This window comes from Microbacterium sp. K36 (genome assembly GCF_004794355.1).
GTDB classification, from domain to species: domain Bacteria; phylum Actinomycetota; class Actinomycetes; order Actinomycetales; family Microbacteriaceae; genus Microbacterium; species Microbacterium paraoxydans_D.
Window position 1 is genome coordinate 1 of the sequence record NZ_SSDN01000080.1, and the last position, 52,921, is coordinate 52,921.

General features: G+C 69.8%; 56 protein-coding genes and 2 tRNA genes. 42 read left to right on the plus strand and 16 right to left on the minus strand.

Annotated features, from left to right (window positions below):
• The first annotated feature begins 138 nt into the window (after positions 1-138).
• From DW296_RS09535 to DW296_RS09555, 5 genes are all read left to right on the plus strand, one after another.
• Positions 139-933, plus strand: coding sequence for an inositol monophosphatase family protein (locus tag DW296_RS09535; RefSeq protein WP_136052077.1), 795 nt, complete (start codon positions 139-141; stop codon positions 931-933).
• Between the two features lie 239 nt (positions 934-1,172).
• A complete protein-coding gene (locus DW296_RS09540; protein WP_240743052.1) occupies positions 1,173-2,324 on the plus strand; it encodes a M23 family metallopeptidase in 1,152 nt (383 codons plus the stop codon).
• Positions 2,325-2,392: 68 nt separating this feature from the next.
• Positions 2,393-2,464 (plus strand) — tRNA-Thr (locus DW296_RS09545).
• A gap of 32 nt (positions 2,465-2,496) precedes the next feature.
• Positions 2,497-2,570 (plus strand) — tRNA-Met (locus tag DW296_RS09550).
• Between the two features lie 156 nt (positions 2,571-2,726).
• The gene (locus DW296_RS09555; RefSeq protein ID WP_136052036.1) at positions 2,727-3,206 is read left to right on the plus strand and encodes a hypothetical protein; all 480 of its coding nucleotides are present in this window, start codon (positions 2,727-2,729) and stop codon (positions 3,204-3,206) included.
• A 9-nt stretch (positions 3,207-3,215) separates the two neighbouring features.
• On the opposite strand, the gene DW296_RS09560 is transcribed toward DW296_RS09555, so the two are convergent.
• Complete coding sequence (locus DW296_RS09560) at positions 3,216-4,040, minus strand: CPBP family glutamic-type intramembrane protease (protein WP_136052037.1); 825 nt, start codon at positions 4,038-4,040, stop codon at positions 3,216-3,218.
• Between the two features lie 158 nt (positions 4,041-4,198).
• Here DW296_RS09560 and DW296_RS16460 point away from each other — a divergent pair, with 158 nt between their 5' ends.
• On the plus strand, positions 4,199-4,357 hold the full coding sequence (locus DW296_RS16460; RefSeq protein ID WP_168429010.1) for a hypothetical protein: 159 nt from the start codon (positions 4,199-4,201) through the stop codon (positions 4,355-4,357).
• Between the two features lie 6 nt (positions 4,358-4,363).
• On the opposite strand, the gene DW296_RS09565 is transcribed toward DW296_RS16460, so the two are convergent.
• Both DW296_RS09565 and DW296_RS09570 read right to left on the minus strand, forming a co-directional pair.
• Positions 4,364-6,031 (minus strand): MDR family MFS transporter, encoded by a 1,668-nt coding sequence (locus DW296_RS09565; RefSeq protein ID WP_136052038.1) that lies wholly within the window; start codon positions 6,029-6,031, stop codon positions 4,364-4,366.
• Positions 6,031-6,642 (minus strand): TetR family transcriptional regulator, encoded by a 612-nt coding sequence (locus DW296_RS09570; protein WP_136052039.1) that lies wholly within the window; start codon positions 6,640-6,642, stop codon positions 6,031-6,033. The genes DW296_RS09565 and DW296_RS09570 overlap by 1 nt, the downstream gene beginning before the upstream one ends.
• 175 nt (positions 6,643-6,817) lie before the next feature.
• On the opposite strand from DW296_RS09570, the gene DW296_RS09575 reads away from it, so the two are divergent.
• From DW296_RS09575 to DW296_RS09610, 9 genes are all read left to right on the plus strand, one after another.
• Positions 6,818-7,255, plus strand: a complete 438-nt coding sequence (locus DW296_RS09575) for an Asp23/Gls24 family envelope stress response protein (protein ID WP_025104399.1) — start codon at positions 6,818-6,820, stop codon at positions 7,253-7,255.
• The gene (locus DW296_RS09580) at positions 7,252-7,443 is read left to right on the plus strand and encodes a DUF2273 domain-containing protein (RefSeq protein ID WP_025104398.1); all 192 of its coding nucleotides are present in this window, start codon (positions 7,252-7,254) and stop codon (positions 7,441-7,443) included. The genes DW296_RS09575 and DW296_RS09580 overlap by 4 nt, the downstream gene beginning before the upstream one ends.
• Positions 7,440-7,781, plus strand: coding sequence for a hypothetical protein (locus tag DW296_RS09585; RefSeq protein WP_136052040.1), 342 nt, complete (start codon positions 7,440-7,442; stop codon positions 7,779-7,781). Before DW296_RS09580 ends, DW296_RS09585 begins: the two co-directional genes overlap by 4 nt.
• Positions 7,778-8,344 (plus strand): hypothetical protein, encoded by a 567-nt coding sequence (locus DW296_RS16465; RefSeq protein WP_168429011.1) that lies wholly within the window; start codon positions 7,778-7,780, stop codon positions 8,342-8,344. Before DW296_RS09585 ends, DW296_RS16465 begins: the two co-directional genes overlap by 4 nt.
• The gene (locus DW296_RS16470) at positions 8,341-9,039 is read left to right on the plus strand and encodes a hypothetical protein (RefSeq protein WP_168429012.1); all 699 of its coding nucleotides are present in this window, start codon (positions 8,341-8,343) and stop codon (positions 9,037-9,039) included. The genes DW296_RS16465 and DW296_RS16470 overlap by 4 nt, the downstream gene beginning before the upstream one ends.
• 14 nt (positions 9,040-9,053) lie before the next feature.
• Positions 9,054-9,227, plus strand: a complete 174-nt coding sequence (locus DW296_RS09595; protein WP_025104394.1) for a CsbD family protein — start codon at positions 9,054-9,056, stop codon at positions 9,225-9,227.
• A gap of 117 nt (positions 9,228-9,344) precedes the next feature.
• Positions 9,345-9,911, plus strand: coding sequence for an RNA polymerase sigma factor (locus tag DW296_RS09600; RefSeq protein ID WP_136052042.1), 567 nt, complete (start codon positions 9,345-9,347; stop codon positions 9,909-9,911).
• Complete coding sequence (locus tag DW296_RS09605) at positions 9,908-10,510, plus strand: Asp23/Gls24 family envelope stress response protein (RefSeq protein ID WP_136052043.1); 603 nt, start codon at positions 9,908-9,910, stop codon at positions 10,508-10,510. The genes DW296_RS09600 and DW296_RS09605 overlap by 4 nt, the downstream gene beginning before the upstream one ends.
• Positions 10,507-10,896 carry a hypothetical protein gene (locus DW296_RS09610; RefSeq protein ID WP_240743053.1) on the plus strand — a complete coding sequence of 130 codons (390 nt, stop codon included), beginning with the start codon at positions 10,507-10,509 and terminating at the stop codon, positions 10,894-10,896. The genes DW296_RS09605 and DW296_RS09610 overlap by 4 nt, the downstream gene beginning before the upstream one ends.
• 17 nt (positions 10,897-10,913) lie before the next feature.
• On the opposite strand, the gene DW296_RS09615 is transcribed toward DW296_RS09610, so the two are convergent.
• Complete coding sequence (locus DW296_RS09615) at positions 10,914-11,759, minus strand: SDR family oxidoreductase (RefSeq protein ID WP_136052044.1); 846 nt, start codon at positions 11,757-11,759, stop codon at positions 10,914-10,916.
• Positions 11,760-11,852: 93 nt separating this feature from the next.
• On the opposite strand from DW296_RS09615, the gene DW296_RS09620 reads away from it, so the two are divergent.
• The 7 genes from DW296_RS09620 (at position 11,853) to glmM (ending at position 17,990) form a co-directional block, all read left to right on the plus strand.
• Positions 11,853-12,218, plus strand: a complete 366-nt coding sequence (locus DW296_RS09620) for a winged helix-turn-helix transcriptional regulator (RefSeq protein WP_136052045.1) — start codon at positions 11,853-11,855, stop codon at positions 12,216-12,218.
• Positions 12,219-12,316: 98 nt separating this feature from the next.
• Complete coding sequence (locus DW296_RS09625) at positions 12,317-13,855, plus strand: APC family permease (RefSeq protein WP_136052046.1); 1,539 nt, start codon at positions 12,317-12,319, stop codon at positions 13,853-13,855.
• 38 nt (positions 13,856-13,893) lie between these two features.
• Positions 13,894-14,742 (plus strand): tRNA pseudouridine(38-40) synthase TruA, encoded by an 849-nt coding sequence (gene truA / locus DW296_RS09630; protein ID WP_136052047.1) that lies wholly within the window; start codon positions 13,894-13,896, stop codon positions 14,740-14,742.
• A 53-nt stretch (positions 14,743-14,795) separates the two neighbouring features.
• Complete coding sequence (locus DW296_RS09635) at positions 14,796-15,464, plus strand: endonuclease/exonuclease/phosphatase family protein (protein ID WP_136052048.1); 669 nt, start codon at positions 14,796-14,798, stop codon at positions 15,462-15,464.
• 194 nt (positions 15,465-15,658) lie between these two features.
• Positions 15,659-16,105, plus strand: a complete 447-nt coding sequence (rplM, locus tag DW296_RS09640; RefSeq protein WP_071327520.1) for a 50S ribosomal protein L13 — start codon at positions 15,659-15,661, stop codon at positions 16,103-16,105.
• 26 nt (positions 16,106-16,131) lie between these two features.
• Positions 16,132-16,617 carry a 30S ribosomal protein S9 gene (gene rpsI / locus DW296_RS09645; RefSeq protein ID WP_025104384.1) on the plus strand — a complete coding sequence of 162 codons (486 nt, stop codon included), beginning with the start codon at positions 16,132-16,134 and terminating at the stop codon, positions 16,615-16,617.
• Positions 16,618-16,631: 14 nt separating this feature from the next.
• A complete protein-coding gene (gene glmM, locus DW296_RS09650) occupies positions 16,632-17,990 on the plus strand; it encodes a phosphoglucosamine mutase (RefSeq protein ID WP_136052049.1) in 1,359 nt (452 codons plus the stop codon).
• Between the two features lie 69 nt (positions 17,991-18,059).
• Here glmM and DW296_RS09655 read toward each other — a convergent pair whose 3' ends face one another.
• Together DW296_RS09655 and DW296_RS09660 are read right to left on the minus strand one after the other, a co-directional pair.
• Entirely contained in the window at positions 18,060-19,577 is a 1,518-nt protein-coding gene (locus DW296_RS09655) for a hypothetical protein (RefSeq protein ID WP_168429013.1), read from the minus strand.
• Positions 19,508-20,293, minus strand: coding sequence for a glycosyltransferase family 2 protein (locus DW296_RS09660; protein WP_136052051.1), 786 nt, complete (start codon positions 20,291-20,293; stop codon positions 19,508-19,510). The genes DW296_RS09655 and DW296_RS09660 overlap by 70 nt, the downstream gene beginning before the upstream one ends.
• Before the next feature lie 54 nt (positions 20,294-20,347).
• Between DW296_RS09660 and DW296_RS09665 the strand changes: the two genes are divergently transcribed.
• Complete coding sequence (locus tag DW296_RS09665) at positions 20,348-20,794, plus strand: GtrA family protein (RefSeq protein ID WP_136052052.1); 447 nt, start codon at positions 20,348-20,350, stop codon at positions 20,792-20,794.
• 19 nt (positions 20,795-20,813) lie between these two features.
• On the opposite strand, the gene DW296_RS09670 is transcribed toward DW296_RS09665, so the two are convergent.
• Both DW296_RS09670 and DW296_RS09675 read right to left on the minus strand, forming a co-directional pair.
• The gene (locus tag DW296_RS09670; RefSeq protein ID WP_136052053.1) at positions 20,814-22,277 is read right to left on the minus strand and encodes a polysaccharide biosynthesis tyrosine autokinase; all 1,464 of its coding nucleotides are present in this window, start codon (positions 22,275-22,277) and stop codon (positions 20,814-20,816) included.
• Positions 22,278-22,380: 103 nt separating this feature from the next.
• The gene (locus tag DW296_RS09675) at positions 22,381-23,745 is read right to left on the minus strand and encodes a polysaccharide biosynthesis tyrosine autokinase (RefSeq protein WP_136052054.1); all 1,365 of its coding nucleotides are present in this window, start codon (positions 23,743-23,745) and stop codon (positions 22,381-22,383) included.
• Between the two features lie 70 nt (positions 23,746-23,815).
• Between DW296_RS09675 and DW296_RS09680 the strand changes: the two genes are divergently transcribed.
• From DW296_RS09680 to DW296_RS09725, 10 genes are all read left to right on the plus strand, one after another.
• The gene (locus DW296_RS09680) at positions 23,816-24,964 is read left to right on the plus strand and encodes a hypothetical protein (protein ID WP_136052055.1); all 1,149 of its coding nucleotides are present in this window, start codon (positions 23,816-23,818) and stop codon (positions 24,962-24,964) included.
• Between the two features lie 71 nt (positions 24,965-25,035).
• Positions 25,036-26,907: a polysaccharide biosynthesis protein gene (locus tag DW296_RS09685; RefSeq protein WP_240743054.1), complete on the plus strand. Its 1,872-nt coding sequence runs from the start codon at positions 25,036-25,038 to the stop codon at positions 26,905-26,907.
• A complete protein-coding gene (locus DW296_RS09690; RefSeq protein ID WP_136052056.1) occupies positions 26,904-28,034 on the plus strand; it encodes a DegT/DnrJ/EryC1/StrS family aminotransferase in 1,131 nt (376 codons plus the stop codon). Before DW296_RS09685 ends, DW296_RS09690 begins: the two co-directional genes overlap by 4 nt.
• Positions 28,031-28,648 carry a sugar transferase gene (locus DW296_RS09695; RefSeq protein ID WP_136052057.1) on the plus strand — a complete coding sequence of 206 codons (618 nt, stop codon included), beginning with the start codon at positions 28,031-28,033 and terminating at the stop codon, positions 28,646-28,648. Before DW296_RS09690 ends, DW296_RS09695 begins: the two co-directional genes overlap by 4 nt.
• Positions 28,645-29,310, plus strand: coding sequence for an acetyltransferase (locus DW296_RS09700; RefSeq protein ID WP_136052058.1), 666 nt, complete (start codon positions 28,645-28,647; stop codon positions 29,308-29,310). The genes DW296_RS09695 and DW296_RS09700 overlap by 4 nt, the downstream gene beginning before the upstream one ends.
• Positions 29,307-30,527 (plus strand): glycosyltransferase family 4 protein, encoded by a 1,221-nt coding sequence (locus tag DW296_RS09705; protein WP_136052059.1) that lies wholly within the window; start codon positions 29,307-29,309, stop codon positions 30,525-30,527. The genes DW296_RS09700 and DW296_RS09705 overlap by 4 nt, the downstream gene beginning before the upstream one ends.
• On the plus strand, positions 30,524-31,573 hold the full coding sequence (locus tag DW296_RS09710) for a polysaccharide biosynthesis protein (RefSeq protein ID WP_136052060.1): 1,050 nt from the start codon (positions 30,524-30,526) through the stop codon (positions 31,571-31,573). The genes DW296_RS09705 and DW296_RS09710 overlap by 4 nt, the downstream gene beginning before the upstream one ends.
• Positions 31,570-32,664 (plus strand): polysaccharide biosynthesis C-terminal domain-containing protein, encoded by a 1,095-nt coding sequence (locus DW296_RS09715; RefSeq protein WP_136052061.1) that lies wholly within the window; start codon positions 31,570-31,572, stop codon positions 32,662-32,664. The genes DW296_RS09710 and DW296_RS09715 overlap by 4 nt, the downstream gene beginning before the upstream one ends.
• 1 nt (position 32,665) lies before the next feature.
• On the plus strand, positions 32,666-33,796 hold the full coding sequence (wecB, locus tag DW296_RS09720) for a non-hydrolyzing UDP-N-acetylglucosamine 2-epimerase (RefSeq protein ID WP_136052062.1): 1,131 nt from the start codon (positions 32,666-32,668) through the stop codon (positions 33,794-33,796).
• 40 nt (positions 33,797-33,836) lie between these two features.
• On the plus strand, positions 33,837-35,111 hold the full coding sequence (locus DW296_RS09725) for a glycosyltransferase (protein ID WP_136052063.1): 1,275 nt from the start codon (positions 33,837-33,839) through the stop codon (positions 35,109-35,111).
• Here the strand turns inward: DW296_RS09725 and DW296_RS09730 are convergent.
• Positions 35,065-36,240: an acyltransferase family protein gene (locus DW296_RS09730; RefSeq protein ID WP_168429014.1), complete on the minus strand. Its 1,176-nt coding sequence runs from the start codon at positions 36,238-36,240 to the stop codon at positions 35,065-35,067. The genes DW296_RS09725 and DW296_RS09730 overlap by 47 nt on opposite strands.
• A gap of 54 nt (positions 36,241-36,294) precedes the next feature.
• On the opposite strand from DW296_RS09730, the gene DW296_RS09735 reads away from it, so the two are divergent.
• A complete protein-coding gene (locus DW296_RS09735; protein WP_136052065.1) occupies positions 36,295-37,542 on the plus strand; it encodes an O-antigen ligase family protein in 1,248 nt (415 codons plus the stop codon).
• On the opposite strand, the gene DW296_RS09740 is transcribed toward DW296_RS09735, so the two are convergent.
• From DW296_RS09740 to DW296_RS16475, 4 genes are all read right to left on the minus strand, one after another.
• A complete protein-coding gene (locus DW296_RS09740) occupies positions 37,530-38,621 on the minus strand; it encodes a hypothetical protein (RefSeq protein ID WP_136052066.1) in 1,092 nt (363 codons plus the stop codon). The two genes, DW296_RS09735 and DW296_RS09740, sit on opposite strands and share 13 nt — an antisense overlap.
• Before the next feature lie 217 nt (positions 38,622-38,838).
• The gene (locus tag DW296_RS09745; protein WP_136052067.1) at positions 38,839-40,089 is read right to left on the minus strand and encodes an oligosaccharide flippase family protein; all 1,251 of its coding nucleotides are present in this window, start codon (positions 40,087-40,089) and stop codon (positions 38,839-38,841) included.
• 17 nt (positions 40,090-40,106) lie between these two features.
• A complete protein-coding gene (locus tag DW296_RS09750; RefSeq protein WP_168429015.1) occupies positions 40,107-41,045 on the minus strand; it encodes a GNAT family N-acetyltransferase in 939 nt (312 codons plus the stop codon).
• Positions 41,042-41,632: a hypothetical protein gene (locus DW296_RS16475; protein ID WP_168429016.1), complete on the minus strand. Its 591-nt coding sequence runs from the start codon at positions 41,630-41,632 to the stop codon at positions 41,042-41,044. The genes DW296_RS09750 and DW296_RS16475 overlap by 4 nt, the downstream gene beginning before the upstream one ends.
• A 266-nt stretch (positions 41,633-41,898) precedes the next feature.
• Here DW296_RS16475 and DW296_RS09755 point away from each other — a divergent pair, with 266 nt between their 5' ends.
• Complete coding sequence (locus DW296_RS09755) at positions 41,899-43,629, plus strand: DUF4012 domain-containing protein (protein ID WP_168429017.1); 1,731 nt, start codon at positions 41,899-41,901, stop codon at positions 43,627-43,629.
• On the opposite strand, the gene DW296_RS09760 is transcribed toward DW296_RS09755, so the two are convergent.
• From DW296_RS09760 to DW296_RS09770, 3 genes are read right to left on the minus strand one after another with little or no spacing between them, the layout of a single operon-like run.
• A complete protein-coding gene (locus tag DW296_RS09760; protein ID WP_240743055.1) occupies positions 43,626-44,339 on the minus strand; it encodes an arsenate reductase/protein-tyrosine-phosphatase family protein in 714 nt (237 codons plus the stop codon). The two genes, DW296_RS09755 and DW296_RS09760, sit on opposite strands and share 4 nt — an antisense overlap.
• Entirely contained in the window at positions 44,336-44,812 is a 477-nt protein-coding gene (locus DW296_RS09765; protein WP_136052070.1) for a VanZ family protein, read from the minus strand. Before DW296_RS09765 ends, DW296_RS09760 begins: the two co-directional genes overlap by 4 nt.
• Before the next feature lie 35 nt (positions 44,813-44,847).
• Entirely contained in the window at positions 44,848-45,783 is a 936-nt protein-coding gene (locus DW296_RS09770) for a Ppx/GppA phosphatase family protein (protein ID WP_136052071.1), read from the minus strand.
• 28 nt (positions 45,784-45,811) lie between these two features.
• Between DW296_RS09770 and coaA the strand changes: the two genes are divergently transcribed.
• The 7 genes from coaA to DW296_RS09805 form a co-directional block, all read left to right on the plus strand.
• A complete protein-coding gene (gene coaA, locus DW296_RS09775) occupies positions 45,812-46,765 on the plus strand; it encodes a type I pantothenate kinase (protein ID WP_071327518.1) in 954 nt (317 codons plus the stop codon).
• Between the two features lie 63 nt (positions 46,766-46,828).
• The gene (gene glmS / locus DW296_RS09780) at positions 46,829-48,676 is read left to right on the plus strand and encodes a glutamine--fructose-6-phosphate transaminase (isomerizing) (RefSeq protein ID WP_136052072.1); all 1,848 of its coding nucleotides are present in this window, start codon (positions 46,829-46,831) and stop codon (positions 48,674-48,676) included.
• 105 nt (positions 48,677-48,781) lie between these two features.
• Positions 48,782-49,141: a holo-ACP synthase gene (locus tag DW296_RS09785; RefSeq protein WP_136052073.1), complete on the plus strand. Its 360-nt coding sequence runs from the start codon at positions 48,782-48,784 to the stop codon at positions 49,139-49,141.
• Complete coding sequence (gene alr, locus DW296_RS09790; protein ID WP_136052074.1) at positions 49,138-50,244, plus strand: alanine racemase; 1,107 nt, start codon at positions 49,138-49,140, stop codon at positions 50,242-50,244. Before DW296_RS09785 ends, alr begins: the two co-directional genes overlap by 4 nt.
• On the plus strand, positions 50,241-50,735 hold the full coding sequence (tsaE, locus tag DW296_RS09795) for a tRNA (adenosine(37)-N6)-threonylcarbamoyltransferase complex ATPase subunit type 1 TsaE (protein ID WP_240743056.1): 495 nt from the start codon (positions 50,241-50,243) through the stop codon (positions 50,733-50,735). The genes alr and tsaE overlap by 4 nt, the downstream gene beginning before the upstream one ends.
• Entirely contained in the window at positions 50,732-51,577 is an 846-nt protein-coding gene (locus DW296_RS09800; protein WP_136052075.1) for a response regulator transcription factor, read from the plus strand. Before tsaE ends, DW296_RS09800 begins: the two co-directional genes overlap by 4 nt.
• A gap of 209 nt (positions 51,578-51,786) precedes the next feature.
• Positions 51,787-52,921: histidine kinase dimerization/phospho-acceptor domain-containing protein (locus DW296_RS09805; protein ID WP_136052076.1), on the plus strand; the 1,135-nt coding region annotated here is incomplete at its 3' end.

The window sequence follows — 52,921 nt, forward strand, 5'->3', positions numbered from 1 at the left end:
CCCTGGCGTCGCGGTCGAGATTGTTCGTCGGCTCGTCGAGGAGGGTGATGGGAGCCCGCCGCAGCCCGCTCCGCGCACCCAGGGTGAGCCCCCGGCCTTCCCTCCGCCGCCGCCCGCACCCTCGCACCCGGCGCCGTGATCGACGCTCTCGAGCTCAGCGCGCTGGCGACCGAGATCGCCGAGGAGGCGGGTGCGCTCGCCCGTGCCCGACGCCGGGAGGGCGTCCGGCTCGCGGCGACCAAGTCGACGCTCGCCGACATCGTGACCGAGGCCGACCGCGAGGTCGAGGCGCTCATCCGCGAGCGCCTGCGCGCGGCCCGGCCGGCGGACGGTTTCCTCGGGGAGGAGTCGGGAGCGGCGAGCGGCGATAGCGGCATCACCTGGGTCGTCGACCCCATCGACGGCACGGTGAACTACGCCTACGGCATCCCGACGTACAACGTCAGCATCGCGGCCGTCAGCGGTCCTCCCGAGCCCGACGCATGGGAGGCGCTGGCCGCCGCCGTGCACACGCCCGTCATGGGGGAGACCTTCACGGCCGCGCGCGGCCACGGCGCCTGGTCGGATGGCGTCCGGCTCGCGGTGACCGAGGTGACCGACGCCGGTGCGCTCCTGGCGACCGGATTCGGCTACGATCCGGCGACCCACGACGGTGACATCGCCACGATCCGGCGGGTGATGCCGATCGCGCGCGACCTCCGCCGCATGGGATCGGCGGCTCTGGACCTGGCCTATGTGGCGGCGGGGCGCTTGGACGGATACTTCGAACGCGGGCTCAAGCCCTGGGACCACGCGGCGGGCGCCCTGCTCGTCCAGGAGGCGGGCGGGCGGGTGAGCCGGATCGACCGGGAATCGCCGCGTCCGTTCCTGATCGCGGGTGGCGTGACCCTGCACGACCGACTCCGGGGTATCCTCGATGAGGAAAAACCCTGACCGATCCATGGCTTTCACAGGAGGATCGGGGTAGTGTTTACCCGATCGTTACTTTCACCACCCGAAGGTGAGAGTTGTCATTGCGCCCCCGAGCATCACGAACGACCGAGAGATTAGCTTTGCCCTTCGAGAACCCCCAGGCTGCCGCTGCGCCCACGCGCCGGTCCAGCCGCCCTCGCACTGCGGCCTCCGAGGCCTCGGCGAGCGGGTCGACGGCACCCCTCGCTGACGCGGAGACCGTGATCGCCCTCGCTGCTGTCATCCCCCTGTCCCGTCGCGCCGCGCGTCAGCGCCAGGCCGATGTCCCTCCGGTGCCGACCGCACCCGAGGAGCCCTTCATCGCTGCGGCTCCCGCGCCGGCCATCGCCGATGTCCCCGCGGTACCCGTCGTCGCCGAGATCGTCGAGAAGTCCGAGGACACGGTCCCGGTCGAGGACATCGCGCCGGCGTCCGAGCCCTTCGTCGCCGAAGCTGACGCCGAGGGCGACGCGTTCGAGCGGGCATCCCGCGCCTTCCGCACCACCGGCTCCATCCCGACCGCGTCGACGTCCCGGCGTTCGGCCTTCGCCGCGAACACCGCATCGCAGACCGCGCCGAAGATCGACACCGCCGGCCTCGCGGCCGTCGGCCCTCGCCGCACGCGCAGCATCCGCAAGACCCTCGCCGCGGGCGCCACTGTCGGCGCGATGGGACTCGCCGGGCTCCTGGCCGTGTCCATGACGCTTCCCGCGGAGGCTGTCGCAGCCGCCCAGGGTGGCTCCCTCGCTTCGACCTCCCTCGTCAGTGCAGCCGCCGCCGACGCGGCAAGCTCGGCGGAGGATGAGATCCAGGCTTTCGTCGCGCCGTCCGGTGTGCAGAACGAGCCGCTCTCGCGCGCCGACAACTTCAGCACCGTGTCGCTCGTCGAGGTCGCCGCCGAGCAGGGCATCAACTACTCGGGCGAGATCTTCACCAACGACCCGGATGCCGCAATCCAGTGGCCGTTCCTCGTCGGTGTGGGCATGAGCTACGGCTACGGCATGCGCAGCGGCCGCCTCCACGAGGGCATCGACTTCGTGCCGGGCAACGGTGCACCCATCCAGGCCATCGCGGACGGCACTGTCCGCATCGCGACCGAGCAGGGTGCCGCTTACGGTGTCACGGTCTACATCGACCACGTGATCGACGGCTCCGTCATCACGAGCCACTACTCGCACATGCAGTACGGCTCGCTGCAGGTCAAGGCAGGCGACACCGTCAAGGTTGGGGACATCGTGGGCAAGACCGGCAACACCGGCCGCTCCTACGGTGCGCACCTGCACTTCGAGCTCATCGTGAACGGGACGACCATCGACCCGATGCCGTGGCTCAAGAAGAACGCCGGACGCACGTCGCTCACCTCGGAGGAGTGACCGTCTCGATTTCATGAGGACGCCACAGTGATGGTATTCTCGTGTGGTTGCCCCGCGAGGGGCAGCACGCCCCGATAGCTCAGTGGCAGAGCACTTCCATGGTAAGGAAGGGGTCGTCAGTTCAATCCTGACTCGGGGCTCGGAGTTCGCATCTGCGATGCGGATGCCGTGCGGCAGGGTAGCTCAGTTGGTGAGAGCGCACGACTCATAATCGTGAGGTCGCGGGTTCAAGCCCCGCTCCTGCTACAGAATGAAACCCCCGGAACCTTCCGGGGGTTTTGTCGTCTCCGACCTCAGTGCCGGGATACCGTCCTCGCCCCGCGCGGAGCGTCCTAGAGTGTGTGACGCGTCGGCCTCCCGGCCGGCCACCGAGATGGCGGGCATCGAGGGACGAGGTCTGTCGTGTCTGCGCCCGATCGCCGTGCAAGCATCGTGTTCCGGGACGCCCGGCGTGCCCTGGAGGAAGCCGTCGCGGACGGGCGCGGTCATTCCCTCGGGCTCGAAACACTCGCACCGCACGAGTCCTGGGACGTGCTGGTCGCCGAAGGCTACGGGCGCGCGTTGCTGACCGGCGCCCTCGCCGGAGCACTCGCCGGGCTGCTGCGGCACGGTGTGACCGTCGCCGACGTGCTGAGCTGTCCTGCTGTCCCTCTCGGGGTCGAACTCGGGCCGACATCCCTTCGACTCGTCAGGGGATGGCTCGCGGACGGCGTGGCCGAGATGGACGATGCCGCCGTATCCCGGACGATGGTGGCCGGCGTGGCCGACGATCTCATCGGTGCCTCCGACGCGGCCCTGGCCGTCGGCGATGCCCACCGGGTGGCCGTGCTGGTCTTCGGGATTGCGGCCGTCGGCACCCACGCGGTCTGGCGCGCGGTGTGATCCGGGCGGTCAGCGCTGCCGAGCGAAGGTGTCGGGGGCGGAGGCTCCGACCCGCCCGCGGATGAAGATCATCAGCACGAGACCCACGACGACCACGACGATGTTCCCCAGAGCTGCGAACGCCGTCAGCCCGCCCTCGGCGGGGTGCAGCGTCTGCAGGAAGATGCTCGGGTCGGTGCTGGCGTGCAGCAGGATCGGGGCGACGATGGTCCGGGTGACGCGGAGCGCGAGGTACATGCAGATGCCGAACGCGAAGGTGTAGACGAGCTGGAAGAGGGTCGGCAACAGATCCTGACCGGTCAGCAGGTTCCCCGAATGCAGCCCGGCGAAGACGGCGGACGAGACCACGGCGACGACGAGCTCGCGTGCCCCCGCGTCCCGCATCATCTTCACGACGAGGCCGCGCGTGAGGACCTCCTCCGCGAAGCCGATGGCGAGGCCGGCGAGCAACCACGTCGCCACCACGTCCACCCCGACGCTGCCGTAGTCGATCGTGAGGAAGCGGAGAACGTTGAACAGCAGGACGGCGACGATGGCGATCCACATCCATCCCGCTCCCCGGATGGGCTGGCGCCCGAAGATCGGTCGCCACCACCCGACCGAGGCGATGAACGCGACCAGCAGGAGGCCACCGACGAGGATCGGCAGGACGTCGTAGACGAGGACGCCCGCTGCGCTGGCCGGGTCGTCGACCTGATCGGCCAGCGGGAGGAAGGCGAGCGAGAACAGCTGATAGAGCCCGTAGTACACCGCGGCGAGCAGGAGGGCGCGCCACCAGCCTCCGCGATCCCAGAAGTGCTGCCAGGCGGAACGGTGTGGTGCGGCGTCGGTCACGGGTGCTCCTCGGAGGGGGAAGGGGCGGACGGCTCCAGTCTGGTGGCCGGGTGCCGGACTCGGCGAAAGTGCCCGACGACACGCCGTGTCAACCCCCTCGGTCCCGGCAGTCCGCCCGCCCAGACTGGCCGTCCGGATCCCCAACGTCAGGAGGCGCCATGTCCGACACGTCGAACAGCCAGGACAACCAGGAGGAGATCGAGGCCATCGGCGTCGACCCCGACTTCGTCACCACCGACCACGACCCCGAGCCCGACGAGCTTCCGGCGACGGGCGGCGGGGAGGACGACGACGTCGACGTCGCCGACCTCCCCTAGCGCGGGCTACCTGCCCCTGGGCGCCGAGCCGGCCTCTCCCGGCTCGGCGTCCGCGCGTTCGGCGTCGACCCGCCCTCCGGCGCGTTGCTCGGCCTCCAGACGTTCGGCCTCCTCGCCGCTGATCGCCTCACCGCGGGCCACGAGCCCGGCCTGATCCGACAGCGGGATCTGCTTGAGGAAGAGCGACAGGATCAGGGCGAGTGCGATGAAGGGCACGAGGTACCAGAACACGGGGGCGAGCGCGTCCGCGTATGCCGTGACGATGCCGTCGCGCACCTCGTCCGGGAGGCTGTTCAGCGTGGCGGGGTCGATTGTGGACGCGGCCTCGGACGCGGCCTCTGGAGACGCCCCGGCGCCGGCGAACACACCGAGGAGGTTCTCCGTCAGCCGCGTGGTGAAGATCGTGCCGAACACCGCGGTCCCCAGCGAGGCGCCGACCTCGCGGAAGTAGTTGTTCGTGCTCGTGGCGGTGCCGATCTCGCCTGCCGGGACGGCGTTCTGCACGACGAGCACGACGACCTGCATGATGAGGCCGAGCCCGGCGCCGAAGACGAACAGGAACGCGCAGATCAGCCAGATCGGCGTCTCCGCCGACAGGGTGGTCATGGCGACCATCGCGATGCCGGTGATGATGGTGCCGAGGATCGGGTAGATCTTGTACTTCCCGGTCTTCGAGATCGCGATGCCGGAGAAGATCGAGGTCCCCATGAGGCCCACCATCATCGGGATCATCAGCAGCCCCGACGCGGCGGCGGACGTTCCGGACGACATCTGCAGGAACGTCGGGACGAAGCCGATCGCCGCGAACATGCCGATGCCGAGGACGAGGCCGATGGCGGTGGCGTTCACGAAGATCGGATTGCGGAAGAGGCTGAGCGGGATGATCGGGTCCTGCACCCGGGACTCGGTGATGACGAACGCCGTCGCCGACACCACGAGCCCGGCGCCCCAGGCCCAGGTCGCGAGGGAGTCCCAGCCGAACGCGGCGTCGCCGCCGAAGTCGGTGAAGAAGATGAGGCAGGTCGTGGCCGCCGACAGGAAGAGCACGCCGAGGATGTCGATCGGCTTCTCCGCCTTCTTGCTGGGGAGCTTCAGCGCCACGAGGGCGATGAGGAACGCGGCGATGCCGACTGGGATGTTGATGTAGAACGCCCACTGCCAGGTCATGTGGTCGACGAAGAAGCCGCCGAGGAGCGGTCCGGCGACGGCGGAGAGGCCGAACACCGCACCGAGCGGACCCATGTACTTGCCGCGCTCGTTGGCGGGCACGATGTCGGCGATGATCGCCTGCGACAGGATCATGAGGCCACCGCCGCCGAGGCCCTGGAGGGCACGGAAGACGACGAACATCCAGAAGTCCGTCGCGAACGCGCAGCCGACCGAGGCGAGCGTGAATAGGGCGATCGCGACGAGGAACAGCGACCGTCTGCCCAGCACGTCGCCGAACTTGCCGTAGATGGGCATGACGATGGTGGTGGCGAGCAGGTAGGCCGTGGTGATCCAGACCTGATGGTCGACGCCGCCGAGCTGGCCGACGATGGTGGGCATCGCCGTCGACACGATGGTCTGGTCGAGGCTCGCGAGCAGCATGCCCGCGATCAGGGCGCTGAAGATGATCCAGATGCGGCGCTTCGTGAGGAGGAAGGGCGCATCCGCGGTGGCGGTGGCGGACATCAGTGGGCTTTCTGTGAAGGGGAGTAGAGGTCGCGCGCGAGGCGCAGCCGGCGGGTGATGAGGTCTGCGAACGCCTCGGTGGAGTGATGGTGCAGCAGCTGCTCCATGCACAACCGCACGAGCGCGCCGACGGAGTGGACGAGCACCTCGGCGCGCAGCTCCGCGTCCGGCACCGCGCCGATGCGGCGGGCGACGAGGGTGATGTCGCGCCGCTCGTGCTTCTCCTGCTGCTCGAACGCCGCGCGCAGCAGTCGCGGCTCCTGCTCGATGACGGCGAACAGCTCCGCGGCGTGCTCGATGGGGTCGAAGAGGGCGAAGCGCTCGACAGTGAGCTGCACGAAGTCGTCCAGGAGATCGCCCTCGCGGTCGAGGAAGGCCGCTTCGAGCTCCTCCTGGCGGGAGTCGATGACGGCGAAGCCGAAGACCGCGTTCTCCTTGCTCTCGAAGTAGTTGAAGAACGTGCGCCGCGAGACCCCGGCGTCGGCGCACAGCTCCTCGACCGTGAAGCCCGCGAAGCCCCGCTCGGTGGTCAAGCGGCGCGCGGCGTCGGTGAGCGCGCGCGTGGTCCGACGCTTGCGCTGCTCCCGGGTGGATTCTGCACTGTTCTCCATAGAGTGCAACTTTGCACTCTGAACCTTGGAGTGCACTGAGAGTTGCCGCCGAGAGGCGAGCCGAAATTCGTTCGGAGAATTTTGTGACATTCTGTGCTCCCCGATCGTCTTAGTGGTGTCGTGAGAACACGGCCCGCGCGGGAACCGCGTGGTCACACGGATGAAGGAGCTCGAGATGGCGAACGTGACTGGGGGCACCCAGCCCAAGGCTCAGGTCGTTCCGGCGTCGCAGGGGGCGGCGGGGAAGACCACGATCGAGGATGCGGTGGTCGCGAAGATCGCCGGCATCGCGGCACGAGAGGTGGACGGGGTCTACGCGCTCGGCGGCGGCGCCGCACGCATGATGGGCGCCATCCGCGACGCCCTCAACACGACCGACCTCGCGCAGGGGATCAGCGTCGAGGTGGGCGAGACGCAGGTGGCCGTCGACGTGACGATCGTGGCGGAGTACCCCGTGTCCCTGCAGAAGGTGGCCGACCAGGTGCGGGCCGCGATCCACCGGGCCATGGTGGAGCTGGTGGGCATGGAGGTCGCCGAGGTGAACGTGACCGTCAACGACGTGCACATCCCCTCCGAGGACGACGACGAGGCTCCGGAGGCGCGAGTCCAGTGAACGCCTCGGTGATCGGCGGAGCTGCGGCGACGGTGCTCGCGCTGACCTGGATCGTCTGGGGGTTCTGGGCGTTCCTGCTCGTCACCCTCGCGATGCTCGTCGGCGCCGTCGTCGGCCGCATCGTCGACGGTCGCCTGGACGTGCGGGCGCTCGCCGACGTGGTGCGCGGGCGGCGATCGTCCTCATGAGCGTCGCAGTGACGGACGGGCCGACGGCCGTGGCGGGGGCCACGGTCGTCGAGGCCCGGGCGCTGCACCGCCTCGCGGTCGGGATCGTCCGGGACGCCATGCGGGTCGGCGCCGAAGACGTGAGCGTGCTGCTCGCGGACCGCCGCGGCGACCTGCGGGTGTCGGTGGAGGTTCCGGTCGTGCTGACCCGTCAGGGCACCGACCCCGTGAACGCACGGGCGGACGCCGTCCGCGACGCCGTGGTGCAGGGGATGCGCGACCTGGCAGCGCGTCACGTGGGAGCAGTGGATGTGCGCTTCGCCGGCGTCCGACGCGAGACGGAGAGGAGAGTGGCATGACGACGAACACCGCGACACCCCGGCGGCTTCTCCGCCGAGAGGCGAGGGCGACGCGCCGGGGCCCGGCGATCGCGCTGGCCGTGGTGATGACCCTGGTGCTCGTCCTGTTGCTGGTCGGGGTGGTCGCGTGGATCCTCGACGACGGGTTCCGCAGGCAGGCCGCCGCCTGGTTCGCGCCCGTCGCGGCGGTCGTGCAGACGCCGCCGGCCCTGATCGCGTTCGGGGTCGTGCTTCTCCTCCTGGCGTTGCTCCTCGTCGCTCTCGTTGTGCTTCCGGGCCGGCGTGCGCGCCGCACACGTCTGGACACACGGGCAGCGCTCGTGATCGACGACGGCGTTCTCGCCGACGCCATCGCGGACGGCGTCGCGCGCCGGATCGGGGTGCCGCGCGGGCAGGTGAGCGTGACCGTGGCCCGACGCGCGGCGCTGATCCGGGTCACTCCGACGAGTGGGGTGCCGGTGGATGCGGCTGCCGCCGAGGAGGCAGCGGCCCAGGTGCTGGACGAGGTCGGCTTCCGGCTCTCGCCGCGGGTGCAGGTGGCACGGGAAGGAGTGATCGCATGACGTCGTCAGGGACGGCGGCGAACCGCGCGGTCCTCCTCGGGGGAGCGGCATTGCTTCTGAGCGGGGGTATCGTCCTCCTGGCCGCGGGGCTGCGGGGCACGGGCATGCTCCCGTCGCGGGTCGAGGATGCGCTCGCGCAGGCCGAGGGCCTCGTGGCGTGGTCGGGGGCATGGGGCCTCGACATTCCCGGCGTGGGCTTCGTGCCGCTGTGGGCGATCGTGGGGATCGCCGCTTCCGCCCTGCTGGTGGTCCTGCTCGTGGCCTTCCTGCTCACCCGCCGGCCGCGACGGGAACGCACTGTCCTCCGCCTCGTCGGCGGAGGAGGAACGACCACCGTCGACCGGAGTGTGGCGGAGGAGCTGCTCGCGGCGCCGCTCGCCGACCGACCGGATGTGCTCGCGGCCCGGGTGACGAGCCGGAAGGTCGGTCGCGAGACCGCCCTCGGTCTCGTGGTGACGCCGCGCCCCGGCGCGGCCCTGGGGCAGGTGCTCGCCGCCGCCGACGCCGTCGTGCAGGAGTGGGACGCCGTCACGGGGACGCGGATGCCGCTCGTCGTGCACATCGCCGACCGCGGGTGGCGAGAGCTCTTCCGGTCGCGGCAGCGGATGCGCCGCTCGCTCGCGGCCACGCAGACGACGGCACCGCACGAGCGGAATGCCGCACGGACGTCGACCCCGACCGTCGGGGTCGTGTGAGGAAAGGAGGCGCCATGAGCGCGGAGGACAAGATCAAGGCCGCAGCCGAGAAGGTGGCCGGCAAGGCCAAGGAGGTCGTCGGCGAGGTCACCAACAACGACAAGCTCGTCGCCGAGGGCAAAGCCGAGCAGGCGAAGGGCGACGTCAGGAACGCGGCCGAGGATGTCAAGGACACGTTCACCAAGTGACGGAAGGGGAGGAGACGCCCGGAGGGGCGTCTCCTCCGCCTGCGCGCGTCGGGTCGCCTCGATCCGATCCGGCGCGGGCTCCGAACGCCTGGGGAACCGTGAACGAGGGGTGGGGGAATGGCAGCCGATCGCTGGGGCGAGGCGCTGGAGCAGGCCGGGGACCGCATCGTCGCCGGTCGTGCGATGGACGGCGACGTCGCCGCGTTCGCGGTGCTCGTGCGCAGGTACACGCCGATGATGAGGGCGTACACGCAGCGGATGCTCAACGCGTCGGCGGAGGTCGACGACATCGTGCAGGACGCGTTCGTGACCGCATGGCAGCGGTTCGACGAGTTGGAGGACCCGGCGAAGGTCAAGAGCTGGCTCATGCGGATCGTGAGTCGCAAGGCGGTGGATCGCCTGCGCCGGACGCGGCCCGCCCTCGACGTGGACGACCTCGACCGTCCGGCACCGCCGCAGACCGCGCCCGACGCGATCGTCGAGGCGAGAGCGGGCGTGGCGGCCCTCGGTGCGGCCCTGCGCGAGCTCCCGGAGGCCCAGCGCGAGTGTTGGGTGCTGCGGGAGCTGGGCGGCTACAGCTACGAGGAGATCGCCGACGAACTCGGCATCCCCGTCAGCACGGTGCGCGGACTGCTGTCCCGTGCGCGACGATCCCTGATCACACGGATGGAGGCGTGGCGATGACCGACCACCACGAGCACGATCCGCTGCGCCGCCTCGGCCTGGAGCCCGCCGATCTCGACGGGCACACCATCGAGGAGCTCGGCGACTACCTGGACGCCGGACGAACTCCGAGGAACCCTGCGATCGAGGAGTCTCCGGGGTGCCAGCTCGCCCTCGATGCCCTGGAGAGACTGCGGGGTCTCGGCACCGCGCTGATGGACGAGGACGCTGCGTCCGCACCGCCCGCGGACGAGAGCTGGGTGGACCGGATCCTCAGCGGCATCGCCATGGACGCCCAGGCGGGACGTCGCATCCCCTTCGCCTCCGATGAGCCCGACGTGGACCTGGCCATCACCGAGGGCGCTGTCCGCGGACTGGTCCGGGCCGCGGAAGAGGCCGTGCCCGGCGTGCTGGTCGGCCGGTGCCGGCTGGACGGCGACGTCACCGAGCCCGGAGCGCCCGTGCGCGTGGCGATCGACGTGAGCGTGCGCCTCGGCGACCCGCTCCGCCGCGTCGCCGACCGCCTGCGCGCGGAGGTGGAGGACCGGCTGCGTCGTCATACCGACCTGCAGATCGCGGCGATCGATGTCGCGATCACCGACGTCAGGGAGGGAGCATGATGACCGGCACCGAGCTGTCGAAGGAGGAGCGCGCGCGTCTCGCGCTCCGGATCGAGGCGGCGCTGCGCGCCTGCTCCGGGGTGCGCGGCGTGTACCGATCGGGCTCCCTCGTCTCCAACCTCCTGCGTGCGGGCGCGTCGGCATGGGGAAACGAGCGCGGAGCCGAGCCGATCGTGTCCGTCGCCGCCGGAGCGGACGGCGTGGCGGTGGAGGCGGCGATCGGCGTCGACGGGCGGGCGCGCAGCGTCGCGACGCTGCGGCATGCCCGTGACGCCGTGGACGCGGTGCTGCGTGCGGAGGGCTTGCGCCGCGGGAGCATCACGCTCACCGTCGCCTACGTGCAGAGCGCCGTGGAGCCGGCGCCGGGGGAGCGCCGCCGTCCGTGACGGCGGCGCTCCTCGGGTCACACCAGGGCGCGGAGGCCCTCGACGAGCGGGGTCGTCGGGCGGCCGATGAGGCGGCGGAGGGTGCCATCGGTGTCCGCGAGGGCGCCGTCGCGGATGCCGGCGTCGAGGGCGACGACGAACTCGGCGGTGCCCTCATCGAGACCGGCGGCGCGGAGCGCGGCGAGCTGCTCGTCGGCGGAGAGAGGGACGAACACGACCTCGCGGCCCGTCACCTCGGTCATCGCGGCGGCGAGGTCGGCGTAGGTCCATGCGACATCCCCGCCGAGCTCGTAGACCGCACCGAGGTGTCCGTCCTCGGTGGCGACGACGGCGGCGGCCTCGGCGTAGTCCTTCCGGCTGGCGGAGGCGACGCGGCCCTCTCCGGTGCCGGCGCTGAGGGTGCCGGTCTCCGCTGCACGAGCGAGGTCGGCGGCGTAGTTCTCGGTGTACCAGTTGTTGCGGAGGATCACCGCGGGCAGGCCCGCGGCCGCGATGAGCTCCTCCGTGGCCTTGTGCTCGGGGGCCAGGACGAGGGTGCTCGTGGTGGCCTTCGGCGCGCTCGTGTAGACGAACTTCGACACGCCGGCCTCCGTCGCGGCCTCGATCACCGCCTGATGCTGCGCGACGCGCTGGCCCACCTCCGAGCCGGAGACGAGAACGACGGTGTCCACGCCGTGGAGCGCCGCCGCGACCGATGCCGGGTCGGTGTAGTCGAGACGGACGATGGGCACGCCGAGGTCGGCGCCCTTGGCGATGTCGCGCGCACCGGCGCGGATCGCCTGCGGGTCGACGCCGCGCTCGAACAGGGCGGCGACGATGAGGCGGCCGAGGTGACCGGTCGAACCGGTGACGAGGATGGTCATGGGAGTCCTTTCGTAGCTGACTCCCGGGACAACCCTCGCGCCCGTGCCGCGCATTCCTTCCGGTGGGTACCCACTTTTTGGTAAGGTACCCACATGACGGTGAGTTTTGCGCAGATCCGGGACTCGCAGCCCGCTCTCTTCGATCAGGGGTGCGGCACGCGCGTCGTCCTGGACCACATCATGAGCAAGTGGGGCGTTCTGGTGCTCTCCTGCCTCTCCGACGGCACGCGGCGCTGGGGCGCGCTGCGTCGGGAGGTCGACGGCATCAGCGAGAAGATGCTCGCGTCGACCCTGCGCACGCTCACCGACGACGGCCTGGTGCACCGCGAATCGCTGCCGACCGTGCCGCCGCACGTCGAGTACAGCCTCACCCCGCTGGGGCGTGACCTGATGGAGCGGATGCTGCCTCTGATGGAGTGGGTGGCGGCGCACGCCGACGGAATGCTCGGGCGCGACTGATCCACGGAATCCTTCGCTTATCCCAACGCGACGCGTGGAATCCGTCGCCGGAACAAAAAGATTGACGGGATACCGCGGCCGGCCGTACTGTTCAGAACATGGCAACGACGCCCATCCACCTCGAACGCCCCGACGGCAAGGGCCTGGCTGCAGGCACCCTCGGCCTGTGGGGTTCCACCGTCATCGGGCTCGCCTCCACGGCCCCCGTCTACTCGCTCGTCGCGACGCTCGGCTTCGTCGTGCTCGCCGTCGGCGCCCAGGCGCCGATCGCCTTCATCATCGCCTTCGTGCCGATGCTGCTGATCGCGTTCGCGTACCGCGAGCTCAACAACGCCGTGCCCGACTGCGGCACCACCTTCACCTGGGGCACGAAGGCCTTCGGCCCCTGGGTCGGATGGATGGGCGGCTGGGGCGTCGCGGTCGCCGGCATGGTCGTGCTCGCGAACCTCGCGCAGATCGCCTCCGTGTACTTCTGGTCGCTGATCGGCCAGGACCTCGAGAACAACGACTGGCGCGTGGTCGCGGTGGCGGTGCTGTTCATCGCGGCGATGACCTGGGTGAGCTGGCGCGGCGTCGAGATCGGCGAGCGCATCCAGAACGTGCTCCTCGCGATCCAGTACCTCGCGCTGGCGATCTTCATCGTCGCCGCTCTCTGGCAGTTCTTCTCGGGCGACGCCCCGGACGCCACGCCGTTCGCGTGGGAGTGGCTGAACCCGTTCGGCTTCACCGACTGGTCGGGCTTCACGGAGGCGATCCTCCTCGCGCTCTTCATCTACTGGGGGTGGGACACCTGCCTCGCCCTCAACGAGGAGACGAAAGACCCGAAGCGCATCCCCGGCCGGGCCGCGGTGCTCACCTGCGTCATCCTCCTGGTGACGTACGTCGCGGTGACGATCGCCGCGATGATGTACGCGGGCCTCGGCGAGGACGGCACGGGCCTCGGCAACGAGGCCAACGCCGACGACTTCTTCCTGGCCATCAAGGACGGCCTGCTCGGACCGTTCGGCTGGGTGCTGGTGGTCGCGGTCATAATCTCGGCGATCTCGTCCACCCAGACCACCATCCTCCCGACGGCCCGCGGCACGCTCGCGATGGGCGTGTACCGGGCGCTCCCGGCGAAGTTCAAGGACGTGCACCCCGTCTACAAGACGCCGTCGTTCTCGACGATCGTCATGGGCGTCGTCGCCTCCCTCTACTACATCGGCATGACCCTGATCAGCGACAACATCCTGCAGGACTCGATCCTCTCGCTCGGCCTCGCGATCGCGTTCTACTACGCCATCACCGGGTTCGCCTGCGTCTGGTACTTCCGCGCCGACCTGCGCCGCTCGACCCGCGACCTGTTCTTCAAGGGCATCTTCCCGCTGCTCGGAGCGCTGCTGCTGACCGGGGCGTTCGTGCAGTCGGCGATCGACATGTGGGACGTTGACTACGGCTACACCGTGCTCTTCGGCATCGGCGGCACGTTCGTGATCGGCATCGGGTCGCTGGCGATCGGTCTGGTCCTGATGTTCCTCTGGTACCTCTTCCCGCGGTCGAAGCGGTTCTTCCGGGGCGAGAGCCTGAACCGGGAGACCGAGGTGATGGTGCCCGAGGACCCGGGCGCGATGATCCGTTCGGTCGACGGCGGCATCTGAGGCGCAGGGTGCGCGCGAGGCTGTCCTAGGCTGGCCTCGTGCGCATCCGGCTCGACATCGCCTACGACGGCACCCATTTCCGGGGGTGGGCGACGCAGCCGACGCTCCGCACGGTGCAGGGCACGCTGGAGGCGGCGCTCGCCCGGATCGTCGGCTCCGCGGTGAGGTTCGTCGTCGCCGGGCGCACGGACGCCGGTGTGCATGCGAGCGGACAGGTCGCGCACGTCGATCTCGACGAGGCGCAGTGGGCGCGGATCCAGGCGCGACACGGTCGCGCCGCCGAGGATCCGGCGGGCAGCATCGCGGCGCGGATGCGCGGGGTGCTCGGCGCCTACCCCGACGTGACGGTCGTGCGCTCCTCCCTCGCCCCCGAGGGCTTCGATGCGCGCTTCTCCGCCGTCTGGCGCCGCTATCGCTACCGGCTCGCCGACGACCTCGCCGGCTACGACCCGCTGCGACGGCTGGACACCACGACGATCCGGGGCCGGCTGGATGCGGAGGCGATGGACGCCGCCGCCCGGACCCTCATCGGTCTGCACGACTTCGCGGCCTACTGCAAGCCGCGCGAGGAGGCCACGACCATCCGGACGCTGCTCGACTACCGGTGGCAGCGGGATGCGGAGGGCGTGCTCGTGGCCGAGGTGAAGGCGGACGCGTTCTGCCACAGCATGGTGCGGGCGCTGGTCGGCGCGTGCGCCGCCGTGGGGGAGGGGCGACTCGATGTGGACGACCTCGTCGTGCTCCGCGATGCGTTGACGCGGACGAGCGAGTTCAAGGTCCTCGCCGCCCGCGGTCTCACGCTCACCGAGGTCGGGTATCCGGCCGACGAGCTGCTGGCGGCCAGGGCCGCGCAGACCAGGGCCCGACGCGACCGCGAGAGCGACTGATCGCCGGGATCGGGAGCCGGGGCACAGATGGGGCGGGTAGCGTGGGGACGATCATGAAGGTCATCTCCTACAACCTGCGCAAGCACCGCGCCGCCGGCGAGCTCGCGGCGCTCGTCGATGAGCATGATCCCGACATCCTCTGCCTCCAGGAGTGCGACGTCCCGGAGCTTCCGGATCGGATCGGCGGTCTCGTGCTGGCGGACGCGACGCAGGGCAACAGGCTCGGCCTCGCCCTCTTCTATCGCGAGAGCACCTACCGCCTGCTCGGCATCCGCACCCTCGGCCTGAAGAAGTCGCTGCACGATCGCATCGCCAAACCCGCGCACGAGCGCGTCCTCGGTGCCCGCCTGCGCGACATCGACGACGGCGGAGAGTTCATCGTGGCGTCCTTCCATGCCGCGCCCCTGACCGCCCTGAACTCCTTGCGCCGGCACCAGATCCGCGCCGCGCTCGCCGAGCTCGCGACGCTGGGCGAGGGGCTGCCGCAGCTCATGGTGGGGGACTACAACTACCCCGTGTTCAAGGAGAACCTGGGGCAGGCGGTCCGCGATCAGGGCTACGCCCTGTCCCTCAGCGACGACCACACGTACACCCGCTACCGGGTCTTCCGTGGGCACTACGACTTCGCGACCTCGTCCGGCTTCGAGATCGAACGCATCACGACGCTCCCGCAGCGTTCCAGCGATCACCGCCCGATCCTCGTGACCGTCCGCCCGAACTGACGCCCATCGGCCCCTGGTCGGTTTGGGAATGCCGTTCCGGTGGCGTATGCTGACTCTTTGGTGCCCTTCCCTGCCTGCGGGGAAGATGCACATCCGAACGTGAGCCCTCCACTGGCGTGTTCCTCCCCGTCGGGAAGAACCACCCCGGAGTGGGATTCACGAACACCTCCGTTCGACAAGAAAGCAGCACTATCGTGACGCGCACTTACACCCCCAAGGCTGGCGAAGTCCAGCGCGACTGGGTCGTCATCGACGCCACCGACGTCGTTCTCGGCCGTCTGGCTTCGCACGCGGCGACGCTCCTGCGTGGCAAGCACAAGCCGACCTTCGCCAACCACATCGACTCGGGTGACTTCGTCATCATCGTGAACGCCGAGAAGGTCGCGCTCACGGGTCAGAAGCTCCAGAAGAAGATGGCGTACCGCCACTCCGGCTACCCGGGCGGCCTCAAGGCCGTCAGCTACGCCGAGCTCCTCGAGAAGAACCCGGTCCGCGCTGTGGAGAAGGCCATCCGCGGCATGCTCCCGAAGAACAGCCTGGGCCGCCAGCAGCTGTCGAAGCTCAAGGTGTACGTCGGTGCCGAGCACCCGCACGCCGCGCAGCAGCCCCAGCCGTACACCCTCGACCAGGTCGCCCAGTAAGCGCCGTACAGACTAAGGACATACTCGTGGCTGACATCCAGGACTCCACCGAAAACCTCCAGAACTTCTCGACGTCGACCCCGGAGACCGACGCGGTCGAGGCGGCTCCCCGCCCCGTGCTGAGCGTCCCCGGCGCCGCTGTCGGCCGTCGCAAGCAGGCCATCGCCCGCGTGCGTCTGGTTCCCGGCTCGGGCACCATCACGGTCAACGGCCGTACGCTCGAGGACTACTTCCCGAACAAGCTGCACCAGCAGCTCATCAACGACCCGTTCACCGCGCTGAACCTCGCCGGTGCCTACGACGTGATCGCCCGCATCTCGGGTGGTGGCGACTCCGGCCAGGCCGGCGCCCTGCGTCTCGGCATCGCGCGTGCCCTCAACGGCATCGACGCGGAGAACAACCGTCCGACCCTGAAGAAGGCCGGCTTCCTCTCGCGCGACGCCCGCGTCAAGGAGCGCAAGAAGGCCGGACTCAAGAAGGCCCGTAAGGCGCCTCAGTACTCGAAGCGTTAAGGTCCACTGCTCCGATGCCGATCTTTGGCACGGACGGCGTGCGAGGACTCGCCAATGGCATCCTCACCGCCGACCTGGCGCTCACCCTGGCCCAGGCGACTGCTGTCGTCCTGGGCCAGGGCCGTACGGCGGAGGCTCGCAAGGCCGAAGGCAAGCGACTCACCGCCGTCGTCGCCCGTGACCCGCGGGTCTCCGGGCACTTCCTGACCGCTGCGGTCGCCGCGGGCCTCGCCTCCTCGGGGGTCGACGTCCTCGAGGCCGGAGTCATCCCCACGCCCGCTCTGGCGTTCCTCGTCGCGGATCGCGATGCGGACTTCGGCGTGATGATCTCCGCGTCGCACAACGCGGCGCCCGACAACGGGATCAAGATCTTCGCCCGTGGCGGACGCAAGCTCCCCGACGTGGTCGAGCAGCGCATCGAAGAGGCCATGCACGGCGAGATGCTGCGCCCGACCGGCGCCGGCGTCGGTCGCATCGACCGCTTCTCCGATGCGGAGGACCGCTACGTCGTCCACCTGCTCGGCTCGCTGCCGCACCGTCTCGAGGGCGTCCACGTCGTGCTCGACTGCGCCCACGGTGCCGCTTCCGGAGTCTCTCCTGAGACGTTCCGCGACGCCGGCGCCGAGGTCACCGTGATCGGTGCCGAGCCCGACGGCTGGAACATCAACGACGGTGTCGGCTCCACGCACCTCGACAACCTCGCCGAAGCCGTCGTCCGGCTCGGCGCCGACGTGGGCATCGCGCACGACGGCGACGCTGATCGCTGTCTCGCGGTCGACGCGCAGGGCAACGTCGTGGACGGCGATCAGATCATGGCGATCCTGGCTCTGTCGATGAAGGAGCGCGGACGCCTCACCGACGACACGCTCGTCGCGACGGTCATGAGCAACCTCGGTCTACACGTCGCGATGCGCGAGCACGGCATCACGGTGCGCCAGACCGCCGTCGGGGACCGTTACGTGCTCGAGGACATGAACGAGGGCGGGTACGCGCTCGGCGGCGAGCAGTCCGGCCACGTCATCATGAGCGAGTATGCGACCACCGGCGACGGCCTGCTCACGGGACTTCACCTGGTGGCCGAGATGGCGCGACAGGGCAAGTCCCTCGCGGAGCTCGCATCGGTCATGACGGTCTACCCGCAGCTGCTGATCAACGTCCGCGACGTCGACAAGGATCGCGTCGCCGAGGACGAGGTCGTGCAGCAGGCGGTGCGTGATGTCGAGGCCGAGCTCGGCGACACCGGGCGCGTGCTGCTGCGCAAGTCCGGTACTGAGCCGCTCGTGCGGGTGATGGTCGAGGCCGCCGACTCCGAGTCGGCCCGGGCCTACGCAGAGCGTCTCGCGGCCGTCGTGCAGGAGCGCCTCGCGCTCTAGGACTGTCGTCTCCGAACCGGTCGGTCGCCTCGGCGGCCGGCCGGTTCGTCGTCTCCGGAGGGCTCGGGTTCAGCGGGCCGCGCAGAGGCGGCTCGTCGCGCCCGAGACCAGCGTCGCGGTGCCGCAGTCGTCGAGGGCGAGACGCGGCGCCTCGGTCATCGACGGTGCATCCTGCAGACCGAGATGCGCACCGGTGAGCACCACCAGGGGCACCGCCCAGCCCCAGCGTTCCGCCGCCACCCATTCGACGTCGTTCTCCTCGACCCAGGCCCGCAGCGGCTCGACATCGGCCCGCTGCTCGGCGAGCGTCAGTCCGCGGGACGAGACGGTGTCCGCGACGTGCAGCGCCGCCCCCGTCGCGACGATCGCTCCGATCAGGGCCGCCGCCACGGTCCCGCCGACCCGCCACGCGCCTCGCTCCGGCAGCCGGGCGACCGCCCACACAGCGACGGCGGCGAGGACCGGGAAGAAGGCGAGGATCCCGGGCGCGGGATGACGGACCCAGAGCGGCAGCCGCGACGCGGTCGCCCACCACGCCACGAAGGCGAGGGCGCCGACGACGGCGGCGAGAGCGTAGGCGATGACCACGCGTTCCTCCTCCGTCGCGGTCCGCCAGCGACGGGCGACCCCGAGTGCCACGAGCGCGAGGGTGAGGACGGCGCCCAGGAGCGCGACGACCGGCGGCAGCGACCAGGACTCGGCCAGGGTGCCGAGCTTGTCCAGCACGGTCGTGGCGGCATCCGTCTGGCCGCCGCTGCGCACGAACCGGACGAACGCGCGCAGATGATCCACGAACCCCGCCGGGCCGAGAGCCAGGAGTGCCCCCAGTTCGAAGAGCGCCGTGGGCACCGCCGAGAAGAGCAGCGGGAGCCAGGAGCTCCGCAGCGTGCCACGGATCCGCGCCCAGCCGTGGCCTTCCGCGAGGACCCACAGCGCGACAGCGAAAGCGGGGAGCGCGAGCGCGGCGATGAGCTTGGCCTGCACCGCGAGTCCGACGAGAAGCCCCGCGAGCCAGGCACGCCGCGGAAGCACGGCGAGAGCCCAGACCAGCAGCGCCGCCGCAGGGATCTCACCCAACAGGTCGGCCGGCCCCTGGAGGGGAGAGACGCCGGCGCTCGCCGTGAACGCCAGCGGGACGCCGACGGCGAGAAGCGCCGCCCAGCGTCCGCCGATGCGCCGCCCGAGAACGGCGAGTCCAGCGAGGAGCAGCCCCCAGAACGCGAGCGGGACGAGCCGGCCGGCGAGCACGGGGTCCATGCCGGTCGCCAGGAGCGCCGCCACGGGGAGGAGGACGACCGGGCCTGTGGAGATACGGGGGTCGAACGGCGTGATGGTCGAGCCGGACAGGGCGCCGTCACTGGCGTACCCGAGCCCGGCGAGGAGGTTGCGGGGCACGGTCAGGTTGAACGCCTCGTCCTCCCAGAAACGGGCCACCGTGAGGCTGTGCCAGGCAAGGACGACGTGGCCGATCACGAGGGCGGCGGCCGCCGCCCAGAAGAGGGCCGTGCGCAGCCGCATCATCGCCGTACGGGCTCCGGACGACGGACGGCGCGGAGCGGAGCGGACGGACGCAGCGAGAGCAACCATGCCTCGGTGAGCGCGGAGCGCACGAAGACGCGCAGGCGCTTCGGCGGCAACGGGAGTCCGCCGCCGCGGCCCCACATGGTGCCGGTGCTGGATGCGCCGCGGCGCGGGATGCTGGCCACCCGGACGTACCGCACGCGGAACCCGCCGCGGGCCTCGGCGAGCGAGAAGTGCACGTGCGGCACCGTCGCGTCCGCGGGCACCGCCTCGACCAGGACACGCAGCGCCTCAGGTCGGTAGGCGCGCAGCGGCGTGTTGACGTCCGGGATGCGGCGACCCGCTGCGACCGCGATGAGGAGGCCGACCGCGCCGGTGAGCGTCTTGCGGTACCAGGGATCGGTGCGTCCGTCTCGCACGCCGTGCACGACGTCGGCCTGCTCGCCGGTGAGCGCGCGCAGCAGCCGCGGGAAGTCGGCCCCGTGGAACTGGCCGTCGCCGTCGACGTGCACGAGCGCGTCCGGGTCAGCGGCGAGACCGGCGCGATAGGCCGCGAGAGCGGTCGGACCGTGGCCGCGGTTGGCCGGCTGCACCACGACGGTGGCATCGTCGACGTCGTCGAACTGGACGGCCGTGGCGTCCGTCGAGCGGTCGTCGGCGATGTGGAACGAGACCTCGTCGGCCAGCGGAGCGACCGCGGACCGGATCTCGTCGATGAAGCCTCGGATGCCCTCCACCTCGTTGTAGGCGGGCATGACGACGGCGAGGTGGCGGAGAGTCACGGAGTCCTTGCGGTGGCGGGGTGCGGAGGTGTCAGCCAGTAGCCTAGTTGAGCCATGAATCCTCCCTCCCGACTGCGTCGCCTCGCCGGCGTGGGCAGCCGCTTCCTCGTGGTCGGGGCGCTGAGCACCCTGATCGAGGTCGGTGTCTTCAACCTTCTCGTCTATGCGTGGGGGTGGGACGTCGTCGCCGCGAAGATCGTCGCTTCGCTCGTCGCCCTCATCAACGCCTACATCGGCAACCGGGAGTGGACCTTCCGCCACCGCGATCGTCGAGGACGGGTCGCGGAAGTCGGTCTGTTCCTCGCGACCAACGCCGTGTGCACCGCGCTCGGCGCGGCGCTCGTGTGGGTCGGTGTCGAAGCGGTCGGCGGCATCCTCGGCCGTACGCCGGGCGCCGTGGCCGTCAACGCCGTGAATCTCGTCAGCATCGTCATCGTCGTGCTGCTGCGCTTCGTGCTCTACCACTCGATCGTCTTCCGGGTCGCGTCGCCGAAGGCCTGAGCGGCCGACGGGGTCGGCGTCAGGCACGGGCGGTCGTGCGCTTCTTCGGGGCGTTCTTCTTGCCCCAGCGGCGTCCGAGCTTCGCGGTGGCCTTCGTGGAGGGGGTGCCGTCGAGCTCGTGGGTCGAGCCGTAAGTGTACGCCCCGTAGCCGTAGCTGTCCGGTCCCTTGGTCGGGAGCATGGTCACCACGACGCCCAGCATCTGCACGCCGGCGTTCTCGAGGGCACGGACCGCGCCGGAGAGCTCCTGCTTCTTGGTCTTCCCCGACGCGGCGGCGAGGATGACACCGCGCGTCTTGGTACCGAGGACCGCCGCGTCGGTCACCAGGAGCAGCGGCGGGGCGTCGATCAGGACGTAGTCGAAGTACTCGCCCAGCGCCTGGAGCACGTCATCCATCGCCGACGAACCGAGCAGCTCGCTGGGGTTCGGCGGAACCTGTCCGCTGGGGAGGACGTAGAGGTCGTTGCGACCCCACTTCTGGAGGGCGTCTGCCACATCCAGCCGGCCGATCAGCACATCGGTGAGACCGGCGCCACCCTCGAGGCCCATGTAGTCGGCGACACGGGGGAGGCGGAGGTCGCCGTCGAGGAGGGCGACGCGCGCGCCGGTCTCCGCGAGGGCGATCGCCAGGTTCGCGGTCGTGGTCGACTTGCCCTCGCCGGGGCCCGCGCTGGACACGACGAAGATGCGCGGTCCGCTGTCGAGGTTCAGGAACTGCAGGTTCGTCCGCAGGCTCCGGAAGGACTCCGCGCGGGGACTCCGCGGATCGGCGTGCACGATCAACGGACGCTTCGGTGCCTCCGGGTCGAAGGCGATGCCGCCGAGCACCGGTCGGTCGGTGAGCGCCTCGATGTCATGCAGGGTGTGGATGCGGTTGTCCAGCACCGTGCGCAGCATGGCGATGCCGACACCCAAGGCGAGGCCGATGACGCCGCCGAGCAGGATGAGCATGCGCGTGTTGGGGCTCACCGGGGAGGTGGGGACCGCGGCCGGCTCGGTCACGGTGATCTGCACGGGGCTGACCGCACCCTCGGCGGCCGGCTGCTCCAGGGTGTTCTGCACCGCGTTCTGGAAGCTGGCGGCCACGGCGTCGGCGATCTCCGCGGCTCTGGCTGCGTTGTCGTCGGTCACGCTGACATCGATGAGGACGGTGTTTAACGGTGTCGTGGCGGTCACGTTGCGGCCGAGGCTCGAGACGGTCTCGTCGAGATCCAGTTCCTCGATGACCGGGTCGAGCACGAGGGCCGTGCCCACGACGTCGACGTAGCTGGTCACCATCTGCCGCGCGAACGTCGTGCCCTGCACGAGGTCGCCGGTGGCGGCGCCCTCGGTCCGCACCGACACGTACAGCTGCGTCGAGGCGACGTAGGTGGGCTGCTGCAGCGCCGCGTATCCGGCACCGCCCACGACGCCGAGGACGAGCAGGATCAGGATCATGATCCAGTTGCGGTGCAGGATGCGCACATAGTCGCGAAGTTCCACGCGGCAGTTCTTTCTGTTGCTGGGCAGCTCCCGCTCATCGGTGAGCCGCAGAGTCAAATCCCGATATTCTCACAAAAAGCAGGCGTCACGCCTCGCGTCGGCGTCATCGCGGAGTTCCGGCCGCCGTGGCGGCCTGCACGGCGGCGTCTCGCCGGGCGAACGGAGCCTTCGTGAGGACGGTCCCGAGCACCGGTGCGCCGACTGCTTCGATGCTCTTGGCGGCGGCCGACAGGCGCCCGGACGGAGTGCTCCCCGACGCGGCGACGAGGATCGCTCCCGTGGTCATCCGGGCGATGACAGCGGCGTCCGTCACGAGGAGCAGGGGCGGTGCGTCGATGATGACCACGTCGAACGCGGCGGAGGCCGCCTGCACGAGCTCCTCCATCGCCGATGAGCCGAGCAGCTCGGCCGGGTTCGGAGGCACGGTGCCGGCGGGCAGCACGAACAACGCGCTGCGGCCCCACCGCTGGATGACGTCGTTGAGTCGGACGCGCCCGACCAGGACGTCGCTGAGGCCGACCCCACCCTCGATCCCGAAGTACTCGGCCACGCGGGGGAGCCGCAGGTCCGCATCGATGAGGGCCACGCGATGCCCCGCATCGGCGAAGGCGAGGGCGAGGTTGGCCGCCGTGGTCGACTTGCCCTCTCCCGGGCCGGAGCTCGTGATGACGAAGACGCCGCGGTTCTCGCGGAACAGGAAGTGCACGTTCGTGCGGAGGGCACGGTAGGCCTCGGCGCGTGCGCTCTGCGGCGCGGAGCTGATCGCGAGCGGCCGCTCCTCCGTATCGGTGTCGAACGGGATGCGGCCGAGGAGGGGAGCGGGCACGGCGGCCTCCACGTCGGCTTGCGTGCGCACACGCTGATCGAGCACCGACCGGAGGAGGGCCGCTGCCAGGCCGAGGCCGAGGCCCACGACCGCGCCGATCGCCAACGACAGCGGCATGTTCGGCGCGACGGGCGTCGTTGGCACCTGGGCCGCCTGCAGGGTGACGACGCGGATCGAGAACGGGGTCTCCTGGCCGCGGTTCTCGAGCGTGTCGGCCACGACGGCGGTGAAGCTCTCCGCGATGCCGTTCGCGATCCTGGCGGCCTGACCGGGATTCGTGTCACCGACCTGGATGGTCAGGATCGAGCTGTTCAGCTCCGAGGAGACCGTCGTACCCGCGGCGATCTCCGACGGCGACGCGGAGAGGCCGAGGTCGTCGACCACGCGGTCGAGCACGAGCGAGGTCGTGACGACGTCGCGGTAGGTCTGCACGATCTGGGTGGCGTAGCCGGTGGCCTGCGCACGCTCGGTCGGGGAGGCCGTCTCGGAGAGCTGCACGGTGACCATCACCTGTGTCGACGCCTCGTAGCGCTGCGGGGTGAGCATCGCCACCACCGCGCCCACCGAGACCCCGATGAGCAGGCCGGAGAGGATGACGACGATCTGCCGTCGGACGATCCGGAGATAGTCCTGGAGCTGCATCGGTCTCCCCGCATGGTCAGGCCGGATCGGCGGTATGTTCTCTTGAGACTACCGATTCCCTGAAGGCGGCATGACGGCTCTCGACACTCTCTTCCCCAACGGCCCGCGCACGGACCATGAGAAGTCCGCCGTGCGCGAGGTGGCCTCCGCCGCACGGTTGCGCGATCTCGTCGGGGATCCGCGCTCGCGCTTGCCCCGTACGGCCGGGATGTCGGACACCCGGGAACTCGCGCGCCGCGCGGAGGCCGCCGCCCGTAGCGCGGTGCCCTTCGCCGCCGTCGCGCCCGCGGTCGCCTCGGAGGCCCCGCGCCGTCGTCGGAAGCTCGATCCGCTGTCCCTGTCCGCTGCCGCGCTGGCCGTCGTCGCGGTCGTCGCCGCGGTCACCGTCGGCGGGATCCAGGCCGCCACGGCGAGCCCCGCGGCCAGTGCGCTCGAGTCGCTCCAGGCCGATGAGGCGACCATTCAGAACGCGCAGCAGGCTCTGACGACGACCAGGGACGGCATCGTCGCCGACATCGCGACGCAGACGGCGGAAGCGACGGCGCTGCGTGCGGCTCTGCTCGACACCGCCACTGTCCCCGATCCGCTCTCGTCGGAGGGCGACGTGCTCGATGTGACCGACCCCGCGCCGCGGCAGGCGGCGGTCGCGGCGCTCGACACCTACCTCGCGGGTCTCGCCGCCATCGACATCCCCGAGGCGCCCGCCGAGTATCGGCGCGGAGACGTCGACGAGGATTCCCTGGTCGAGGTCGGCGGTGCCATCGACGCGGCGCAGGAGCGCCTGGAGGCCCTCGACCGCGAGACGGCGGACATGCGAACGGTCCGAGGGGCGCTCGACGCGCTCCGGCCGGCTGCCGCACCGGCTCTCACCGCCTTCGCCGACTCGTTCGTCCCCTCCGCCGAATCGGCGACGGAGGAGCGGCCGGGGGCCGGGGAGCCGTTCCGCGTCGCCGTGATCCAGACGGCCGACGCCGCGGCCGCCGCCGACCCGTGGTCCGCGGACGCGCAGACGGCGTATGCGGCGTACCGCGATGCCTTCGGCGCGCTCGTCGAGGACCAGCTGCGGGCCGAGCGCGAGGAGGCCGATCGCCGCGCGGCGGAGCAGCAGCAGCAGAGCTTCCCGCAGAACCCGGGGACCGGCGGCACCACTCCGCCCGACCCGGTCGAGTCTCCCGCCCCCACGGAACCGGACACGCAGGACGGCGACGGCACCCCCTAACGCACGGACCTTCTCGTTTCCTGTGAGAGCATGGCACACAGGTGGAGACGAATGCGGGGGAGCAGACTGTCGTGAGCGGCGTACAGAGGATCGGCGATGAGGCCGACGAGAACCGGCCGCCGACGCAGGCATCGGTCAAGCAGCGGCGCCGTCGCCTGCTCGCCGCGCTGGTCGATGGTGCGTGCTGGAGCGTCGGGGTGGTTCTCGCCGTGGCGCTCCGGTTCGAGTTCCAGATGGACGCCCAGGGGTGGATCACGACCGTGGTCCTCGCGGTCGTCGCCGGCGCCATCCAGATCGTCCTCGGCTTCGCGACGGCGCTGTATCGCGGCCGGTTCACGTACGGATCCTTCGACGAGGTCCGCACACTGGCGTTCCTGGTCGTCGCCGAAGCGCTGGCGCTGTCACTCGTCGTCATCCCGCTCGGCACGGTGATCGGCGTCCCCCGCGCCACACTGATCCTCGCGTTCCCCTTCGTGCTGCTGCTCATGTTCGGTGTGCGGTACGTGGCGCGGCTCGTCATCGAGCGTTCGCGCAAGCCCGGGGTGGACGCGGAGCCTGCGCTCATCATCGGCGCCGGGTTCGTCGCCGACAAGCTCCTCGCGAACATGACCACCGACCCGCTGTCGCCGATCCGGCCCGTCGGGCTCCTCGAGGACGATCCGGACAAGCGGAACCTGCGCCTGCGCGGGGTCGCCGTGATCGGCACCACGCGGGACATCGCTGCCGCGCGTGCCCGCACCGGGGCCACTCTCGCCGTGATCGCCATCGCCCGTGCCGACAGCTCCCTGCTGCGCACGCTCACCGATCGCGCCGAGGCGGCGGGGCTCCGTGTGGCGGTGACCCCCAGCATCGAGATGATGACCTCGGGGATTCGGGCGCTCACCGACGTCCGTGACATCAGCATCGAGGACCTCATCGGCCGTCACCCCGTGGACACCAACGTCGAGCTCATCGCCGGCTACATCACCGGTCGTCGTGTGCTCGTGACCGGCGCCGGAGGATCGATCGGCGCGGAGCTGTGCCGCCAGCTGGCCAAGTTCGGTCCGCGCGAGCTGGTCATGCTCGACCGCGACGAGACGGGGCTGCAGTTCGCGCAGCTCGGCACCGCCGGTCACGGACTGCTCGACACGCCGGACGTCGTGCTGGCCGACATCCGCGAGACGGCGACGCTCGACCGGATCTTCGACGAGCGCCGTCCCGAGGTGGTCTTCCACGCCGCCGCGCTCAAGCACCTGCCGATGCTCGAGCAGTACCCCGACGAGGCCTGGAAGACGAACGTCATCGGCACTCTCAACGTCATCAACGCCGCCCGGCGCGCCGGCGTGACGACCTTCGTCAACATCTCGACGGACAAGGCAGCCAACCCCACCAGCGTGCTCGGGCACTCCAAGCGCGTGGCCGAGAAGCTCACCGCCTGGGCGGGAGAAGAGACCGGCATGCGCTACCTCTCGGTGCGTTTCGGCAACGTCATCGGCAGCCGCGGATCGATGCTCCCGACGTTCCAGCGACTGATCGCGGAGGGGCGGCCGCTCACGGTCACGCATCCGCAGGCGACGCGGTACTTCATGACCATCCCCGAGGCCTGCCAGCTCGTCGTGCAGGCGGGCGGCATCGGGCGTGCGGGGGAGGTGCTCATCCTCGACATGGGCGAGCCCGTGTCGATCCTCGAGGTCGCGAAGCGGATGATCGCCATGTCCGGCAAGGACATCGAGATCGTCTTCACCGGGCTGCGCAACGGCGAGAAGCTGCACGAGGAGCTCGTCGGCTCCCGGGAGAACCTCGAGCGTCCGTTCCACCCCAAGGTCTCCCACACGCGTGTCGACACGATCACGCCCGACCGTCTCGACAAGGAAGGCTGGATGCGCCGGATGTTCGCGACGCCCCGCGAGAACGACACGGTCACGATCGCCCCGGTGCGGATGGGGTCGGTGGCGCAGCGATGAGCACCCGCATCTTCATGTCCTCCCCGGATGTCGGCGTGGAGGAGGAGGAAGCCGTCGTCGCGGCGATGCGCTCCGGGTGGATCGCGCCCCTCGGGCCGGACGTGGACGCGTTCGAGCGGGAGCTGGCGGACCGGGTCGGCGTCGCGCACGGCGTCGCGTTGAGCTCCGGCACGGCAGGACTGCACCTGGGGCTGGTCACCCTCGGGGTGAAGCCGGGAGACGTGGTCCTGACGTCGTCGATGACGTTCGCGGCCACGGCCAACGCCATCACATACACCGGGGCGGAGCCCTACTTCATCGACGCTGATCCCCGGACCGGCAACATGGACCCCGTGCTGCTGCGGGAAGCACTGATCGAGCTCCGCGACGGCGGCGAGAGCGCGGCGGCTATCGTCCCCGTCGACCTCCTCGGCAAGGCTGTCGACTACACCGCGATCCTGGCGATCGCGGACGAGTTCGGTGTGCCGGTGCTGGCGGATGCCGCCGAGTCGCTCGGCGCCGTCCACGCCGGACGCCCTGCCGGGAGCTTCGGGCGGGCGTCGGTGGTGTCGTTCAACGGCAACAAGATCATGACCACGTCCGGCGGCGGCATGCTGCTGACGGACGACGAGGCCTTCGCCCAGCACGTGCGCTACCTCGCGACGCAGGCACGGCAGCCGGTGGTCCACTACGAGCACACCGACATCGGCTTCAACTACCGGATGAGCAATCTCCTGGCGGCGCTGGGTCGCGCGCAGCTCGTCCGTCTCGACGCGATGATCGCGCGACGCCGTGAGATGCGGGAACTCTACAAGCGGCTGTTCGCCGAGATCGATGGCGTCGAGGTGTTCGGCGCGGAAGGCGACGAGGACGACAACGTCTGGCTGACGTCGATCCTCGTCGACTCCGCCGTGACCGGATGGGAGCCGTCCGTGCTGGCCGCCGCGCTCGCGGAGGACGACATCGAGAGCCGTCCGTTGTGGAAGCCGATGCATGCACAGCCCGTCTTCGCGACCGCGCGCCGACGGCTCTCCGGCGCCTCGGATTCGCTGTTCGCGCGCGGGCTGACGCTGCCGAGCGGCTCCGCGCTCTCCGACGACCAGCGCGCGCGGGTGACCACCGCGATCCGCGGCTTCCTGGACCGATGAGCGGCGGTCTCCGGGCGTACGACATCGTGAAGCGCGGCCTCGACATCCTCGTCGCGGGGGTCGCGCTGGTCCTGCTGTCGCCCGTGATCCTCGCGACGGCGGTCCTGGTCGCCGCGCGGCTCGGGCGGCCGGTGCTGTTCGCGCAGCCGCGGCCCGGGCGGCACGGCCGCATCTTCACGCTGTACAAGTTCCGCTCCATGCGGTCGGTGGACGCGGCGCGAGGCTGGGTGAGCGACGCCGACCGGCTCACGCCCTTCGGGGTCCGCCTGCGTGCCACCAGCCTGGATGAGCTGCCCAGCCTGTGGAACGTGCTGCGCGGCGACATGAGCATCGTCGGGCCGCGCCCGCTCCTGGTCGAGTACCTCGACCGCTACACGCCGGAGCAGGCGCGACGGCATGAGGTGCGGCCGGGGATCACCGGGCTCGCGCAGGTGACGGGACGCAACGCCGTCACCTGGGAGCAGCGTTTCGCTCAGGACGTGCGGTACGTGGATCGGCGCAGCGTCGGGCTGGACCTGCGCATCGTGATCGCTACGATCGGTGCGGTGTGGCGCCGCGAGGGGATCACGGCGGAGGGGCAGGCGACCATGACGAAGTTCGGAGGCGACGCATGACGGAGCGCATCATCGTGCTGGGGGCCGGCGGCTTCGGCCGGGAGACCCTCGACGTCGTCGCCGCCCTGATCGCGGGCGGTGCCGCGCTCGAACTCGTCGGCGTGATCGACCCCGGCGCCAGGGACCTCGACCGCGAGCGGCTCGCGGGGCGCGACGTCCCCCTGCTCGGCACGTTCGAGGAGTGGCGGGAGGAGGCGCGTGGCGACGAGCGCTTCGTCGTCGGCATCGGTGCGCCCGCCGTGCGCCGCAAGGTCGCCGCCTCCCTGCATGACGCCGGCTTCCGCGCCGCCACCCTCATCCACCCGTCGGCCGTGATCGGCACCCGGACGCGGATCGGCGAGGGCGTCGTCATCACGGCGGGGGTGCAGGTATCGACGAACGTCGACATCGGCGCCCACGTCCACCTCAACCCGGCCAGCGTGATCGGTCACGATGCCGCGCTCGCCGACTACGTCTCCGTGAACCCCGGGGCGATCGTCTCGGGGAACGTCGTCGTCGAGACGGGCGTCCTGCTCGGCGCCGGCTCCGTCGTCCTCCAGGGACTCACGGTGGGGGCGGATGCCACCGTCGGAGCGGCGGCCTGCGTGACCAGGGACGTCGCTCCGGGGGCGACAGTGGTCGGGGTGCCCGCGCGCCCGCTGGTGAGCGGGGGCCCGGCATGAAGGTGCTGATCGTCTCGCAGTATTACCCGCCGGAAGCCGTGCCTCTGCCGGCTGACCTGGCGCAGGGCCTCGCGGCACGGGGGCACCAGGTGAAGGTGCTGACCGGATACCCGAACTACCCGTCGGGGCGTATCTTCCCCGGCTACCGGCAGCGCTGGCGCCACACGGAGCAGGACGGAGCCGTCGCGGTGCACCGGGTCCCGCTCTTCGCCGACCATTCGCCGAGCGCCGTCAGACGCATGCTCAACTACCTGTCCTTCGCGGTGAGCTCGGCGACCGCCGGCCGCCTCGCGCGCGGCGCCGACGTGGTCTACGTCTACGCCACCCAGATGACGGCGGGCTTCGGGCCGTGGCTCTGGCGGGCGACGGGTGGCGCCCCGTATGTGCTGCACGTGCAGGACCTTTGGCCGGACTCCATCGTCGGCTCCTCGTTCGTCGCCGGTGGCCGTGCATCCCGTCTGGTGTCGGGGGTGCTCGACCCTTGGCTCCGCAGCGCGTATCGGCGGGCCGCCGGCGTGATCGGCATCGCGCCGACCATGGTCTCCACGCTCATCGCCCGGGGAGTGCCGAAGGACCGCGCCCACCTCGTGTACAACTGGGCCGACGCCGGCGAGCCGGTGACCACGACGCTGCCTCCGGCGGAGAGCCCGCGCGCCGAGATCGTCTACGCGGGCAACGTCGGCGACATGCAGGATCTCGACACCGTCGTGCGGGCCGCCCACGCCGCCGTGGATGCGGGCGTGCGGCTGACGATCGTCGGCGACGGGGTGGCCAAGCCCGCCCTGCGTGCGCTCGTGGATTCGCTCGGCGCCGAGAACGTGCGCTTCCTCGACCCCGTTGCGCGGGAGCGGATGCGGGAGGTCTACGCCCGCGCCGACTACGCGCTGGTCTCCCTCAAGGACCGACCGGTCTTCCGCGGCACCATCCCCTCCAAACTCCAGGCCGTCCTCTCGGCCGGGCTCCCCGTCGTGACCACGGTGCAGGGCGACGTCCGGGCGCTCGTGGACGACGCGTCGGCAGGGCTGACCGCGGACGCTGAGGACGTAGGGTCGGTGGAGGCGGCATTCCGCGCCGCGGCGGCGCTTCCGGCCGACGATCGCGACGCCATGGGGCGACGCGGACGCGAGCTGTATGACACGCAGTTCTCCCGGGACTCCGGGATCTCCAGCATCGAAGGGCTCCTCACGGCAGCCGCGAAGGGAACGAGCAGACGATGAGCCACTCATACGACGGCGCCCGCGTCCTGGTCACGGGCGGAACGGGCTCGTTCGGCCACACGGTGGCCAGGAAGCTCCTCGAACGGGACGTCGCCGAGATCCGCATCTTCAGCAGGGACGAGGCGAAGCAGGACCTCATGCGCCACGAGGTCAGGGACGGACGCCTGCGGTTCTACGTCGGGGACGTGCGCGATTACGACAGCGTCGAGCGGGCGACCAGGGACGTCGACTTCATCTTCCACGCCGCGGCTCTCAAGCAGGTGCCGTCGTGCGAGTTCTTCCCCATGGAGGCCGTCCGCACCAACGTGCACGGAAGCGAGAACGTGGTGCGCGCCGCCGACCGCAACGGCGTCTCCTCCGTCGTCGCGCTGAGCACCGACAAGGCCGTGTACCCGGTGAACGCGATGGGTATGTCCAAAGCCCTCATGGAGAAGGTGGCGCAGTCGCACGGTCTCAACAACCCCAACACCGCGACGACGGTTTCGTGCGTGCGCTACGGCAACGTGATGTACTCCCGCGGATCGGTGATCCCGCTGTTCATCCGCCAGCTCAAGTCCGGCGGGAACATCACGATCACCAACCCCGACATGACCCGTTTCATGATGTCGCTGGCGCACTCGGTCGACCTCGTGGAGTTCGCGTTCCGGAATGCCCAGCAAGGCGACCTCTTCGTGCGGAAGGCCAAGGCGACCTCCATCGGCACGCTCGCCCAGGCCGTGCTGAATCTCTTCCGCTCCGACGCGAAGATCGAGATCATCGGCACTCGCCACGCGGAGAAACTGTCCGAGGCGCTCGCGACGCGGGAGGAGCTGTCCCGCGCCCGGGACATGGGGGAGTACTTCCGGGTGGTCGCCGACAACCGCGACCTAAACTACAGCGTGTACTTCGAGGAGGGCGACGTCGCGCAGAGCCGCTTCGAGGACTACGACTCGCACACGGTGGAGCAGATGTCGGTCACCGAGGTGGAGGCGCTGCTGCTCACGCTGCCCGAAGTGCGTGCGGAGATCCGTGCCGCAGGCCTCTCCGACGGATCGGACACGGTGTGAGCCGTTTCGCGGTCACCGGCGCCAGGGGCTTCCTCGGGTGGCACCTCCGTGCCGCGCTCCAGGAGGGGGGCGTCGCCGTCGCGGGCATCCCCCTCGGCGACGCGTACGACGAGGGAGAGGCCGCATCGGCGCTCGCCGGCGCGGACCGGGTGATCCATGCCGCCGGGGTGAACCGCGGCACCGACGAGGAGGTGCTCGAGGGAAACGCCGCCTTCGCCACACAGCTGGCGTCGGCGCTCCGCGTCACCCGCACGCCTCCCCGCGTGGTCGTGTTCGCGAACTCGATCCAGGCGGGCAACGGGTCGGTGTACGGGGAGGCGAAGGCGCGCGCGGCCGCGATCCTCGCCGACGCGGCGTCCGACGTCGGCGCCGAGTTCGTCGACGTGCTGCTCCCGAACCTCTTCGGCGAGCACGGCCGCCCGTTCTACAACGCGGTCACCGCGACCTTCAGCCACCTCATCGCCCAGGGGGACACCCCCCGGATCGAGACCGACCGTGAGCTGGAACTCCTGCATGCGCAGGACGCCGCCGACGTGCTGCGTGGCGCCGTCCCGCTCGCGGGGATGCCGGCGCTCCAGCGTCGCGAGACCGTGTCCGGCCTTCTCAGACGCCTCCAGCGGTACGCCGCACTCTATGGCCGGGGGGAGATCCCCGACGTATCCGACCCGTTCGACCGCGACCTCTTCAACACCTACCGCTCGTACACGTTCCCCGCGCAGGCCCCCCTGGACCTGACGCGGCACGCCGACCCCCGGGGATCCTTCTTCGAGATCATCCGCTCGCACGGCGGACCGGGGCAGTCGTCGTTCTCCACGACCGTCCCCGGCGTCACCCGCGGAGACCACTTCCACCGGCGCAAGATCGAGCGATTCACGGTGCTCCAGGGGCGGGCCCGCATCTCGCTGCGCCGCCTGTACTCTGAGGAGGTCGTGTCGTTCGAGGTGTCGGGCGAGGCGCCGGGAGCGGTGGACATGCCGACGATGTGGGCGCACAACATCACCAACATCGGCGACGACGTGCTCTACACGTCGTTCTGGACGAACGACATCTTCGACCCCGCCCACCCCGACACGATTGCCGAGGCAGTGTGACATGGCCGACAAGCTCAAGGTGATGACCGTCGTCGGGACCCGTCCCGAGATCATCCGGCTCTCCGCGACGATCAAACTGCTGGACGAGCACACCGACCAGGTTCTCGTGCACACGGGACAGAACTATGACTACGAGCTGAACGAGGTGTTCTTCGAGGACCTCGGGCTGCGTCGTCCCGACCACTTCCTGGAGGCGGACACCTCGTCGCTCGGCACCGCACTGGGCTCCATCCTCACGAAGACCGAGGAGGTGCTCCGCGCCGAGCAGCCGGACGCCTTCCTGGTCCTCGGCGATACCAACAGCTGCATCTCCGCGGTCATCGCCAAGCGGATGAAGATCCCGGTGTTCCACATGGAGGCCGGCAACCGCTCCTTCGACGAGAACGTGCCGGAGGAGACGAATCGCCGTCTCGTCGACCATGTCGCTGACTACAACCTCGTGTACACCGAGCACGCGCGCCGCAACCTGCTGGCCGAAGGACTGCACCCGTCCCGCATCCTCCTCACGGGGTCGCCCATGCGCGAGGTGCTGGAGCAGAACCGGGCACACATCGATGCGAGTGATGCGGTCGCGCAGGCCGGACTCCGCCCCGGGGAGTACTTCCTGGTGAGCCTCCATCGTGAGGAGAACGTCGACAACCCGGAGCGCCTCGCATCCGCGATCGCCGCGCTCCAGGCGCTGCGCGACGAGTATGGGCTTCCCGTGCTCGTGTCGACCCATCCGCGCACACGCAAGCGGATCGAAGCCCTCGACGACGCGACGGCGATCGACGGCATCACGTTCCATCCGCCGTTCGGTTTCCACGACTACGTGAAGCTGCAGCAGGACGCGAAGCTCGTGCTCTCCGACAGCGGAACGATCAGCGAGGAGTCCAGCTTGCTGGGCTTCCCGGCGGTCACGTTGCGCGACTTCATCGAGCGCCCGGAGGCGGTCGACACGGGGGCGATCATCACAGCGGGCGTGGAGCCGGAAGCGGTGCGCCGAGCCGTCGCCGCCCGCCTCGCGGCCGCGCCTGCCGACGTCGGTTACGTTCCGGCAGAGTACGAGATCTCGAACACGGCGTGGCGCGCCACCGCCTTCATCCTGTCGACGACGCACTCGCACCGCGCACGGCTGGGTCTTCGGGGCTGATGATGGGGCCGAGCGCGCACTGCCTGACCGAGGACGCTGCGTGAGCGAGGGCGACAGCACGGTGATCGACGCCGGAGCGTGGGTCCTTCATGCTCCGCGGGACCTGTCCCCGGACGCTCCGATCGTCTGCGTTCCGACTGTGCACCCGCGCGGCGACCAGCGGGTCATTCGCGTCGCTCAGGCTGCCCTGGACGCAGGCTTCCGCGTGGCGTTCATCTGGCCGGGAACGGGCAGTCCCAGTGAGGATGCGCGCGCCGCAGAGGTACTGCTCCGGCCACCCCAGAGCACGAGAGAGCGGCTCCGCCTGGTAACGACGGTCGATCGGCGAGCGCGTGAGGCGGAAGCGGATGTTTTCCACATCCATGACCTCTACCTGTTGCCGTTCGCCGCGCGGTGGGCACGGCGCAGAGGGGTGCCATTCGTTTACGACGTCCACGAGCACTACGGCACGTACTATGCATCACGCCTGCGTCTTTCCGGCCGGCTCCGCGACCTGACAGCACGGCTGATCGACGCCGTGCAACGACGGTGGGTGCGCGCGAATGGCGGGGTGGATGCGGTGGCGGATGAGATTGCCGCGCCGTACCGTGAGGCGGGAATCCCCGTCAGCGTGAGCCCCAACTACCCCCTCACCCGGGGTTCGACGAACATTCCCGTCCCGGCACTGAGTCAGCGTTCCACGCGAGCGATCCACATCGGCACGCTGTCCGCGCCATACGGGATGGAGCGGTTGGTGAAGCTCGCTGCGGCGCTGCGGGGTGAGCCTGACGGATTCGGCGTCGATGTCGTCGGCAGGTTCCCGAATGCGCAAAGCCGTATCGACTTCGAAGAGGTCGTCCGGCGTCACGGCTCGCCGGACAACCTTCGGGTGATCCCGGTAGTGCCTGCACATGAGATCCCGTCCCTCCTCACGCAGTACCGGGTCGGCCTGTCGACCATCGAGGCGGGCGGGCAGAATGACATCGCCATCCCCACCAAGCTCTATGAGTACGTTCGGGCGGGGCTCGCTGTTGTGGGAACGGACAGAGGAGCACAGCGGCGCTTCCTCCACGAACACGGCGTCGGCTTCGTGTCGGACGATGACACGGCGCTCGCCGACGCGACCAGGGACTATCTGCGCGACGACGTTGCCCTCGATGAGAAGGCACGCCGAGCCGCGGACGACGCCCAGGAGGTGCTCGACTGGTCTCGGGTCTCCGAGGGGATCGGAGATCTTCTGAAGGAAGTCCACGGAGGAGCCCACGAGGCGCGACCAGCTTCGCGCCGGCTTACAGGGCGCCGTGCATCGGCGACGAGGGGCTCGACTTCGTCGTAGCCGAAGCCCGCTGTGCCGCCTCGCCGCCGCCCGGCCAGGCCGAGGTGTAGCGTTTGCGATTCAGCGCAGGCTTCTCGACAAGATGCCAAGACGCGAAGGCGATCACCGCCGTCACGACGACCACTCCGAGGACGAGAAGAGTGCCGTCGATCGCCCAGCTCCGCGCCCCCCAGCTCACCAGCAGGTTCACGACGATCATGTGCCAGATGTAGATGCTGAAGCTGAGGTCGCCGAGACGATCCGTGAAGCGACCGAGCGCCTTCGGGCCGTGGTACCCGAACCAGATCACAGCGTAGGAGAGCGGTACGGCCGCCACCGCGTTGGCGATGAATGCCGGCCCGGGGTCGAGGGGAAGCTTGGCCAGCACGAAATACAGAACGACGGCGACAGCGGCCATCCATCCCCTCTGGGGGATCCGGGACCACAGCCGGGACCAGGCGGCGCCGATCGCGAACCACCAGAGGTAGGGAAGGAAGGTCACGCCGAACGCCTTCCACGCCAGCGACTCGGTCGTCGTCGCCCCCACCGCACCATACGCGCCGACGCTGATGCCGGCGATGATGAGCACGACGACGAGCATCGAGCGCAGCCCGCGACGGGACGCGAGCACCACCATGAGCGGGACGATCACGTAGAAGGAGACCTCGACGGGAATCGTCCACAGGCTGCCGTTCACGACTCCGACGCCGAAATCGTCGAGCATCGGCGGCGACCAGACGGGAGCGAGGAGAAGATTCGAAACAGCGAATGCCGCGAACTGGACCGTGAGAAGCTGACCAGGGGCGAGGAAGCCGGTGACGATCAGCAGGACTACGAGTACGGCGAAGTACGCGTAGATCGCCGGAATAATCCGCAACGCCCGATTGCGGTAGAAGTCACGCCACGGGCGCCCGTCCGCATACGCCCTTTCGCCCGAGCGGTAGACCATCATTCCCGACAGAATGAAGAAGGTCGCGACTCCGCCGTTGAACCAGAGAGTGTCGTCGCGCTGATGCCAGAGAAACGCGGCATCCAGGTGATGCACCGAGTGCTCGACGACGACGGCCAGCGCGGCGAACAGTCGGATGAAGTCGAAGGTGTTGTGGCGCTTGGCTGATTCGGCGATCTGCTCGACCGTGCTGGTTCGCACAGATGACCCCCCGGGTGTCGGTCCGATAATCGTACTCGCGGTAGTCTCATCACCGTGCGAGATATCGGTGACACGAGCGCGTCCAGGGGAGGCAACGCACTTTTCGGACCGCTCTCGCTGGCGCTGCTTATCTGGGCGGGAAGTCTGAAAGAGACACCCCTGTTCGCGTGGGTGCCGGTCGATCTCACGCTGGCGTCGGCGGCCGCCGTGGCAGTCTTCACGCTCGACTCTCGGCTTCGAGGCGGCGCCGCGACCAAGGCAGTGGCTGCGCCACTGCTGGTTTTCATGCTGTTCCTTCCTGCCGCCGTCATCGTGCCGGCACCGACCGAGGCATCGACTTCCAAGGTCTTGACGCTTTTCACGATCAGCCTGCTTCTGGCCGTCACGCCGTTCTACCTGCTTCGCGCTCCTCGGCAACGGACTGCCTTCCTGATCGCCCTCGTGGGGTTCGGATTGCTGTCGGCAGCGAACCTCGTTTTCGCGCCCACCGAGGTCTCCAATTCCCCCGGCCGGTTCGTCGTCGAGGGGTCGAATACGATTGCGGTCTCACGCATCGTGCTCGCTGCCGCGGTCATCCTGCTCATCGCGGCGACCGTTCGCGGCCTCAAGCTGGCGCTGCGCGTCCTCACCGCGATACTGGCCGTCGCGCTCACTGCCGTGGCGACGCTCACCGGAAGCCGTGGCCCGCTTATCGCGCTGTTGTTGGCCGTCGGCGTCACGGTCATCACCGCCTCTGTCTACCGCAAGTATCGGGTGCGTGCGGTCCTCGGGCTCGCGGCCGTCGCGGGGGTCGGCGGGTGGTATCTGCTCCAGTCCTCCCAGACCGCTGGCCTCGCCCGCATCATCAGCGCGCTGACTGGCGACGCTGGTTCCGGGCCCGACGTTCGCGCCGCGATCTGGTCATACACCTACGAGCTCTTTCTCGCACAGCCGTTCGGTAGCGGCTGGGGCACGTTCGACTATTTCGGCACGCCGTACCCGCACAACCTTCTGCTGGAGGTCGCGGTCGAAGCGGGAATCCTGGTTCTCATCGCAGTGGTGTGCCTGCTCGTTATGTCACTCGTGCGGGGAGCGCGGGAAGCGGTGGACTGGCAGACGACGGCGATGCTCAGCCTGTTCGTGTTCGCCTTCGCAAACGCGATGGTCTCCTCCGACATCAACGGTAACCGGCTGCTCCTCGTGACGGCGTTCGCGATCTGGGCCGTGGGGAAGCGCCAGGAATCGACGAACCCCGTCGACCGAGAGGTCGCGGATCCGCCGCGCATGCGCTCCGTCGCGACGCGCGGCGCTCACTCGGGCTGAAGGACCGCCCGGAAACCCGCGAGGGTGTGAACCTCGACATCCGGATGCACGCTCTCGACACCGAAGTAGCGACAGAAACCCCTGCCCTCGTACCCGCCCTCTGCGAGCATCGTCGTCGTCGGGATATAGCCGAAAGTGTCGTCGATGCACCCGACCCTCATCGTGAGAGCCGTTCGCGAGAGCGCGGAAACGGCGGCGGAGTACTCGGCGACGGCTTCGCCACTGACGCCAGCGATCGTGACCACGTCCGACAGGCGGAGCGAATGGAAGCTGACCGGATGATCGAGAGTCGCCGCGAACTCCGTCCCCGGCCGCTCGACCCGTCGTGTCTCTATGCGGTCGACCTCGGCACTCGTGCGCCGAAGAGGGGCATCGACGACGACAGTGGCCAGGGAGGAGGCCCAGTCGTGGTAGCGGCGGCTGGTCATCGATCGGAACTGCGGCCCGGAGACCAGACGGCGGACCAGCCCTCGGGCGCCGGAGAAGCCGATGGATGCGTTCGGGCGGGTGTTTCCGGAGAAGCCCTGGAGGAACAGAACGGGCGTCTCGGCTGCCCCCACTGTTGAGCGGAATCGCTCTCGTACCCGGTGTGGGAAGTGAGCGGAGTACGTCTCCGGCCGAGGGTGGGCGACCGGGTGGCAGGCATAGTTCCACACATGAGCAAGCGGCGCTCCGTGCTCATCTCGCATCGTGAGCACGATGACCTGCTCGTCAGTGATCCCGGCGGGGTCCGGGGCGATCGCGACGACATTCCGCTCCAGCCTCCGGCCCGGGTAGAAGCGGACGCGTCGTCGCCGGTTGACGGAGTGCGCGGCGACGGTCTCAGCGACGTCGACAGTCGCTCTCCGTCTGTTCTCCGGGTTCAGCAGTTCGGGGATGCGGGCACGCAACTCGCTCTGCAGCCACGTCACGTATTCGTCGTCCGGGCGTCCCAACAGGGGTTTCCCGCTCGCAGTCATCGGCGCCTGGTGCGTGTGGGAAGCGGCAACGAACACGCGATCCGCGGGCAGCGGTGCGGCGGCGTCCTCGACGGCCGTACGGATCGCGCGCCCGGGGTACAGCAGGTCCAGCGTGACCATGACCACGGGCTCGCTGTCATCCGCACCCCACAGGGCGAGCATGTTCACCTCGAGGGGCTCGGCGGCCCGCTCTGAGGGGCGCACGCGAGCCGCAGGCAGCCCGGACCCCTGGTCCAATGCCCGCTGCGGTGTGATGGCGAAGGTTGTGGCGCTCGCGTACACGGTCAGCCCTGCTTTCTCGGGAGCGGATCGGGGAGTATGTGGTCGACGTCCTCGCTCATACGGCTCTCCGCTGCGGAGCTGATTCGCGTCGGAGCAACCACCAGACATAGGCCCAGGTGATCACGTACACGATTGCCAGCGCGCCGTACATCAGGATCGTCGCGTGGGCCGGTTCCGGCCGCGTGAGCAGGATCGCGACCACGGCTGTTCCCAGGAGGGCGATGCGGGTGAGATCTATGAGGACATTGGCTCGCGCGCGCTCGAACAGGCTAATCGACGCGGACAAGGGCGTCGCGACCAGGCGGAACATGCCCATGACCGACAGGATCTGCACGAGCGAACCTGCCTCCGCCCATGCGTCTCCCAGGATCCAGGGGATCAGTGCCGGCGAGAAGACGGCGAGGAGCCCGAGACCGACGATCGACGTGGCGGCGAGGACCGCGCTGAGACGGAGGAACAGTCTCTGATACGTCGCTTTCTCCCGGCGGCGCAGCTCAGAGATCTCTCCGATGAAGACCTGACCGATCGCGGTTCCCACCAAAGCGATCGGGACGGCGGCGATGCGCTCGGCCATTCCCAGCTGCCCCGCGAACTGCACGCCGTAGACGGCGGCGAGGAAGACGACCGGGAGTTGGAGACCGAGTGAGTTGAGAACCGCGGAGGGCGCGAATACGACGGGGAATCTCCAGTACCTACGCAACACGGCGCGGACATCGGAGGCCCGGTGCCGGCCGAGGTACACGCGCGAGGAGCGGGCCAACCCTAGAATCCCGGCGAGGCGGCTGAGGACAGCAGAGGCTAGGAGGCCGAACGAGCCGGACTGGAGAAGGCCGAAGCCGACTTGGGTGACCGCCAAGGTCGAGGCCTGATAGATGGACCGGGCGGCCACCTTCCCATATCGCCGCTCCCGGATGGCGAGTTGTGAGAACAACGTGAACAGGCCGGTCAGCCAGGAGATGAGGAGGACCCAGAGCCAGAGGAACGGCACGCGCTGGCTGAAGATGATCCCGGCGACCAGATCGGAGAGCAGTGCCCAGACGAGGGCGACGATCGTCACGGCCAGCAGCGCTGCGGTCGTGACCGCGCGCGCGTCCCGCTTTCCTCGCGGAAGGAGGACAGCGGCATCGAACTGAAGGCAGGCGGCGGGCGTCACGATGGCGGAGATCGCGAGCACGATGGAGAGGACCCCGAAGTCGGCCGGCGAATACAGCCGGGAGACGAACGGCAGCGCAGCGAGCGTTATGATCTGGGCGAACACCGTGCCGCCCGACATCGAGAGGAAGCCTCGGACGCGTGCGTTGCGCACGCCTATGTACTTCACATTCACCGTCGCCCGCGCGGGTCGAGTGCAGAGGCCGTGGCCAGGGCTGCCGTCAGCAGACGAGGGCGCTTGCTCACGGACGAGTAGGGCGACTGCCGGGGGCCGAACTTCCGATAGAAGTCCTCGATCGGCTCCATCATTGATCCCTCGAAGTCAAAGGTGTCGGTGAAAGCCGAGGCTTCGCGGATCGCGTGCCAGTGCACGAGATTGCCGCTGCCGGACCGTCGGTGTTCAGGGTCGATGCCGCTGACGAGGAGATACGCGCGCCGTTGGTCGCCGACGACGTAGGCCGCTGAGTGCACTCTTCCCTGTGGATCGCGGCCTATCACAGCGCGGCGGAAGGCGAAGCGTCGCGCAGCATCATCGATGTGGCGCAAGAGATCGGGGTCATAGGGCAGGCCGCTGTTCTGGCGACCGAACGTCTTGGCGGCGAGGTCCAGCACCGTCTCGACGTCCTCGCTGACCTGCACCTCGATGCTCTTCTGCGCGTGCCTGATCGTCTGCCGACCGGACTTGCTGATACCGGCATACGTCCGCTCCTCGTCCCGGATTCCGTCGAGGACGTAGCTGTACCGCGTGGTCTGCGAGAAGCCCTGCCAATAGAACGGGAGCCAGTTGCTGACACCGGGAGCGAAGTTCTGCTGGAACACATCGAAACGGGGGAGCCTGGCGATGAGCTTCGCGTAGAGGTCCTTCTCCCTGCTGAGCGTCTTCGCCGGCGTCTCCCCGACGGGTCGCTCGATCCAGGGCCCGAGCGACTGAGTCAGCTGCGGCTGCCCGATCACCCGAAGACCGAACCGCTTCTTGAACACGAACGGCAGCCGAGCGATCACACGACCGTTCTCTTCGATTTCGATGGCGTCCCAAGTGCCCGGAGCCGTCGCTTCGAGCCACCAAGGCTGTTGGAAGACGGTGTCGGTGTGGGGGATGATCTGGTTCACGGTGCGGTGGTCGACCTCTCCGGGTGGGGCGCCTCGCGGTCCCAGCCTCCGAACACCAAGCGTCGGCCCCGGGCGTACCTGAGTGTCAAGGTGGACATCACACCCTCGTGCGTGAATCCGAAGGCCTCATGGGCGCGCCGCGACGGGAGGTTCTCCGTTTCGGTGTCGCTGTAGAGCGTGACGTCCGCGCCGGACAGATCTCGGGCGAGCGCGAAGCCGCTGGACTTCAGAGCACGCCAGAGCCCGAGCCGACGGTGACCCTCGCGAGTGTGCTCGTTGAAGCACCAGAAGTGCGGCCGGATCAGGCGTCGCGGCAGATGGGTGGGGCCGTCGGCGCCGGGCGGGGCGATCCATTGGACCGCGGCCCAGAGGCCCTGCGGGTCGACGGCTGCGATTCCCCGGGATCCGCCAGAGAGCAGACGTGGGTAGACGCGGGCTCGCCAATCGTCTCCGGTCGGCCGGCCGAACAAGTCCCTCACGGAGGTGTGATCCAAGATCACCTTCTCGTATCCTGGAGGAAGCGGTGCGGTGGGCCGATCGCCGCGATAGCGGAACACGACACTGGTCGCGCGGTTCAGAGGCGTCACTTGGCTTCCCCAACTCGTTTCGATGCGCGGCGGCGGGCCCTACAGCAGTAGCGTACTCGTCGTGCGCGGCCCGGAACCGCGCGCGACACCGCACACGCGGCTTCGCCTTGGTGCACCGTCGCTGAGCAGGGTGGAGGTCATCCGCAAGATACTGCGGTTGAATGTGAGTGATGACTACGAGATCTTCCCTGCGCGCGGACCGGCGGGCTGCACAGCGTTCACGAGGCCTCCGTCGACGCATCATCTGGATCTGCGTAGCAGTGGCGGTGGCCGTCCTCGTGGCGGCCTGCGTGGTGATGGCCGTCGCGGCCAGTAAGGCGCTCACGGTTCGCGACGCGCTGACCCAGGTGATCCCCGTGGCACAGGGCATCCCGCAGAAGATCGTCGCGGGTGACACGGCGGGGGCCAGCACAGATGCGGACGCGGTGAAGTCGGCGACGACCCGCGCGGTCGACGAGACCGACTCCGCGGTATGGCGGATCGCCGAAGCGGTGCCGTTCGCCGGGCAGAATTTCTCGGCGGTGCGTATCGCCGCGGAGGGAGTCGACGAGCTCGCCGACTTCGCGGTGGAAGCAGCACCGAGCTTGAACCTTCAGGCGTTCAAGCCGTCCGGGGGTGCTGTCGACCTCGTCGCACTCCATGACCTGAGTCGTCTCGTCTCGTCCGGAGCTGCGGTCACGGCGGGCGTCAAGGATTCCCTGGGCGGTATCGACGCGGCCGCTCTCCTGCCGCAGGTGAGCTCGGCGGTTGAGCGCCTCAATGATGCGGTGTCCACGGTGGACGAGGCGCTATCGCCGCTCGCGCCTGTCCTCGAAGCGCTGCCTGCCGCTCTCGGCGAAGGCGGGACCCGGACCTATCTCTTGATGTTCCAGGGCAACTCCGAACTCCGGGCCACGGGTGGCAACCCCGCGGCGCTGGCACTGGTCACTGCCACGGAGGGGCGGATCTCCCTGACGACGCAAGCGACGAGCGTCCAGTTCGCGAACGCCCGCCCGGAGAGCATCGCCCCGCTGGATCCCGAGACTGAGGCCATCTACAGCGACATCATCGGGCGGTGGATTCCCAATATGACGGCGACTCCGAACTTCCCGACCACCGTCGAGATCCTGCGAGCATGGTGGGCGGACGAGGGTCTGCCTCCCTTCGACGATGTGATCTCCACAGACCCGGTCGCCCTCAGCTACCTCCTCGAAGCGACGGGGCCGATCACCCTTGTCACCGGAGAGACCCTGACGCCGGAGAATGCTGTTCCCCTGCTCCTGAATGAGGTGTACTTCGCGTATGGCGAAGGCGTCGACTCGACGGCGCAGGATGTGTTCTTCGCTGCTGCGGCGGCGCAGATCTTCTCTACGTTGATCGGGGGAGTCGACGACCCACTGGCATTCGCCGACGGTCTCACCAGGGCGACGGATGAGGGCCGGCTCAAGATCTGGTCCTCGAACCCGGACCTCGAGGGGATGCTGGCGGGCACGAAGCTGGCCGGTACCCTCCCGGCGGACAACGCCGACCGCACCGTGGCCGGGGTGTACTTCAACGACACGACCGGTGCGAAGACCGACTACTACGCCGATGCCACCGTCGCCGCGACGAGCGACCAGTGCACCGCCTCCGGCCCGCCCACCTTCCAGCAGACCATCGAGTTCGCGAACAACATCACGCCGGAGCAGGCCGCTGGCCTTCCGTACTTCATCACGGGTCCGCACTTCGAACCGGGCTACCTGGCGACGGACGTCGTGGTCTACGCGCCGGTCGGGGCGAGCATCGAGTCGTGGACGGTGGAGGGGGCGGAGAGCTATCGTCTGCGCACCGAGGGCACGCACCTGGGTCGTTCCGTCGTCCGCATCAACGTGATCACCCCGCCGCAGACCGCCGCGACGATCACCGTCACGATGAAGGGCGCGGAAGGCACGACAGGGGCCGATTACGGGCCGTACGACGTCTGGACCACGCCGATGGTGCGCGAGACCCCGGTCACCCTGGAGACACCCGGCTGCTAGCGAACCGCCGCCCGGACGATCCGCTCGACCTCGTCCAGCGCGGGGGTGAGCTGGGCGCCGGAGAGCGCGTAGGTCTCGCGCGAACGGCGATACGGATCGACGACGTCATCGTCCTCCGGGCGTGCGGGGGTGACGCCACGCTGGTCGCCGACGGCGCGGAGCACGGCCGCGAACCGGTCGTGGAGCGGTCCGTCCCCCTGGGCGGCGTCCTGAGCCTCCTCCGTGCTCAGCGTCGAGGCGAGCCGTGCGAACTCGCGCAGCGTGAATGTGCGACGGAGAGCGCCGGGCACCATCTTCACGACGGCGGAGCGGTGTTCGCGAGCCATCGTCAGCACGAGGTCGGCGCCTGCGATGTAGGGCTCGACGAGGTAGCGGGCGCGGTGGGCGGCGGCGATCGCCGGATCGGCACCGCCCTGCGTCGCGAGTTCGAGGGCCTCCTCCGGCATGCCGTGACCGTCCAGCGCGTGCGTTCCGGCGCTGTGCACGCGGACGCCCAGCGGCTCGAGGCGCTGTCGGAGCAGCACCTCGGCCAGGGGAGAGCGGCAGATGTTCCCCGTGCACACCGTCAGGATGGTCAGCGTCTCGCCGGCAGGGACGATCGGGCTGGCGTCGTTCTCGGGGACGGAGGTGGGCGCGGGCTGGTCCTGCTGCTCGCGCCACTCTCGGCGGCTCATGCCGGACGGCGGGCCGTCGGGGGGAGGGATGGTCACGAGGCCAGCCTACGGTTCCTCGCCCGTCCGGGACCGCGCGACAGCAACGCGAGCAGCACGGTCGCGACGACCGCCCCCAGGAAGGTGCCGGTGGTGTTGGCGATCACGTCGCTGACCGTGGGGAACCGGGAGGGCATGAGGCCCTGCACCGACTCGATCACGACGCTGAGCAGTCCGCCGGCGAGCGTGACCTGCCAGAGTCGGAGCCGCGGCCAGGCGAACGGGAGCAGCAGCCCGACGGGGACGAAGAGGGCGACGTTGGCCAGGATCTCCAGGACCACGGCGCTCTGCTGGTAGGAGGCGATCCCGGCCTCCGCGACCCACCGGGCCATCACCCCCACGAGTCCGGTGACCTTCGACGACACGCTCGCGGGAAGCCAGACGGTGAAGCCCACGAACAGCAGGTAGCCGACCAGGGCGACGCGCGCCGTCGCCGCGCCGCGTCGGGGGCGGACGGCGAGGGTCGAGGTCATGGCGTCATGCTATCCACGCCTCCGGAGCGCGTCTCTCAGGATCGCGGGCCGAGCCGTTCGATGTACCGCAGCAGCACGCCTTCGCGCAGCGCCCACGGCGACACCTCCAGCTCCTCCACGTCCAGCGCGTCCATGGCGGCATGCAGCGACACCGCCGCCGCCACGATCTGGAAGGTCCGGTCGGGCGTGATCCCCGGGAGCTCCTGCCGTGCCGACGCGGGGAGGCGCGCGAGTCGCGGGATCCACGACCCGAGCGCGTCGCGGGGGAGCAGCATCCGCTCTATGCCCGACCAGCCGGGGACGGGGTAGCCGACGAGTCGGGCGAGTGAGCGGATCGCCTTGGAGGAGCCCACGACGTGGTCCGGGCGGGGGAGGGAACGGAACCCCGACGTCACCCCGTCGAGCGTCGTCATGGCGTGTGCCCGGAGGCGGTCCACGTCGTCCTGTCCCGGAGGATCCTGCGGAAGGAACTGCACGGTCATGCGCCCGGCTCCGAGGGGGACGGACGCGGCGACATCCGGCACCTCCTCGGCGCCGGCGGCGATCTCCAGCGACCCGCCGCCGATGTCGAGGAGCAGCAGCTGGCCGGCAGACCACCCGAACCAGCGCCGCACGGCGAGGAAGGTGAGCGCGGCCTCTGTCTCCCCGTCGAGCACCTGGAGGGGCTGGCCGAGGACGGCCTCGATGCGCGCGATCACCTCGACTCCGTTGCGGGCGTCGCGCACGGCGCTCGTGGCGGTGGCGAGGAGCGCGTCGACGCGCTCCGCCTCCGCCACCCGGCGCGCCTGCGCGACGGCCGCTTCCAGGGCCTGCACGCCCTCCTCCGCGATCGCCCCGTCCGGTGTCAGGTAGCGCATGAGGCGCAGCACGGTCCGGTCGCTCGTGGTGGCGAGCGGTCGTCCGCCCGGACGCACGTCGGCGGCGAGCATGTGGACGGTGTTGGATCCGATGTCGAGGACTCCCAGGCGCACGGGATGAGGATACTCGCGCGCGGTTACGATGGACGACGTGACCACCGCCGACCCCACGCTGCCGCTGTCGCCGTACCGGGAGATCGGGCGCGCGGAATGGGCGCGCCTCGCCGCCGGACTCGACCAGCCCCTGACCGAGACCGAGGTCGTGGAGCTGCGAGGAATCGGCGATCGCCTCGACCTCACCGAGGTCCGCGAGGTCTACCTCCCGCTGAGCCGGCTGCTGAGCCTGTACGCGAGCGCGACGAAGCAGCTCGGTGCGGCCACCTCGTCGTTCCTCCAGGAGGACGACACGACCACGCCCTTCGTCGTCGGTGTCGCCGGCTCCGTGGCCGTGGGCAAGTCGACCATCGCCCGACTCCTCCGCGAGTTGATGAGCCGATGGCCGGGGACGCCGCGGGTCGAGCTGGTGACGACGGACGGCTTCCTCTACCCGAACGCCGAGCTCGAGCGCCGCGGCCTCATGGATCGCAAGGGCTTCCCGGAGTCGTACGACCGCCGGGCGCTGATCGAGTTCCTCACGGAGGTCAAGAGCGGAGCTCCTGAGGTGCGGGCGCCGTTCTACTCCCACATGCGCTACGACATCGTCCCCGACGCGCACGTCGTGGTGCGCCGCCCCGATGTCGTCATCGTCGAAGGGCTCAACGTCCTGCAACCCCCGCCCGCCCCGAACGACGTCGCGGTCAGCGATCTCTTCGACTTCTCGATCTTCGTGGACGCCGACACCGCCCATATCGAGAAGTGGTACGTCGACCGGTTCCTCGCCCTGCGGCAGGGAGCCTTCAGCAACCCGTCGTCCTACTTCAACGTGTTCGCGCACCTCACCGACGAGGAGGCGATCACGACCGCACTGGGATATTGGAACGAGATCAACATGCCGAACCTCGTCGAGAACGTGATGCCCACCCGGCACCGCGCGCGGCTGGTCCTGCGGAAGGGCGCGGATCACGACGTGGAGAGCGTGCTCCTGCGCAAGCTCTGAGCCCTTCCGGCGGCGCTCTATTGTTCGGACGACTCGCAAAAATTCCCGCTTACCCTTATCCCCATGTGTGGAATCGTCGGATACGTGGGCCCGCGGCCCAGCCAGGACATCCTTCTCGCCGGCCTCGCCCGGCTCGAGTACCGCGGCTATGACTCCGCGGGCATCGCCGTGATCGACGGCGAGGGAACGCTGGGCATGCGCAAGAAGGCGGGCAAGCTCGCCATGCTGCGCGACTCGCTCGGCGATGCGCCCCTCGCCGACGGCACCACCGGCATCGGGCACACGCGGTGGGCGACGCACGGCGGCCCGACCGACGTCAACGCGCATCCCCACCTCGCCGACGACGACAAGCTCGCGGTGATCCACAACGGCATCATCGAGAACTTCGCGGCTCTGCGCGACGAGCTTCTCGCCGACGGCGTCGCCTTCCGCAGCGAGACCGACACCGAGGTGGCTGCGGCGCTGCTCGGCCGCGAGTACGCCGGCAACGGGGGCGACCTCGCCCTCGCGTTCCGTGCTGTCGTCAACCGCCTCGAGGGCGCCTTCACCCTCCTCGCGATGCACCAGGACCACCCCGGACTCGTCGTCGGCGCTCGCCGCAACTCGCCCCTCGTGATCGGTCTGGGCGAGGGAGAGAACTTCCTCGGTTCCGACGTCGCCGCCTTCGTCGAGCACACCCGCAAGGCCCTCGCGATCGGTCAGGACCAGATCGTCTCGATCACCCCCGACGCGGTGACCGTGACCGACTTCGCCGGCACCCCCGTCACCGCCGAGCCGTTCGACGTGTCGTGGGACGCCGCCGCCGCCGAGAAGGGCGGATGGTCGAGCTTCATGGCCAAGGAGGTCGCCGAGCAGCCGGAGGCCGTCGCCAACACCATCCGTGGCCGCATCCGCGACGGCCAGGTCGTGATCCCGGAGCTCGACGGCCTCGACGAGCTGTTCGTCGGCATCAACCGCGTCATCATCACCGCGTGCGGCACGGCCTCCTACGCGGCCCTCGTCGGCAAGTACGCGATCGAGCAGTGGGCCCGCGTGGCGGTCGACGTCGAGCTCGCCCATGAGTTCCGCTACCGCGACCCGGTCATCGGCGCCGACACCCTCGTGGTCTCCATCAGCCAGTCCGGCGAGACCATGGACACCCTGATGGCCGTGAAGTACGCCCGGGAGCGCGGCGCCCGCACGCTGTCGGTCTGCAACACGCAGGGCGCGACGATCCCGCGGGAGTCGGACGCCGTCGTCTACACGCACGCCGGCCCGGAGGTGGCCGTCGCCTCGACCAAGGCGTTCTCCGCCCAGATCACGGCCCTGCTGCTGCTCGGCCTGCACATGGGGCGGGTCCGCGGGGCCGTGGCCGACGCCTCGACCGATGTTGAGGAGCTCGCCGCGCTGCCGGAGAAGGTGGCCAAGGTGCTGGAGAGCGAGCACGAGCACGTGACGCAGCTCGCGGGCTGGATGGCCGACACCCGTTCGGTGCTGTTCCTCGGTCGTCACGTGGGCTACCCGATCGCGCTCGAAGGTGCGCTCAAGCTCAAGGAGATCTCCTACATCCACGCCGAGGGCTTCGCCGCGGGCGAGCTCAAGCACGGTCCGATCGCGCTGATCGAGCCGGGGCAGCCGGTGTTCGTGCTCGTGCCGTCGCCGCGGCACTCCGCGCTCGTGCACTCCAAGGTCGTCTCCAACATCCAGGAGATCCGCGCCCGCGGTGCCCGCGTGATCGTGGTGGCCGAGGAGGGCGACGCCGCCGTGCTGCCCTTCGCGGACGAGGTCATCCACATCCCGCTCGCCGGCCCCATGTTCGAGCCGCTGCTGGCCGTCGTCCCGCTGCAGATCTTCGCGATGGCGCTGGCGACCGCAAAGGGGCTCGACGTGGACCAGCCGCGAAACCTCGCGAAGTCCGTCACGGTGGAGTGACCGCCGACCCACCCCCTTCTGTTCGCCCCACCCCTCTGCGTGCGCACGTAGAGGGGTGGGGCGTTCGTAACGGGGTGGGTGGGGAAGCCCGAGTAGGCTGAACGCGTGATCATCGGCACCGGCATCGACATCGTGGACATCCCGAGGTTCGAGCGCACGATGACCCGGACCCCCCGACTGCGTGAGCGGCTGTTCGCCCCGACGGAACGTGAGCTCCGGCTGCCGTCTCTGGCCGCGCGATATGCTGCGAAGGAAGCGCTGATCAAGGCGCTCGGCGGCTCCGACGGCGTGCACTGGACCGAGATCGAGATCGCCTCCGAGCCCTCAGGGAGACCGCATTTCGTGCTGTCCGGATCCACGGCCGAGGTGGTCGAGGAACGGGGGATCCTGACGCTTCACCTGACCCTCACCCACGATGCCGGCCTCGCTGCCGCGTTCGTCGTCGCCGAAGGAGCCCCGCTGTGACCGTCCCGTTCCGCGAGGCCACGATCGACCTCGACGCGATCGCCGACAACGTCCGGCACTTCCGTCGCCTCACCGGCGTGGAGGTGCTCGTCGTGGTGAAGGCGAACGCGTACGGTCACGGCGCGGCCGCGGCCGCCGTGGCCGCGCTGTCAGCCGGCGCCACCCGTCTCGGCGTGGCCGAGATCCCGGAGGCGCTGGAGCTGAGGCGCCAGGGAGTGCACGCGCCGATCGTGGCCTGGCTGCACGCTCCGGGAGAGCGGTTCCTGGAGGCGGCAGCGGAGGGGGTCGAGATCGGCATCTCGTCGTACGACCAGCTGCAGGCCGTGGCCGCCGCCGCATCCGCGAACCGCCCGGTCGCCGTGCATCTGAAGCTCGAGACCGGGCTGTCGCGCAACGGCATCGCTCCGGACGACTGGGCGACGGTGCTCGCCGAGGCCGCCCGCTTGGAGCGGATCGGAAGAGTCAGGGTCGTGGGGCTCTTCAGCCACCTCTCCAACGCCTCGCCGGCCGACGACCGCGCCGCGCTCGCCCGGTTCGAGGAGGGCGTGGCGCAGGCCGCTGCGCTCGGCGTGCGCCCGGAGATCCGCCACATCGCCGCCACCGCCGCCGCCATCGATCTGCCCGAGACACGACTCGACGCCGTGCGCATCGGCATCGGCACCTACGGCCTCTCGCCTTTCGACGACCGCTCGTCCGCGGAGCTGGGTCTGCGTCCTGCCATGACCCTGCGCGGGGCCGTGGCGGCCGTCCGGCGCGTTCCCGCCGGTACCGGAGTCTCCTACGACTACGTGCATCGCACGGACCGCGCCACCACCCTGGCGCTTGTGCCGCTGGGATATGCCGACGGAGTGCCCCGCAGCGCCTCCGGGAGGCTGCCCGTGTCGATCGGCGGGCGCCGCTATACCAACGTGGGCCGGATCGCGATGGATCAGTTCGTCGTGGACGTCGGGGACGCCCCGGTCGCGGTCGGCGACGAGGTCACGCTCTTCGGGGATCCGACCCTCGGCGTGCCATCGGCCGCGGACTGGGCGGAGGCCGCAGGCACCATCGGGTACGAGATCGTCACCCGCATCGGTCACCGGGTGCCGCGGAGGACGACGTGAGCCTGGACCCGGCGTTCCTCGGACGACGCCGGATCGCCACGTCCGAGGAGATGGAGCAGCTCGGGCTGCGCATCGGCGAGCAGCTCGAGCCGGGAGACCTGCTCATCCTCACCGGACCCCTGGGGGCCGGCAAGACCACTTTCACCCGAGGCCTGGCCGAGGGCCTCGGGGTCCGAGGGCCCGTGCAGAGCCCGACGTTCGTGATCGCCCGCACCCATCCGTCGCTCGTCGGACGCGCCCCCCTCGTGCACGTGGACGCGTACCGCCTCGGCTCCGCGGCCGAGCTCGACGACCTCGACCTCGACCTGGAGCGGTCGGTGGTGGTCGTGGAGTGGGGCCGCGGCATGGCGGAGGAGCTCGCCGACGCCTGGTGGGACATCGAGATCGAACGGCCCGTCGGAGCCGGCGAGGACGATGCCGACCTCGATCCTTCGGAGCTGGATGCCGACGCGCCGCGCTTCGTCACGATCGCCCGCGAGGAGCGCGCATGACGGCGGGGGAGCCGCTGGTCGCGGTCATCATCGAAGACGACCCCGGTGTGCGTTCGCTCCTGGATGAGGTGTTCCTCGCCGCGGGCTTCCGAACCGTGCAGGCGGGGTCAGGCCCGGAGGGTCTCGCAGCCGTGGCGGCGCACCATCCGATCATCACCACGCTGGACATCAACCTCCCCGGTATCGACGGCTTCGAGGTCGCGCGGCGCATCCGTCAGGTCAGCGACACGTTCATCATCATGCTGTCCGCCCTGGCCGACGAATCGGATGTGGTGCTCGGCCTCACCTCCGGCGCCGACGAATACCTGGTGAAGCCCTTCCGGCCACGCGAGCTGCGGGCGCGGATCGAGGCGCTCCTCCGCCGCAACCGCTCGTCGGGAGTACCCACGGGGACGCCGGAGGTCGCACGCGCCCCGTCGCCGCAGGCCGCCGCCCCCGCACCCTCCGTCGCGTCGATCTCCGCTCTCCCGACCCCGGCCGCCGGGGATGCCACCGTCGCCACGTGGCGAGGGCTCGTGCATCGCGACCTCAGCCTCGACCTCGACACGCGTCTTGTGCTCGTCGCCCAGCGCCCCGTCGAGCTCACCCCCACCGAGTTCGACCTGCTCGCGGCACTCCTCGAGGCCGGCCGCAGGGTCTGCAGCAAGGTCGAGCTCGCTCGCGGACTGCGCGGAATCTCCGGCGACGCGTTCGACCGGGTGAGCGAACCGGACAAACGGGCCATCGAGACGCACATGGCCAACCTGCGCCGCAAGCTCGGCGACAGCCCCACCGCCCCCCGCTACATCGAGACGGTGCGCGGTGTCGGGTACCGCCTCACGTCCGACGACCGCCCCGCCTGAAAGAAGGGGTCGAGGCCGCGGCTCCCCCACCGCGGCCCCGGATGCCTGCGAATCCCCACTCGCGCGGCCCCAGCTTCTGCGAAATCCCCAGTCGCAGCGTCGGCTCCCACTCAGAATCGTAGGACGGGAAGGCCTCCTGAAGAGCGAGAAGTGACGATCTTTGAGTAATCTTGCGTGAATGCTGAGGATCGACCGGGAGGCGGACCTTGATGATCCGCACGGTCTCGATCTGGCGGTGGCAGCTGGTGTTCACCGCGAGCATCGTCGCCATCGTGGTGATGGTCGCGGGCTTCAAGCCGCAGACCCTCGCGATCCCGCTGTTCATCGGGGGGATCGGCCTCATCGTCGTCACCACCCTCGTCGCCCTCATGGTGCCGTGGCGACGCCTGCCGCGCACGGCGGTGACGGTCCTCCCGCTGCTCGACGTGCTCGGGGTCGGACTGACGACGAACGTGCCGGATCTCCGGCTCGGCTTCCTCTGGGTCTTCCCGGTGGTCTGGTTGGCGACCTACTTCTCGATGCCCTGGGTGTTCGCGGGCATCGCGCTCAGCGGTGGCTGCCTGGTGTTCTTCTCGGACCGCTCCGGTCCGCCGGAGGACGTGCTGCTGCGGGTGCTCACGGTCGTCATCACCTTGAGCTTCCTGGGCGTGACGGTCCGCATCGGCGCCCAGCGCTCCGGCGCGGCACGACGGCTCCTGCAGCGCCGCTCCGAGCAGGTGAACCGGGCGGCGGAGCGCGCGGAGACGAACCAGGAGCGCGTCACCCAGGTCATCGACGCGCTGGGCATCGCGCTCGTGGTGGTGACCTCCGCCGGTCGCATCCTGCAGATGAACGACGCCTACCGCTCCCTCTACGGCCGTGACCGCTTCGGCACGGCCCTCCCGTCGGCATCCGTCGAGTACGACGCGCGGCGCGGAACGGCGCTGACCCCGGAGCGCACGACGCTCGCGCGGGCGGCCGCGGGGGAGCAGATGCGGGAGGAGCGGGTGTGGCTGTACGACGGTGCGGGGCAGTGGCACGCCCTGGCCGTGACCACCCAGCCCATCGCCGGCGCGCGGGAGGGCGAGCGCATCACCCTGGTGGTCATCGACGACGTCACCGCGCTCCTGGAGGCCGCGGAGGAGCGGCGGGCCCTCACCGCGGTGATCTCCCACGAACTGCGCAACCCGCTCACCGCGATCATCGGCCACGTCGAGCTCCTGCGGGAGCGCGACGACCTCCCCGGCCGCGTGCCGGCGCAGATCGAGGTGATCGCGGACGCGGGGGAGCGACTGCAGGATCTCGTCACGAGCATGCAGGCCCAGACGGGGCGGGTCTCGCCCGACCCTTTCGAGCCGGTGGACC

Excerpts from the sequence above, each read along its gene's own strand:
- DW296_RS16460 (WP_168429010.1), top strand. The coding sequence starts at position 4,199 with ATGTCCGACACGTCGAACAGCCAGGACAACCAGGAGGAGATCGAGGCC.
- DW296_RS09565 (WP_136052038.1), bottom strand. The coding sequence starts at position 6,031 with ATGTCCGCCACCGCCACCGCGGATGCGCCCTTCCTCCTCACGAAGCGC.
- DW296_RS09570 (WP_136052039.1), bottom strand. The coding sequence starts at position 6,642 with ATGGAGAACAGTGCAGAATCCACCCGGGAGCAGCGCAAGCGTCGGACC.
- DW296_RS09575 (WP_025104399.1), top strand. The coding sequence starts at position 6,818 with ATGGCGAACGTGACTGGGGGCACCCAGCCCAAGGCTCAGGTCGTTCCG.
- DW296_RS09585 (WP_136052040.1), top strand. The coding sequence starts at position 7,440 with ATGAGCGTCGCAGTGACGGACGGGCCGACGGCCGTGGCGGGGGCCACG.
- DW296_RS16465 (WP_168429011.1), top strand. The coding sequence starts at position 7,778 with ATGACGACGAACACCGCGACACCCCGGCGGCTTCTCCGCCGAGAGGCG.
- DW296_RS16470 (WP_168429012.1), top strand. The coding sequence starts at position 8,341 with ATGACGTCGTCAGGGACGGCGGCGAACCGCGCGGTCCTCCTCGGGGGA.
- DW296_RS09595 (WP_025104394.1), top strand. The coding sequence starts at position 9,054 with ATGAGCGCGGAGGACAAGATCAAGGCCGCAGCCGAGAAGGTGGCCGGC.
- DW296_RS09600 (WP_136052042.1), top strand. The coding sequence starts at position 9,345 with ATGGCAGCCGATCGCTGGGGCGAGGCGCTGGAGCAGGCCGGGGACCGC.
- DW296_RS09605 (WP_136052043.1), top strand. The coding sequence starts at position 9,908 with ATGACCGACCACCACGAGCACGATCCGCTGCGCCGCCTCGGCCTGGAG.
- DW296_RS09610 (WP_240743053.1), top strand. The coding sequence starts at position 10,507 with ATGATGACCGGCACCGAGCTGTCGAAGGAGGAGCGCGCGCGTCTCGCG.
- DW296_RS09615 (WP_136052044.1), bottom strand. The coding sequence starts at position 11,759 with ATGACCATCCTCGTCACCGGTTCGACCGGTCACCTCGGCCGCCTCATC.
- DW296_RS09620 (WP_136052045.1), top strand. The coding sequence starts at position 11,853 with ATGACGGTGAGTTTTGCGCAGATCCGGGACTCGCAGCCCGCTCTCTTC.
- DW296_RS09625 (WP_136052046.1), top strand. The coding sequence starts at position 12,317 with ATGGCAACGACGCCCATCCACCTCGAACGCCCCGACGGCAAGGGCCTG.
- DW296_RS09635 (WP_136052048.1), top strand. The coding sequence starts at position 14,796 with ATGAAGGTCATCTCCTACAACCTGCGCAAGCACCGCGCCGCCGGCGAG.
- glmM (WP_136052049.1), top strand. The coding sequence starts at position 16,632 with ATGCCGATCTTTGGCACGGACGGCGTGCGAGGACTCGCCAATGGCATC.
- DW296_RS09655 (WP_168429013.1), bottom strand. The coding sequence starts at position 19,577 with ATGGTTGCTCTCGCTGCGTCCGTCCGCTCCGCTCCGCGCCGTCCGTCG.
- DW296_RS09665 (WP_136052052.1), top strand. The coding sequence starts at position 20,348 with ATGAATCCTCCCTCCCGACTGCGTCGCCTCGCCGGCGTGGGCAGCCGC.
- DW296_RS09675 (WP_136052054.1), bottom strand. The coding sequence starts at position 23,745 with ATGCAGCTCCAGGACTATCTCCGGATCGTCCGACGGCAGATCGTCGTC.
- DW296_RS09680 (WP_136052055.1), top strand. The coding sequence starts at position 23,816 with ATGACGGCTCTCGACACTCTCTTCCCCAACGGCCCGCGCACGGACCAT.
- DW296_RS09690 (WP_136052056.1), top strand. The coding sequence starts at position 26,904 with ATGAGCACCCGCATCTTCATGTCCTCCCCGGATGTCGGCGTGGAGGAG.
- DW296_RS09695 (WP_136052057.1), top strand. The coding sequence starts at position 28,031 with ATGAGCGGCGGTCTCCGGGCGTACGACATCGTGAAGCGCGGCCTCGAC.
- DW296_RS09700 (WP_136052058.1), top strand. The coding sequence starts at position 28,645 with ATGACGGAGCGCATCATCGTGCTGGGGGCCGGCGGCTTCGGCCGGGAG.
- DW296_RS09705 (WP_136052059.1), top strand. The coding sequence starts at position 29,307 with ATGAAGGTGCTGATCGTCTCGCAGTATTACCCGCCGGAAGCCGTGCCT.
- DW296_RS09710 (WP_136052060.1), top strand. The coding sequence starts at position 30,524 with ATGAGCCACTCATACGACGGCGCCCGCGTCCTGGTCACGGGCGGAACG.
- wecB (WP_136052062.1), top strand. The coding sequence starts at position 32,666 with ATGGCCGACAAGCTCAAGGTGATGACCGTCGTCGGGACCCGTCCCGAG.
- DW296_RS09740 (WP_136052066.1), bottom strand. The coding sequence starts at position 38,621 with ATGGTCACGCTGGACCTGCTGTACCCCGGGCGCGCGATCCGTACGGCC.
- DW296_RS09765 (WP_136052070.1), bottom strand. The coding sequence starts at position 44,812 with ATGACCTCGACCCTCGCCGTCCGCCCCCGACGCGGCGCGGCGACGGCG.
- coaA (WP_071327518.1), top strand. The coding sequence starts at position 45,812 with ATGGACGACGTGACCACCGCCGACCCCACGCTGCCGCTGTCGCCGTAC.
- glmS (WP_136052072.1), top strand. The coding sequence starts at position 46,829 with ATGTGTGGAATCGTCGGATACGTGGGCCCGCGGCCCAGCCAGGACATC.
- DW296_RS09800 (WP_136052075.1), top strand. The coding sequence starts at position 50,732 with ATGACGGCGGGGGAGCCGCTGGTCGCGGTCATCATCGAAGACGACCCC.